The organism is Ectopseudomonas composti (genome assembly GCF_900115475.1).
Classification (GTDB): domain Bacteria; phylum Pseudomonadota; class Gammaproteobacteria; order Pseudomonadales; family Pseudomonadaceae; genus Aquipseudomonas; species Aquipseudomonas composti.
Map to the genome: position 1 here is coordinate 56,348 of NZ_FOWP01000001.1, position 56,815 is coordinate 113,162.

The following is a 56,815-nucleotide window of genomic DNA, read 5'->3' on the forward strand; positions in this document are numbered from 1 at the left end:
GGCACGCAGAGCGTCGATTACCTTGCTGGTGTCGTCCATTGACAGGGTGGTCTGGGTGACGAACGCCAGGTTCTCCGGGTTGCGTACTTCCAACTCGGCGACGTCCGCCTCGTCCTCTACCAGGTAGATGGCGCCGCCGTTGCTGACGTCGTACTGGCCCATGGTGCCTTCAACTTCCGGGTGACCTTCGTGACCAATCAAGACGCACTCGCGCCCTTCCCGGCTGTAGCGCACCACTTCCATATGCACCTTGGTCACCAGCGGGCAGGTGGCATCGAAGACCTTGAGGCCGCGACGGTCCGCTTCGTCGCGCACGGCTTTGGAGACGCCGTGCGCACTGAAGATGACGATGACGTCATCCGGCACCTGGTCCAGTTCCTCGACAAACACCGCGCCGCGGGCGCGCAGGTCCTCGACCACGAATTTGTTATGCACCACTTCATGGCGTACGTAGATCGGCGGGCCAAAGACTTCCAGTGCACGGTTGACGATCTCGATGGCACGGTCGACGCCGGCGCAGAAGCCACGGGGATTGGCGAGTTTGATATGCATGCTGGCTGTCTCGGTATTGATCGAGGAACGAAACGACGCTATCGGTCGCTCCCGGAAGGTACAGCCTGCGCGGGATAAGCCCAGGCTGCAACAAGAGGTTCGCGGCTGAAGCCGCTCCTACAAGAGCCGCAGCACGGTCTAGAGCGCCTTGACCTCGATGATCTCCACATCGAAGTCCAGCACCTTGCCGGCCAGCGGGTGGTTGAAGTCGATGGTGACCTGCTTGTCATCAAACGCCTTGACCACGCCTGGCAGCTCGGTATTGGCGGCATCGTTGAAGATCACCAGCAACCCTTCGGACAGCTCCATGCCCTCGAACTGGCTGCGCGGCATGACTTGCACGTTCTGCGGGTTCGGCTGGCCGAAGCCCTGCTCCGGCTGGACTTGCACGCTGCGTTTGTCGCCGGCCTTGAAGCCGTACAGCGCCTGTTCGAAGCCCGGCAACAAATTGCCGTCGCCGACCCTGAAAGTCGCTGGTTGCTTGTCGAATGTGCTATCGACCACATCGCCGTTTTCCAACTTGAGGGCGAAATGCAGGGTCACTTCCCTGGCCGGACCGATGCGTACGTCTGTCATTGCGCAGCCTCCTTCACGGACTTGTCGCTTTTGAACATATCCAGCGCCAGCAGAATGGCTCCAATGGTGATGAAGGTGTCGGCCAGGTTGAACGCCGGGAAGTACCAGCGGTTCTGCCAGTGCACCAGAATGAAGTCGACCACATGGCCAAGCACCACACGGTCATACAGGTTGCCCAACGCGCCACCCAGCACCATGGCCAGCGCCACGGCCAGCAGAGTTTCGTGACGTTTGAGGCGCTTGAGCCAGACGACCAGCACGCCGCTAACGACGATAGCGATAGCCGCAAAGAACCAGCGCTGCCAACCCGCGGCATCGGCCAGGAAGCTGAACGCCGCACCGGTGTTGTAAGCCAGGGTCCAATCGAAGTAACCCGGAATGACTTCGATGCGCTGATACATGCTCAGCCCGCCCTCGAAGATGTCCTTGGTCACCCGGTCGACGACCAGGATCAGCACACTCAACAGCAGCCAGGGCAGATGCCCGAAACGCGAAACGTTAGGCATGCTTGCGCACCTCACCGATGCCTTCGATGTTGCTCACACAACGGCCACACAGCTCCGGATGCGCGGCATGGCTGCCGACATCGGCGCGGAAGTGCCAGCAGCGACCGCACTTGGCATGGGCGGACTTGAGGATCTTCAGCTTCAGGCCTTCGACCTCGGTCACTACCGCATCGGCCGGCGCATCGGCCAGCGGTGCGGCCTGCGCCGCCGAGGTGATCAGGGCGAAACGCAGCTCGTCGCCGAGCTTCGCCAGGTCGGCCTGTTTGGCATCATCACAGAACAAGGTCACTTCAGCCTGCAGGCTGGCACCGATGGCCTTGGCCGTACGCAGGTTCTCCAGTTCCTTGTTGACCGCTGCCTTGACCGCCATGACGCGATCCCAGTAGGCGCGATCAAGCTCGAAACCTTCCGGCAGGCGCTCCAGCCCCGTGTACCAGGTACCCAGCATCACCGATTCGTTGCGCGCGCCTGGCAGGAACTGCCAGATTTCCTCGGCGGTGAAGGCCAGGATCGGTGCGATCCAGCGCACCAGCGCCTCGCTGATGTGGAACAGCGCGCTTTGGCAGGAACGACGCGCCACGCTGTCAGCGGCAGTGGTGTACTGACGGTCCTTGATGATGTCGAGGTAGAAGCCGCCCAGTTCCTGCACGCAGAAGTTGTGCACCTTGGAGTAGACGTTCCAGAACCGGTAGTCGGCGTACGCCTCGATGATTTCTTCCTGCAGGCGCAGAGCAGCGTCTACCGCCCAACGGTCGAGGTCAAGCATCTGCTCGGGCTGCAGCAGGTCCTTGGCCGGATCGAAACCGTTGAGGTTGGCCAGCATGAAGCGCGCGGTATTGCGGATACGCCGGTAGGCGTCGGCGCTGCGCTGCAGGATCACCTTGGACACGGCCATCTCACCGGAATAGTCGGTAGAGGCAACCCACAGGCGCATGATGTCGGCGCCCAGGCTGTCGTTGACCTCCTGCGGTGCAACCACGTTGCCGAGCGACTTGGACATCTTACGGCCGTTCTCGTCGACCACAAAGCCGTGGGTCAGCAACGCCTTGTATGGCGCGTGGCCGTCGATGGCGCTACCGGTCAGCAGGGACGAGTGGAACCAGCCGCGGTGCTGGTCCGAACCTTCCAGATACAGGTCGGCGCGCGGGCCGGTGGCATGGCCCATATCGTGCGAGCCACGCAGCACGTGCCAGTGCGTGGTGCCGGAGTCGAACCACACGTCCAGGGTGTCGTTGATCTTGTCGTAGTCAGCGGCTTCGGCGCCGAGCAGCTCGGCAGCGTCGAGCTTGAACCAGGCCTCGATGCCTTCCTGCTCGACACGCTTGGCGACTTCTTCCATCAGCTCGACGGTGCGCGGGTGCAGCTCGCCGGTGGCCTTGTGCAGGAAGAACGGGATCGGTACGCCCCAGTTGCGCTGACGCGAGATGCACCAGTCGGGACGACCGGCGATCATGCTGTGCAGGCGCGCCTGGCCCCAGGCCGGGACGAACTGGGTCTGTTCGATGGCAGCCAGCGCACGCTCACGCAAGGGGGCACCCTGCTTGGGCTGGGTGTCCATGCCGACGAACCACTGTGCGGTGGCGCGGTAGATCAGCGGCGTCTTGTGGCGCCAGCAGTGCATGTAGCTGTGCTGGATCGGCTGATGCTTGAGTAGTGCACCGACCTCGGCCAGCTTCTCGACGATGGCCGGGTTGGCCTTCCAGATGAACTGGCCGCCGAAGAACGGCAGGTCCGGGGTGTAGACGCCATTGCTCTGCACCGGGCTGAGGATGTCGTCGTTGCTCATGCCGTAGGCTTTGCAGGTGCGGAAGTCGTCCTCGCCATAAGCCGGCGACGAGTGGACGATACCGGTACCGGCGCCCAACTCAACGTACTCGGCCAGGTACACCGGCGAGAAACGCTCGTAGAATGGATGACGGAAGCGGATCAGCTCCAGCGCGGCACCGGGAGCGGTGGCGATCACCTGACCTTGCAGGCCGTAGCGCTGCAGGCAGGACTCGACCAGCTCCTCGGCCAGCAGCAGGATGCGCTCACCAGTGTCGACCAGGGCGTAGGTGAACTCCGGATGCACGTTGAGCGCCTGGTTAGCCGGGATGGTCCAGGGCGTGGTGGTCCAGATGACGATGGCGGTCGGCTTGCTCAGCTCGCTGAGGCCGAAGGCGGCGGCCAGCTTGTCTGCGTCTTCGATGGGGAAGGCGACGTCGATGGCATCGGACTTCTTGTCCTGGTACTCCACCTCTGCCTCGGCCAGGGCCGAGCCGCAGTCGAAGCACCAGTTCACCGGCTTCAGGCCCTTGAACACGAAGCCCTGCTTGACCATCTCGGCCAGGGCACGGATCTCACCGGCCTCGTTGGCAAAATCCATGGTCTTGTAGGGGTTGTCCCAGTCGCCCAGCACGCCGAGACGGATGAAATCGGCCTTCTGCCCTTCGATCTGCTCGCTGGCGTAGGTGCGGCAGCGCTCGCGGGTCAGGTCCGCCGGCTGGTTCTTGCCGAAGGTGGTTTCGACCTTGTGTTCGATCGGCAGGCCATGGCAGTCCCAACCCGGCACATAGGGCGCGTCGAAGCCGGCCAGGGTCTTGGAGCGGGTGATGATGTCCTTGAGGATCTTGTTCACAGCATGACCGATGTGGATGCTGCCGTTGGCATAGGGCGGGCCGTCGTGCAGGACGAACTTCGGCCGATCTTCGCCAATCTTGCGCAGCTTGCTATACAGACCAATATCGTTCCAGCGCTGCAGGGTCTGCGGCTCGCGTTGCGGCAGGCCGGCCTTCATCGGGAACTGGGTATCGGGCAGGTTCAGCGTAGCTTTGTAGTCGGTCATTTCGGGCTCTTCATCAGCGGGTGGCTCTGCCAATATTCACGGGCAGCGGCGATATCAGCGGCAATCGCCGCTTTCAAGGCCTCCAGCGAGGCGAAACGCTGCTCATCACGCAGCTTGTGGTGGAAAGCCACCGAGAGGCGCCGGCCATACAGATCGCCGGCAAAATCCAGAAGGTGCACTTCCAGATGGGCGCTGCCGTCACCGGCAACGCTGGGGCGCACGCCGATATTGGCGACGCCTGGTTGAATCACGCCATCGACTTCACAGCTCACCAGATAGACGCCGGTCAGCGGCACCTTGCGCCGCTTGAGCTGGATATTGGCAGTCGGTGCATTGAGCTGGCGACCGAGCTTCTGCCCATGCAACACGCGCCCGGCAATGCGGAACGGCCGACCGAGCAAGGCTTCGGCCAACTCAAAATCGCCATCGACCAACGCCTGGCGCACGCGCGTACTGCTGACCCGGCCGCCCAATACTTCGACTGTGGTCGAGGCATCGACACTGAAGCCGTAACGCAGGCCTGCAGCCTGGAGAAATTCGAAATCGCCGGCGCGGTCGCAGCCAAAGCGGAAATCGTCGCCGATCTCCAGGTCCTTCACCTTGAGCCCATCGACCAGCACGCGCTGGACGAACTCGGCGGCCGACAACTCGCGCAGGCGGCGGTTGAAGGCCAGGCACAGCACCATGTCGACGCCTTCGGCAGCCAGCAGAGCGAGCTTGTCTCGCAGGCGGGTCAGGCGCGCCGGAGCGGTGTCCGGCCCGAAGAACTCACGTGGTTGCGGCTCGAAAATCACCACGCAGCTGGGTACGGCCAATTCCGCGGCACGCTCACGCAAGCGCGCCAGGATGGCCTGGTGCCCACGATGAACGCCGTCGAAATTACCGATGGTGACCACACAGCCCCGCGCCTGGGGCTGCAGGTTATGAAGACCTCGAACCAGCTGCATAGCACGCTTCTTGTTCACAAAGTGGCCGATTATACGCACAGCAGGCCATGCAAAACAGGCATCGCGACGCCTTGAATCGCAGGCATGCGCCATGCGCACCGCTCCTGCACCGAGCCAATGGCGCGCACGGCGCACCCGACGATGACTACAGCGACCGCCGGGCGAAATCGCGCAGGCGAAATCCCAGTACCAGCAACGTGCCGAAGTAGACCACCAGACCAGCAAGCACCAGCGCGCCTAGACGTAACAAGCGCACCAGCATCTCACCTTCCGCCCAGACTGGCATGACCTGCAGCAACCCCAGTAAAACCGCGACCATCGCCGCCACCGCAACCACCAGCTTGAGCAGGAACAGCCCCCAGCCCGGCAACGGCTGGAAGATATCGGCGCGACGCAGTTGCCAGAACAGCAGGCCAGCGTTCAGGCAAGCCGCCAGGCTGATCGCCAGCGCCAGACCGACGTGCGCCATATCCAGGCCAAAAACGAACAGCGCATTCATCGCCTGGGTCGCCAGCAGGCTGACGATGGCGATGCGCACCGGTGTCTTGATGTTCTGCTGGGCATAGAAACCAGGCGCGAGGATCTTGATCAGAATCAACGCCAGCAGGCCGACCGAATAGGCCACCAGCGCCCGCTGGGTCATCAGCGCGTCTTCTGCACCGAACTTGCCGTACTGGAACAGCGATACCACCAGCGGCTCGGCGAGAATCGCCAACGCCAGGGTGCAGGGCAGTACCAGCAGAAAACACAGGCGCAGCCCCCAGTCCAGCAGGCGACGATATTCGTCGCGATCCCTGCTCGCGTAGGTCTTGGAAAGCGCCGGCAGCAGGATGGTACCCAGCGCCACACCCAACACACCCGACGGCAGTTCCATCAGGCGGTCCGCGTAGTACATCCAGGACACCGAGCCGGCCACCAGAAAGGAGGCGAAGATGGTGTTGATGATCAGCGAGATCTGACTCACCGAGACGCCGAAGATCGCCGGCCCCATCTGCTTGAGCACGCGCCAGACGCCGAGGTCGCCGAAACTAAGGCGCGGCAGCACCAGCATGCCGATCTTCTTCAGGTGCGGCAGTTGCCAGAGCAACTGTGCCAGCCCTCCGACCAGCACCGCCCAGCCCAGCGCCATGATCGGCGGGTCGAAATAGGGCGTCAGAAACAGCGCGAAGACGATCATGCTGACGTTGAGCAAGGTCGGCACGAACGCCGGCACCGAGAAACGGTTCCAGGTATTGAGCACGGCCCCAGCCAGCGATGACAGGGAAATCAGCAATATATAAGGGAAGGTCACCCGCAGCAGATCGACCGTCAACTCGAAGCGCTCGGCCTCATCGGCAAAACCCGGCGCCGTGGCCCAGACGATCCAGGGCGCTGCGAGCACGCCAATGGCCGTGACCAACGCCAGCACCAGCGTCAGCAAACCGCAAACATAGGCGACAAAGGTTCGCGTCGCCTCCTCGCCCTGCTGCATCTTGTATTCGGCCAGGATGGGCACGAAGGCCTGGGAGAAGGCGCCTTCGGCGAAGATGCGGCGCAGCAGATTGGGTAACTTGAACGCCACCACGAAGGCATCCGACGCCACCCCAGCCCCGAAGGTGCGGGCGATGATGGTGTCGCGCACGAACCCCAGCACGCGAGACACCATGGTCAGGGAGCTGACGGCAGCCAGGGACTTGAGCAGATTCATGGGGTATTTCAGCTTCCATAAAGAGGTGCATTAGCGGACAATCCGCCGCCAACGAGGGCGTCGAGTGTAGCGAGCCACCGCTGGTCAGGCCAGCAGCTAAAAGCACCCGCGGACTTGACAGCTGATAGTCATGTCGGCATGATTCGCGGCCTTAATTTGTGTAAACCCCCCCAGTTTTCGAGGAGCTTGACGGTGGCCAACTCACCTTCTGCCAAAAAACGCGCCAAACAGGCTGAGAAGCGCCGTAGCCATAACGCCAGCCTGCGCTCGATGGTTCGTACCTACATCAAGAACGTGGTCAAGGCTATTGCTGCCAAAGATCTCGAGCTTGCCAAAACCGCTTACACCGCAGCTGTTCCGGTCATCGACCGCATGGCTGACAAAGGCATCATCCACAAGAACAAAGCCGCTCGTCACAAGAGCCGCCTGAACGCGCACATCAAGGCGCTGGGCGAAGCTGCTGCCGCCTAATCGCGACAGGTTCTTGAAAAACCGGCCCTAGAGGCCGGTTTTTTATTGCCCCGCGTTCACGATCCGCGGGCCATAAAAAATGGCCGGGAGCCATTTTTTACGTCGCGCAACGACGGCCCGCAAGGTGGCCGCCAGGGATGGCAGGCCATAAAAAATGCCCGCCTTCTTCTCAATGAAGCACGGGCATTTTTGTCCAGCAGGTAAAAATCAGCCGCGGACGGCCTTGATCACCTCGATGTAAGGCTCGGCATTGCGCTGATCCTGAATCAGCGCGACGAAGTCATTGCCCTGCGCATCAGCTGCCGACAGGTCGTAGCCCTCGGCAACGAAGAAGCCCACGAAACGCTCGAAGTCATCGACGCGCAGACCGCGATAAGCCTTGACCAGCTTGTGCAGCGAGGGCGGCGTGGCATCCGCTGGCTCCACCGCAAGGAACAGCTTGATCGAGTCATCGCTGATTTCTTCGCCAATCACCTGCTTCTTGTCTTTACGCATCGCCCGCTCCCATCAGCATTACAGAGGGCCGGCAGTGTACCGCCGAGCCGCGCGCGGCTCAACGCGCAGCCCGGCAGGCTAACACGCGAAAAATCGACACGACAGCCGACCTAGGTCATGCCGCGCGGCGCAAACTGGCCCCTATAATGCGCCAAGCCATTAGGAAGCCAGCATGTCACGACCATCGTTACCGCTGTTCGCCGCCTGGCGCCAAACCCTGCGCGCGGGCTACTCCTGGAAAGCCCTGCGCGGGGATCTGAGCGCTGGCCTGACGGTCGGCATCATTGCCATTCCGCTGGCCATGGCGCTGGCCATCGCCGTGGGCGTGGCACCGCAACACGGCCTCTACACCGTGCTGATCGCGGCGCCCCTGATCGCCCTGTGCGGCGGCTCGCGCTTCAACATATCCGGCCCCACCGCCGCCTTCGTGGTGATTTTGCTGCCGATCACCCAGCAATACGGCCTCGGTGGATTGTTGCTGTGCACGCTGATGGCCGGCGTGATCCTGATCACCCTGGGGCTGCTACGCGCCGGGCGCCTGATCGAGTTCGTGCCTTATCCGGTGACGCTGGGCTTTACCGCTGGCATCGGCATCGTCATCGCCGTCCTGCAGATCAAGGACCTGTTCGGCCTGCACCTGGCCGGCACACCCCAGCACCTGCTGGAGCAAGTCAACCTGCTGATCCACGCTCTGCCCAGCCTGCAGCTTGGCGACAGCCTGGTCGGTGCCGCGTGCCTGGCGACACTGCTGATCTGGCCGCGCCTGGTGCCGAAGATTCCTGCGCACCTGGTCGCCCTGGCAATCGGCGCCTTGCTCGCGCTGGCACTGGAACCCCTGGGGCTGCCCGTGGCGACACTGGGCGAGCGCTTCAGCTATCAGCTCGATGGCATCGAGCACCCCGGCATCCCGCCGTTCCTACCGGACCTGGCGCTGCCCTGGAACCTGCCGGGCGCCGACGGCCAACCCCTGGCGCTGTCGTTCGAGCTGATCCGCCAACTGCTGGCGCCGGCATTCGCCATCGCCATGCTCGGCGCCATAGAGTCATTGCTGTGCGCCGTCGTCGCCGATGGCATGACTGGCAGCAAGCATGACCCCAATGCCGAGCTGATCGGCCAGGGCCTGGGCAACCTGGCCGCCCCTTTCTTTGGCGGTATTACCGCCACTGCCGCCATCGCCCGCACGGCAGCCAACGTACGCGCAGGCGCCTTTTCTCCAGTAGCGGCATTGGTGCATGCAGGCGTGGTGCTGGCGGCGATTCTGCTGCTTGCCCCACTGTTCAGCTATCTGCCTATGGCGGCTCTAGCCGCGCTGCTGCTGATGGTGGCGTGGAACATGAGCGAGCCCCAGCACGTCGTTCATACGTTGCGCATCGCCCCGCGCAGCGATGTGCTGATACTGCTGACCTGTCTGGTACTGACAGTGCTGTTCGACATGGTGCTGGCCGTCGGCGTCGGCCTGCTGCTGGCGGCCGGGCTGTTCATCAAGCGCATGAGCGAACTGACCGATACCGCAGCACTGAGCCGCCGACAGCGAGAAGCCCTGCAAGACCTGCCCGAGCATGTGCTGGCTTACGCCATCCGCGGCCCACTGTTCTTCGGCGCGGCAGAAAAGGCACTGAGCGTGCTGCGACGCTTCACGCCGGGCGTGAGGATAGTGATCGTCGACATCAGCGCCGTGCCGCTGCTGGACATGACCGCCATCGCCGCGCTGGACAACGTGCTGCGCGACTATCGCCTGCAAGGCATCGCCCTGATTCTCAGCGGCCCCACCGCACAGGTACGGCTGCAGCTACGCCGCGCCGGCATTCACCGACGCGCCGGACAACTGGCCTACGTGCATGATCTGCCGCAGGCGCGGGAGAAAGCCCTGCGCTGGCTGGATGAGACCGCCAGGTAGGGTGCGCCATGCGCACCAGGGTCAGCAGCCGGAAAGCCGGTGCGCGCAGCACACCCTACGTTGACCGCGGTTCGCGAGCAGAGCTCGCGCCTATGAGTGGGAAAGGGGCTTACAGCCCCTTGACCGCGAAGATGCCGGCGGCGTTGCGCCAGTAACCCTTGTAGTCCATGCCATAACCGAAGATGTAACGGTCGATGCACTGCAGGCCCACGTAGTTGGCTTTCAGATCAGGACGTGCCTTGCGGTCATGCTCCTTGTCGATCAACACCGCGGTGTGCACGGCACGTGCGCCGGCATGTCGGCAGAAATCGATGATCGCGCCCAGGGTGTGCCCCTCGTCGAGAATGTCGTCGATGATCAGCACGTCACGGTCGATGAAGGAGACTTCCGGCTTGGCCTTCCAGAACAGCTCGCCACCGCTGGTTTCATTGCGGTAGCGAGTGGCGTGCAGGTAGGACGCCTCCAGCGGGAAATTCAGCTTGGTCAGCAGCTTGCCGCAGAAGATCAGGCCGCCGTTCATCACGCAGAACACCACTGGATTGCGCTCGGCCAGTTCGGCGTTGATCTGGCTGGCAACCTTGTCGATGGCCGCTTCCACCTCGGCTTCGGTGAACAGGCAGTCGGCTTCCGCCATGATTTGGCGAATGTGCGCGAGATCGGCGGACATGATGTGTTCTCTCTTGATCGGGCTGATGAATGGCGGCGAACGGCCTGAAAGCTGATCGAGCCGTCAAATAAAAGCGGGCAAAGGTACAGACCCATGCAGCGCTTGCCAAGTATCGCCTGACCAGCGTAGCTGACGCGCAGCACAGGACATCGTGACTCATCAGTCACCCACCACTTGGCATGAGCAATGCTTTAATCTAACGCGATTTTTCCCAGAGCCCCGTTGGAGATCCCAGCCCATGCCCACTCGCGAGATCCGCCACCCGCTGATTCGTCACAAGATCGGCCTGATGCGCCGCGCCGACATCAGCACCAAGAATTTCCGTGAGCTGGCCCAGGAAGTGGGCGCCCTGCTGACCTATGAAGCGACCAACGACCTGCCCCTGGAAACCTATGCAATAGATGGCTGGGCGGGCAGAGTGCAGGTCGAGAAGATCGCCGGCAAGAAAATCACCGTGGTGCCCATCCTGCGCGCCGGCATCGGCATGCTCGACGGCGTGCTCAGCCTGATCCCCGGCGCCAAGGTCAGCGCCGTGGGCGTAGCGCGCAACGAGGAAACCCTCGAAGCGCACACCTACCTGGAAAAGCTGGCGCCGGAAATCGACTCGCGCCTGGCCCTGATCATCGACCCGATGCTGGCCACCGGTGGCTCGATGGTCGCCACCATCGACCTGCTGAAGAAGGCCGGCTGCAAGGATATCCGCGCCATGGTGCTGGTCGCCGCTCCCGAAGGCATCAAGGCCGTCGAGCAGGCTCACCCGGACGTGACCATCTTCACCGCCTCCATCGACCAATGCCTGAACGAGCACGGCTACATCATTCCGGGCCTGGGTGATGCTGGTGACAAGATCTTCGGCACCAAGCAGAAGGACGCCTGACATGTCGCAGACGGAATTCAACGATCCGCTGTGGCGCCAGGGCATTTCCGGCGCACAGATGCTGTTCGTGGCCTTCGGCGCCCTGGTGCTGATGCCGCTGATCACCGGCATGGACCCCAACGTCGCGCTGTTCACCGCAGGCATCGGCACGCTGCTGTTCCAACTGGTGACCAAGCGTCAGGTGCCGGTGTTCCTGGCCTCCAGCTTCGCCTTCATCGCACCGATTCTGGCGGCCAAGGGCGAGTTCGGCTTGCCTGCCGTCATGGGCGGCGTGATTGCAGCGGGGCTGGTCTACATCCTGCTCTCGGCGCTGGTCAAACTGCGTGGCCCGAGCTTCATCGACCGCCTGCTGCCACCCGTGGTGATCGCCCCGGTGATCATCTCCATCGGCCTGGCGCTGTCGCCCGTGGCGGTGAACATGGCCATGGGCAAGGCCGGTGACGGCAGCGTCGAGCTGGTGCCTTACAGCACCGCGATGATGATTTCGATGCCTGCGCTGATCACCACCCTGCTGGTCGCGGTGCTGGGCCGCGGGATCTTCCGCCTGGTGCCAATCCTCGCGGGTATCGCGGTCGGCTGCGCCATTGCGGCAGTGCTCGGCGTGATCGACACCAGCGCCGTAGAGCAAGCTGCCTGGCTCGCCGTGCCCAACTTCATCACCCCGGAGCTGCACTGGGGCGCCATTCTGTACATGGTGCCGGTAGCACTGGCGCCGGCCATCGAGCACATCGGCGGCGTGGTGGCGATCGGCAATGTCACCGGCAAGAACTTCGTCAAGAAGCCTGGCCTGCATCGCACTCTGCTGGGCGACGGCCTGGCCACCTCGGCAGCCGGCCTGTTCGGCGGCCCGCCCAACACCACTTATGCTGAAGTCACTGGCGCAGTGATGCTGACCAAGAGCTTCAACCCGAAGATTATGACCTGGGCTGCGGCGTTCGCCATTGCCCTGGCCTTCATCGGCAAGTTCGGCGTGGCCCTGCAGAGCATTCCGGTACCGGTGATGGGCGGCATTCTCTGCCTGCTGTTCGGCTCCATCGCCGTGGTCGGCCTCAACACCCTGATTCGCCACCAGGTCGACCTGTCCGAAGCACGTAACCTGATCATCGTCTCGGTGACCCTGGTATTCGGCATCGGCGGCATGGTCATCGGCGGCAAGGAATTCGCCCTGTCGGGGATTTCCCTGTGCGCCATCAGCGCCCTGCTGCTCAACCTGGTCCTGCCAGGTGGTGCCGGCTGGAAGAAGCGGGACGCGGAAGAGGCCTGATTCCGCCGCCCAATAAAAAGCCCGCGATCTTCGCGGGCTTTTTCGTCTACACAGGCGCTGATGCTTACCAGCCGACCCCGAAGCCCAGGGTGTAGCGGGTCTCATCCAGATCACCCTCGGCACCACTGACCATGTCCTTCTCGGCCTTCATGTTCAGCGAGGCCCAGTCGGTCACCTTGTAACGCAGACCGATCTCGGCATCCAGGCTGTAGTCAGCCGCGCCGCTGAGCGGACGGCCAACTTCACCGACACTGAACAGTTCGACGGTCTTGCCGATCAGGTAGCGGTTGTAGTCCCACTTCACGCTCATGGCGTAGAAGCGATCCTGCTCACCGTTGCTGTAGCGGTAATCGCTGCGGTTAGCCAGAGTGGCGATAGAAAACGCGCCCAGCTCGTCATCCCAGAACTGGTAACCGGGACCGGTACCGAGGGTGCGCTGACGCTCCACTTCTTCGATGCGGTCGCGCTTGTACTCGAAGCGCCCCTGCCAGAACCATTTTTCAGTGAGGAAGCGGTCGAGTGCGTACTCGGCGCTCCAGTTATCGGTACTGACGACGTCGTCTTTCAACTCGCGGTTGTAGTCGGCGATCGCGTTATGCCGCCAGCGGCCATGACGGGCCTGAGTCTTGATGTCGACGTCATAGTCATCGGAGTCGCGCTCACCGCGCTTGTAGTCCAGACCAAGGTCGACGTTACCCTTCCAGGTGAAATCCTCCACCAGCGGCTTGGGCTTCATGATCTGCTCGATCTGCGTCAAGTCGATGGTCTTCGGCGCCTCACCATTGGCCAGTGTTACCTTGCCAGGCTCGGCGGCCAGCAGCGACTTGGCACGCTCGCCGTCCACCGGCCCGAGCTTGACCAGCAACTCATGGTCGCTTTCCAGGGTGGCGATTTTCTTCCAGTCCAGCGGGATGGAACCGCCGTAATCGGTTTCCAGCAGCAATTTGCTGCCGTCGAAGAAGCGGATGGTGCCAGAGAGGCGGTCACCGTTCTTCAGCCAGACGGTATCGGCGAAGGCGGCAGAACTGCACAGGGCGATGCTCAGGCCTAGCAGGGACAGCGATGTAGAGCGCGACATAAGTTGGGTAATGGCGTTGGTGGGCGAAAGCCGGGCATTATCCGCAACCCCGGCGCCAGAGCAACAGCTGACCGACCAAGATACGCAGAGTTCAGCTTTTTCCGTCGGGCGGCGATCCGTCGATCGGCATCACCACCCTACGCCGACACCGATCAGGTAGTGCCGGTCCGACACGGTCTGCCCCTGCGCTCGCAGTTGGTCCAGCTCATAGAGCAGCGACAGGCGTGCCCACTGGTTGAGGCGATAGCGCAGGCCGAACTCACTGTCGAGCACGTAGTCGATCGTATCGACATGCGGGACCTGCAGCTCGGCGTTGGCATAGAACTCCAGCCGCGTACCCCACAACAGGCGCTTGTAATCCAGCTCCAGCGATGTGGTGTTGAAGGCCAGGTCGGCGACGTCCGACTCCAGACGCACGCGGTTGAACTGAGCGATCAGATCGAAGCGGCCCAGTTCGTCATCCCAGAAGCGATAACCAGGGCCGGTGCCAACGATGCGCTGACGGTCGATGGTTTCGAACTCATCCTCGGCCTGCTGCACCCCCATCCGCCAGAACCAGTGCTCGGAGAGAAAACGGTCAAGGTCGTATTCCAGCTCCCAGTTGTCCTCGACCTTCCTGTCGTTCTTGGTTTCACGCTCCAGCTCGCCACTGAGCACATGCCGCCAACGCCCGTGTTCGACCCGGGTGTTGCCCTTGAGCTTCCACTCGTCGACGTCATTCTGATTGCGCTTCATGTCCAGCTTGGCGTCGAGGTTACCCTCCCAGAGGCGGTCCTCCAGTAACGGCCGCGGCGGCACCAGACGCTTGATCTGCGCCAGCGGCAGTATGTATTCACGTTCACCCTGTACGCGGACCATGCCGCTGCCAGCAGCCGCCAACCTTTCGCTGCGTTCGTTGTCGAAACCGCTGCGACGCACCAGCAGGGGCTTGTCCGAGCTGAGGGTATCGATATCCTTCCAGTCGATCAGTACCTGGCCAGCGTATTTGGTCTTGAGCGCCAGCTTGCCGCCATCGAGCAGGATGATGTCACCACTGAGGCGATCCCCGTTGTCCAGCCACACGGTATCGGCCCAGGCCGGGGCGGCCAGGATAAGCAAGAACAAGGCGACCAGTGCGCGCATGATAAGGACGCATCCTATGAGCAAGACGAAGCCGCCAGAGTCTGCATGGCAGGCACCGCCACCGGCAAGCGTGGAGGCGCGCCGCGAAGCGCTGTATCTGGTCTTGGCACAGGTACCGCAAGGCAAGGTCGTCAGCTACGGTGAACTGGCGCAGTTGGCCGGCCTGGGCCGCGCAGCGCGCTGGGTAGGTCGCACGCTGAGCCAGTTGCCGGATGGCACCACGCTGCCCTGGCATCGGGTGATCGCCGCAGGCGGCCGCCTCAGCCTGACCGCTGGCAGCCCTTCTGGTGCCGAACAACGGGCGCGCTTGCGCGCAGAGGGCATCAGCATCCTGAACGAACGTGTGGATATGCGTCGTCACGGCTGGCGCCCGATGGAGCACAGCAGTTAGAGTGCGCGCTATTCATTTTCCACCCCAGATTCGAGCCTGATGCCACGCAAATCCTGGCGAGAAGCCCTCGCCACCTATGCCAACCCCGCCACACTGGCTCTTCTGCTTCTGGGGTTCGCCGCCGGCCTGCCCTACATGCTGGTGTTCTCGACCCTTTCGGTATGGCTACGCGAAGCCGGTGTAGCGCGCGAAACCATCGGTTTCGCCAGTCTCATCGGTCTGGCCTACGCCTTCAAATGGGTGTGGGCGCCGATGCTCGACCAGTGGCGCCTGCCACTGTTGGGCAAGCTCGGCCGGCGCCGTTCCTGGCTGGTGCTGTCACAGGGGCTGGTCGCCATCGGCCTGATCGGCATGGCCAATTACGACCCACAGACGCACCTGTCTTCGCTGATCGCTCTGGCCGTACTGGTAGCCTTCGCCTCGGCCACCCAGGACATTGCAGTCGACGCCTATCGCCTGGAGATTCTCGGTGATGAACACCAGGCTGCGCTCGCCGCCGCCTACATGACCGGCTACCGCGTCGCCGCACTGCTGGCCACCGCTGGCGCGCTGTACTTCGCCGAAGGCTTCGGCTCCACCGCCAAGGACTACCAGTTCAGCGCCTGGACCGGCACCTACATGGTCTTCGCCCTGCTCATGCTGCCAGGCCTGCTCACCTCCATCTGGATGCGTGAGCCACCGGCACCGCCACACATTCACGTCGCCCCGCCCAAGCACGGTTTTTTCCACCAGTTGCTGGCGATCAGCGCGGTGATCGTACTGATCATCTCCGTGCCGACCATGTTCATCCAGTTCTACCAGAGTGACCTGATGCCCATGCTGCTTGGCGACGTCAGCATGCACGAGTTGCTCTACAACGACCGCGCCTTCCTGCGCGCCATGCTCTACAGCACCCTGGCCTGCGTATGCGCATCCGGCTTGTTCTGGGGCGGGCTGGCGCCTGTGCTGAAAACGGCTGCGGCAAAGTACGGCTTCTTCCATCAGCTGCTCTCCGTACTGCTGCTGATCATCCTGCTGATTGCCATACCGGCCATGGTCACCCAGTTCTACGAGAGCGACCTGAACCTGGTCTTTCAGGGTCAGCTGAGCCTGCAGGATCTGCTCTACTACGACCGAGCCTTCCTCCGTGCCCTGCTCTACACCCTGCTCACAGCCCTGTCCATTTCCAGCCTGTTCTGGGGTGGCATGGCACCGGTGCTCACACCGATCAACGACTTCATCGTGCGTTATCGCTGGCAGGCGCTGCTACTACTGAGCCTGATCGCCACCTATCGCCTGTCCGATACCGTGATGGGCGTGATGGCCAACGTCTTCTACATCGACCAGGGCTTCACCAAGGAGCAGATTGCCAGCGTCAGCAAGGTCTTCGGCCTGGCAATGACATTGCTCGGAGCGGGTGCCGGCGGCCTGCTGATCGTACGTTTCGGCATCATGCCGATCCTGCTGATCGGTGCAGCCGCATCGGCGGCCACCAACCTGCTGTTCATGCTTCTGGTGGGCATGGGCCCGCACCTGAACATGCTCATCGTCACTATCAGTTGCGACAATTTCAGCGCAGGCCTGGCCACCTCGGCGTTCGTCGCCTACCTGTCGAGCCTGACCAACCTGAAGTTCTCCGCCACCCAGTACGCCCTGCTCAGCTCCATCATGCTGCTGCTGCCGCGCCTGATCGGCGGCTACTCCGGGGTGATGGTGGAAAGCCTCGGCTATGCGCACTTCTTCCTCGCCACCGCACTGATGGGCATACCGACACTGCTACTCATCGTCGTCCAGTGGCGTCGCGACAAGCGCCAGCCACTGCCCGATACGATGCCGCCTGCGGTAGACAAGGCCTGATCGACAGACAGAAAAAAGCCCCGGATCGACCGGGGCTTTTTCATTCATCGCGCCTCATTCGGCCTTGGCCAGATGCACCACGCGCTGCGGGAAGGGAATGCCGATACCGGCTTCGGTCAGGCGCTCCTTGGCCAGCTCGGTAAAGGCGAAGGTCACCGGCCAGAAGTCACCAGTCGCCACCCACACGCGCAAAGACAGGTTCACGGCGCTGTCACCCAGACCAGTGACGAATACCACCGGCGCGGGATCAAGCTGCACACGCGGATCCTTGGCGATATCCAGCAGCACCTCACGGGCACGCTTGATATCGCTGGAGTAATCGATACCGACATTGATGTCGGCACGCCGACGCGGCTCACGCGAATAGTTGGTGATATGACCATTGGACAATGCACCATTGGGTACGATCACCACCTTGTTGTCTGCCGTTTTCAGCGTGGTATGGAAGATCTGGATGCTGTCGACGCTACCGGAAACACCCTGCCCCTCGATCCAGTCGCCAGCGCGAAATGGACGGAACAGCATGATCAGCACGCCACCGGCGAAGTTGGCCAGGCTACCTTGGAGGGCGAGACCGATGGCCAGACCCGCCGCACCGATCATGGCGATAAAGGAGGTGGTCTCAACACCGATCATCGACGCGACACTGATCAGCAGCAGAATACGCAGCACGATGCTGACCAGGCTGCCAATGAAACTGCTCAGCGCGCGATCCACCTTACGCGCCTCGAGCATGCGCCCGATGCTGGATGTGAGCCGGCTGATCAGCCACCAGCCGATAAGCAGCGTGATCACTGCCAGGGTCAACTTGCCGCTGTACTCCAGCACGACCGGCAGCCAGGCCTCCGACATCTTGACCAGTTCGTCGACGTTCATTTCCATAGGGTGCTCCCGTTTTCCTGTACGTGAAACGAAACCGCCATGGCAGGCCATGGCGGTCAAAGTGCTATCAACCTAGGGTGCGACGCCTTGGCGCCGCAAAGGTTCAATCGCGGAAATTGTTGTACTGCAACGGCATACCGAACTCGTGACCACGCAAATGCGCGATGGCTTCCTGCAAGTCATCACGCTTCTTACCGGTGACGCGCACCTGCTCACCCTGGATGGCCGCCTGCACCTTCAGCTTGGCGTCCTTGATATGAGCGACGATCTTCTTCGCCAGCTCCTTGTCGATACCCTCACGGAAGGTGACTTCCTGCTTCATCACCTTGCCCGACGCATAGGGTTCCTTGGTTTCCATGCATTGGCAGTCGATCTTGCGCTTGACCAGGCTACTGCGCACGATGTCGAGCACCTGCTCGAGCATGAACTCTGCTTCGGCGGTCAAGGTCAGCGCCTTGTCCTTGCTCTCGATGCTGCATTTTCCGCGCAGGTCGAAACGGCGGTCGAGCTCCTTGATGGCGTTATCGACCGCATTGGTCAGTTCGTGTTTGTCCAGTTCGGACACGACGTCGAACGAAGGCATGTGTGGGCTCCTGATGGACGGCGCGATACTCTTCACGGAGTGAGCGCGCCTGACTTGACGATAACTATGGCGAGCCCATTATAACCAGACTGATACACGCCGTTTGGCGTCCTTCCTCTCTGCCTGCGAGCCTGCACCATGCCCAACCCCCATCTCAGCATCCTGGTGGTGGACGACGCCAAGTTCTCCAGCGCCATGATCGGTCGTGCTCTGAGCCAGGCCGGCTACCAGGACGTGCGCTTCGCCAGCAGCGCCAGCGAAGCGCTGCAACTGCTCGAACAGCGCCCCGCCAGCGTACTGCTGGCCGATTGGCTGATGCCCGAGATCGATGGCCTGGAGCTGACCTCACGGGTGCGCCAGCTGGACGAGACTGCCGATCACTACACCTACATCATTCTGCTGACCGGCAAGGAAGGCGAAAACGTCCTGAGCGAAGCCTTCGACCGTGGTGTCGATGACTTCATCAGCAAGGCAGCGATGAACGAGCAATTGGTGCCGCGGGTCTACGCCGCCGACCGTCTGTGCAACACCCTGCAGCGCCTGCTGCACGAAAACCGCATGCTGACGCACAACATCGCCAGCCTGGAGCGGCGCAATCTGGTCGACCCGCTCACCGGGTTGGGCAACCCACGCTACCTGCGCCAGAAGCTCACCGACAGCCTGCGCCAGATCGAATCACGCGGCGGCGCCGTGTGCTACCTGTTGATCGGCTTGCAGGACGCCGGTCAACTGCGCAGCCAGTATGGCGATCGCTTCTTCAACGAGCTGCTGCACGGCGTAGCACGACGCCTGCAGCAACTGGTCAGGCCACTGGATGTGCTGACGCGCCTGGACGACAACCACTTCGGCCTGATCACCCTGCTCGAGGACCTGCACGAGTGCTCGCCGAGCAGCTTCAAGCGCCTGCATGAAGGACTGAATCTCAAGGCATTCAAGACCAGCGAAGGCTTCATCACGCTGAAGGCGGGCATCAGCCTGGTCGGGCTTGACGCCAAGGCATTGCCCACCGACCCCGAGCAACTGATCCAGCATGCAGAAAAACTGCTGGCCGAGTCCTACGCCAGCGGCCGGGTCGCGGCCATGCGCATGCCCCTGCCGTGACCTGGCATATCCTCGGTGCCGGCAGCCTCGGCAGTCTATGGGCCACGCGCCTGGCCCGTGCCGGCCTGCCCGTCAGGCTGATCCTGCGTAACCCGCAACGCCTCGAAGCCTACCACCGGGCTGGCGGCCTGACGCTGGTCGAAGCAAACCAGCCCCAGCAATACGCCATCCCCGCAGAGCTGCCACAGGCGGATACGCCAATCCAGCGCCTGCTGCTCGCCTGTAAGGCCTATGACGCGCAACGTGCAGTGGCGAGCGTCGCCCAACGCCTGACCCCAGGCGCCGAGCTGTTGCTGTTGCAAAACGGCCTGGGTAGCCAGGATGAAGTCGCCCAGCACCTACCGAAACAACGCTGCCTGTTCGTCTCCAGCACCGAAGGTGCCTTTCGCCCTGCAGACTTTCAGGTGGTATTCGCCGGTAATGGTCACAACTGGCTGGGCGACCCGAGCGATCCCCGGCCGCCAGCCTGGCTGGACGAGCTGCAACGCGCCGGCATCGCTCACCAATGGAGCCCGGATATCCTCGCGCGCCTGTGGCGCAAACTGGCACTGAACTGCGCGATCAATCCCCTCACCGTCCTGCACGACTGCCGCAATGGTGATCTCGCCGAGCACCCAGCCGAAATCGCCACCCTGTGCGCCGAACTCGGCGAACTGCTGCAACACTGTGGCCAACCGACAGCCGCGGAGAATCTGCATGAGGACGTGCAGCGGGTGATCCTCGCCACCGCAGCGAACTACTCCTCCATGCATCAGGACGTCGCGCAAGGCCGTCGCACCGAGGTCACCTACCTGCTCGGCTACGCCTGCGCCGCCGCGCAGCGCCACCAGTTGCACCTGCCGCACCTGCAGCACCTGCAACAACGCCTGCTCCGGCATCTGGAGGAGCGCGGCCTAGCGCTGAACTAGGGGCTGTTGCCGTCCCCCTGACGAGCCAGGCCGTGGCAATGACCTTCCTGGCGCGCTAACCTGCCGCTTCCACTCGCCATAGCGATAACCTCATGAGACTGCGCCAGCGCCTCGAAAACCTGCCGGTCGGCCGCAAACTGCTCGCCGCGCTGCTGGTACTGCTCGCCGCGGTAATGCTGGTGGCCAATCTGGCCTTCATCAGCGCAGCCTACTGGATCACCCAGGAGAGCATGGCGCCGCAAGCCCTGCACACCCTCGGTCGACTCATCGCCAGCCCAACGCTCAGTAAAGAGGCGCTGCATTCGCCAGCCTCGGCCCAGGCCCTGCTCAAGCGCCTTGATGAATACGCGCCACTGCGTGCCGCGGTGATCTACGACAGCAACGGCGATAGCCTGGCGCAGCTGCAGCGCGGTGAAAAACTGCAATTACCGCAGGAAATCAGCCAACTGCAGAACTGGCGCGAAACCGCCTTTCGCACCAACCTGCTGGTCGACTTGCCGCACCCCAGTGGCCACTCCGGCGCTCTGCTGCTGGTGGCCTCAAGCGAACTGCCTGGAGCCTTCTACACCGGAACCCTGACCGCCAGCCTGGTCATTCTGGCGTTCAGCGTACTGCTGTGGATGCTGGTGGCCAGGCAGATCAAACGCCTGGTGACCAAACCCATCCGCCGCCTTGAGGAGCTCTCACGCCAGGTCACCCGCGAAGAGAACTATGCGCTACGCGCCAATCGCGGCAATCAGGATGAAATCGGCAGCCTGGCCGATGCCTTCAACACCATGCTGATGCGCATGGAAGCCCGTGAGCAGCAGCTCAAGCGCGCCCGCGACGACGCCCAACAGGCCTTCGACCAGGCGCAGAGCCTGGCCGAGGAAACCCGCCACTCCAACCGCAAGCTGGAGCTGGAAGTGCAGGTACGCAGCAAGATCGAGAAGAAGCTCACCGGTTTTCAGAACTACCTCAACAGCATCATCGACTCCATGCCCTCGGCGCTGATCGCCCTCGACGAGCAACTCTACGTCACGCAGTGGAATCAGGAAGCCAGCGACCTGTCCGGCACACGCCTGGAAGAAGCGCTGAACCAGCCGGTATTCCTCGCGTTCCCGCCGCTGAAACCCTTCCTCGCACAGCTCAAACGTACCGCCGAACAACACCGGGTGGAAAAGATCGAGCGCGTGACCTGGCACAAGGACGAGGAGCCCCACCACTACGCACTGACTTTCTATCCACTGATGGGCAGTGCGGGTCGTGGCGCGGTGATCCGTATCGACGACATCACCCAGCGCCTGGCCCTCGAAGAAATGATGGTGCAGTCGGAAAAGATGCTTTCCGTCGGTGGCCTGGCTGCCGGCATGGCGCATGAAATCAACAACCCGCTCGGCGCTATCCTGCATAACGTACAGAACATCCGCCGGCGCCTGTCTCCGGGCCTGGAAAAAAACCTCGAGCAGGCCGAACAGGCTGGCCTCAGCCTGCCTGCCATTGAGCAATACATGGAGGCACGCGAGGTGCCGCGCCTGCTCGACGGTATCCAGCAGGCTGGCCAGCGCGCGGCCAAGATCGTCAGCCACATGCTCAGTTTCAGCCGTCGTAGCGACCGCCAGCTATCGCCCTGCGACCTGCCGGCCTTGATCGACCAGGCTCTAGAAATCGCCGGCAATGACTTCGACCTGACCGACAGCTTCGACTTCAAGGCCCTGGAGATCGTGCGCCAGTTCGACCCGCTGCTGGGCCCGGTGGCCGGCACCGCCAACGAACTGGAGCAGGTACTACTCAACTTGCTGAAGAACGCTGCCCAAGCCATTCATCAGCGCGACGAGGAGGCTGAACCTGGCCGTATCATCCTGCGCACGCGGCAAGCTGGCAGCTGGGCGGAAGTTCAGGTGGAGGACAATGGCACCGGTATGAGCGAGGCGGTGCGCAAGCGTATCTTCGAGCCATTCTTCACCACCAAGGAAGTTGGCCAGGGCACCGGCCTGGGCCTGGCAGTCTCTTACTTCATCATCACCAACAACCACAAAGGGCAGATGGAGGTGCACTCCACACCCGGCCATGGCACCTGTTTCACCCTGCGCCTACCGCTGGCCTCCCTACCCGACCACACAGGACTCTGAGACATGGGTTTTCGCCTCTCGAAGATCTACACCCGCACTGGCGACAAAGGAGAAACCGGCCTGGCCGACGGCCGTCGAGTCGGCAAGGACCATCCACGTATCGAGGCCATCGGCGAACTGGACACCCTCAACAGCCAGCTCGGCCTGCTGCTTGCCGAACTCGACGAGGCGGTCGCGACCTGGCCAGCCCTCAAGGACGTCAGCGACGTGCTGAGACCCAGCCAACACCGCCTGTTCGACCTCGGTGGCGAACTGGCGATGCCCGAGTATCAGGCCCTGCAACAGGTGGAAGTGGAGCGTCTGGAAGCCGCCATAGACAGCTGGAACGAAGAGGTCGGGCCGCTGGAAAACTTCATCCTGCCCGGCGGCTCAAGGCTGATCGCCCAGACCCACGTCTGCCGCAGTCTGGCGCGCAGCAGCGAGCGCCGCTGCCAGCACCTCAATGCCGTGGAGCCACTGCGCGCCGAAGGCCTGGCCTACGTCAACCGCCTCTCCGACCTGCTGTTCGTCGCCGCCCGCCTGATCGCCAAGCGCCAGGGTATTGCCGAGGTGCTGTGGAGGGCGGCAGACAAACCGTAAGGCCAGAAGCTTTGCGCAGGGTGCGCCGTACGCACCTGGGGCTACCTCAATACGTGCTCGGCGCAGCCTACTGCGGCCAGAATGCGCGGATGCCCGCCACGCCTTGGCCGCCAACCTGCCAGGCGCGTTCGATATCGGCCGGGCCGACGCCGCCCAGTAGATAAGCTGGCAAGTTGCAGCCCGTGAGCATCTCGCTGGCAGCGTCCCAACCCAGCGGCTGCGCCTCGGGGTGCGTCGCGGTCGCCTGCACCGGCGACAGGGTGACGAAGTCCACGCCCATCTGCATCGCCAACGCCAGTTCCTCGGCACTGTGGCACGACGCCGCCAACCAGCGGTCCTCAGGGAACGGACGGCCGCCCGCGGCATACTTGCGTAACTGCTCGGCCGTCAGATGCCAGCCGGCCGCGGGGAAATCGCCCAGCCACTCCAGCGGCCCCTTGAGCATCAACTGCGCCTTGCCGGCGCACAAACCTTGTACGTCGACAGCCAGGTCGCGGTATTGCGGATCGAACATGTTCGGCGCACGCAGCTGAATCAGCCGCACCCCTTGCGCCAGGGCGCTGCGGATACCGGCGAGCAGCTCGCTCGGCTCCAGGTCGTCCGGGGTAATCAGGTAACGATCAGGCAGGCGCGCCGCAGCGACGATGGGCTTGTTGGCGGCGGGAAATTCATACTCCAGCAACTGTCGCTCGCTGACCCAGGTCAGTGGCTGGCCTTCGGCGCCATGGGGCTCACCGCTGAAGGCCGATACCTCCCAGACGTCCAACAGCACCTGCTTGTCGGGGTAATCGTGGCGAATCTGGATCAGCGCACGCGCGGCCTGCGGACGAATGCCTAGTTCCTCCTCCAGCTCTCGCGCCAGAGCGACCTCGACCGCTTCGCCGTCCTCCACCTTGCCGCCGGGAAACTCCCACAGGCCGCCCTGATGTTTGTCCTGTGGGCGCTTGGCGATCAGGATGCGTCCATCTTCACCCCGAATCACCGCTGCTGCGACATGAACGCGCTTCACCCCTTTACCTCCTGCAATGCTGCCTGATACCAGCGCTGGAACGCCGGCCAGCGATAGATGGTTTCAACATAGGCCGCAGCCGTTGTCGGCAACGCCACATGATAACTGCGCAGTCGCGCGGCGATCGGTGCGTAGAAGGCATCGGCGATGCTGGCCTGGCCAAATAGATAGTTACCGGTACTGGCGTAACGCTCACGGCACCCGGCCCAGATCGCGCAGATGCGATCGATATCGGCCTGCGCCTCGTCAGGCAGTTCGGCCAGTGCCTTGTCCCGTGCCAGGTCCATGGGCAGATGACTGCGCAGCGCAGTGAAGCCGCTGTGCATTTCCGCACAGATGCTGCGTGCCAGCGCGCGAGCCTGACGTTCCTGCGGCCACAGCTGTGCCTCGGGGTAGCACTCAGCCAGGTACTCGGCAATCGCCAGGGAGTCCCACACAGCCCCCTGCTCAGTTAGCAGAACCGGCACCTTGCCGGTGGGCGAATAGCGCAACAGTTGTGCGCGACTGTCAGGCTGAAACAAACGTACCCGCAGCTCTTCGCAGTCGGCACCGGCCAGATCGACCGCCAGCGCCGCACGCAGAGACCAGGAGGAATAGTTCTTGTCGCCAATCACCAGTTGCAGTGCCATCTTGCGCATCCTCGCCTACGTTCTTGAAATACCTCGAAGTCGCTCGACGTTAAAAGCCCGCCCCCTGAATAGCAAATTCCCGCGCGTCATGGGGTCATGAGGCGCGGGAATAATGTATGGCTGGGACTAATCAGGTGCGGTATTCGGCGTTGATCTTGACGTACTCGTGGGACAGGTCGGTGGTCCAGATGGTCTCACTGCAGGTTCCGCGCCCCAGCTCGATGCGGATGGTGATTTCCTCACGCGCCATCACCGCTGCACCCTGCTCTTCGGTGTAGGTGGTCGCACGGCAACCCTTGCTGGCGATGCACACCTCACCGAGGAACACGTCGATCTTGCTCACGTCAAGTTGCGCCACGCCGGCGTAGCCCACAGCAGCAAGGATACGCCCCCAGTTGGGGTCGGAGGCGAACAACGCGGTCTTGATCAGCGGTGAGTGGGCCACGGCGTAGGCCACGTCCAGGCACTCCTGATGGGTGCCACCACCGTTGACCTGGACGGTGACGAACTTGGTCGCCCCTTCGCCGTCACGGACGATGGCCTGCGCCACTTCCATGAACACCTCGAACACCGCCTGCTTGAGCTTGGCGAACAGCTCGCCGGTCGCCTCGGTGATTTCCGCCAGCGCCGCCTGGCCGGTGGCGATCAGCATGCAGCAGTCGTTGGTGGAGGTGTCACCGTCGATGGTGATGCGGTTGAACGACTTGTTCGCCGCGTCGCGCACCAGGTCCTGCAGTACGCCTTGAGTGACCTTGGCGTCGGTGGCGATATAGCCAAGCATGGTGGCCATGTTCGGCCGGATCATCCCGGCACCCTTGGAGATACCGGTGACGGTGATGGTCACGCCATCGTGCTGGAATTGTCGACTGGCGCCCTTGGGCAGGGTGTCGGTGGTCATGATGCCGGTGGCGGCAGCTTCCCAGTTATCGGCCTTGAGGTCATCCAGCGCAGCCTGCAGCGCGGACTCGATCTTCTCCACCGGCAGCGGCTCGCCGATCACACCGGTGGAGAACGGCAGCACGGCACTTTCGGCAACACCGGTCAGCTCGGCCAGACGCGCACAGGCGCGACGCGCACGAGCCAGACCATCGGCGCCGGTGCCGGCGTTGGCATTGCCGGTGTTGGTCAGCAAATAGCGTACTTCACCCCCGAGGCGCTCGCGGGTGATCAGTACAGGCGCCGCGCAGAAGGCGTTGGTGGTGGTCACCCCGGCGATGCGCGAACCTTCGGCACAGCGCATCACCACCACATCCTTGCGCCCGGGACGCTTGATACCGGCCGAGGCGATGCCCAGCTCGAAACCAGGAACCGGGTGCAGGGTAGACAGCGGGCCAAGACCAACAGCCATAAGGTGAGCTCCTTGTGAGACGTTGCTGACCGCCTGGCGGTCTGAAAGATGGTAAAACGCCGCGAACGGCAGAGCCGTCGCGGCGTCGTCGAGGGCGGCGACAGCATAGCCGAAGCCCTCTCTACTGCAAGCGCCTTCAGCGGCGCGCACCTGCCATTATCAGCCGATCTGACCGTGGCAGTGCTTGTACTTCTTGCCCGAACCACAGGGGCACGGCTCGTTACGGCCAACCTTCTGCTCGGCACGCACCGGGGCGGCAGCCACAGCGACATCACCCTCTTCGCCATTGCTTTCTTCAGCGACCAGCGCAGAGGCGTCGGCGTGCTGGAACTGCATACGCTCGGCCATGGCCTCGGCTTCGCGGCGCAGACGGGCCTCTTCCTCTTCGGGATCTTCGCGGCGAACCTGGACGTGGCTGAGCACGCGGATAGCGTCGCGCTTGATCGACTCCAGCAGCTCCTGGAACAGGGCGAAGGACTCGCGCTTGTATTCCTGCTTCGGGTTCTTCTGCGCATAACCGCGCAGGTGAATACCGTGACGCAGGTGATCCATGGTCGACAGGTGGTCTTTCCACAGATCGTCCAGTACGCGCAGCAGAATCTGCTTCTCGAAGGTACGCAGCGCCTCGGCGCTGGCCTGGGTTTCTTTCTCGTTGTAAGCAGCCAGCAACTCGGCGAGGATGCGCTCGCGCAGGGTTTCCTCGTACAGCTTGTCGTCTTCGTCCAGCCACTGCTGAATCGGCAGCTTGATGCCAAAATCACTCTGCAGGGTGGATTCCAGGCCCGTTACGTCCCACTGCTCCGGCATCGACTGCGGCGGGATATGGCTGTTGACCGCAGCGGTCAGCACTTCCTCGCGGAACTCGGCGATGGTGTCGCCAACACTCTCGGCGGCCAGCAGGCTGTTGCGCATGTGGTAGATCACCTTGCGCTGCTCGTTGGCCACGTCATCGAATTCGAGCAGTTGCTTACGCATGTCGAAGTTGCGCCCCTCGACCTTGCGCTGGGCCTTCTCGATGGCATTGGTGACCATACGGTGCTCGATGGCCTCGCCGGACTGCATGCCCAGGGCCTTCATGAAGTTCTTCACCCGATCCGAGGCGAAGATGCGCATCAGGTTATCTTCCAGCGACAGGTAGAAGCGGCTTGAGCCTGGATCGCCCTGACGACCAGAACGGCCGCGCAGCTGGTTGTCGATACGACGCGACTCGTGGCGCTCGGAGGCGATCACGTGCAGGCCGCCGGCTTCGATCACCTGCTGGTGACGCTTCTGCCACTCGCTCTTGATTTGCGCGATCTGCTCATCGGTTGGATTTTCCAGCGCGGCGACTTCCACTTCCCAGTTACCACCGAGGAGGATGTCGGTACCACGACCAGCCATGTTGGTGGCGATGGTCAGCGCGCCCGGACGACCGGCCTGGGCGATGATTTCGGCTTCCTTGTCGTGGAACTTGGCGTTGAGCACCTTGTGCTCGATACCTTCCTTGTCCAACAACTGGCTGACGTACTCGGACGTCTCGATGGTCGCGGTACCGACCAGGATCGGCCGGCCCTGAGCCTGGCAGTCCTTGATGTCGGCGATGATCGCCTGGTACTTCTCTTCCTGGGTCAGGTAGACCAGGTCGTTGAAGTCCTTGCGCGCGACCGGCTTGTTGGTCGGAATCACCATTACGTCCAGACCATAGATCTGGCGGAACTCGAACGCCTCGGTATCGGCGGTACCGGTCATACCGGACAGCTTGTTGTAGAGACGGAAGTAGTTCTGGAAGGTGGTCGAGGCGAGGGTCTGGCTCTCGGCCTGGATGTTCACCCCTTCCTTCGCTTCGATGGCCTGGTGCAGGCCCTCGGAAAGGCGGCGGCCCTGCATGGTACGGCCTGTGTGCTCGTCGATCAGGATCACCTGGCCGTTCTGCACGATGTATTCGACATTGCGGTTGAACAGCTTGTGCGCACGCAGACCGGCGTAAACGTGAGTCAGCAGGCCGAGGTTGTGCGCGGAATAGAGACTCTCGCCTTCTGCCAGCAGGCCGGCTGCGGTGAGCATCTCCTCGACGTACTGGTGACCGGCTTCGTTGAGTTCGACCTGACGCGTTTTTTCGTCGACCTTGTAGTGACCTTCCTGAGTCACCACGCCTTCTTCTTCCTCGATGTGCTGCTTGAGGCGCGGAATCAGCTTGTTGATCTCGATGTACAGCTTGGAGCTGTCCTCGGCCTGGCCGGAGATGATCAGCGGCGTCCGCGCTTCATCGATAAGGATGGAGTCCACTTCGTCGATCACGGCGAAATTCAGCTCGCGCTGGAATTTGTCTTCCAGGCTGAAGGCCATGTTGTCGCGCAGGTAGTCGAAACCGAATTCGTTGTTGGTGCCGTAGGTGATATCGGCGGCATAGGCGGCACGCTTCTCTTCCGGCGGCTGGAAGGGAGTGACGATACCGACGGACAGACCGAGGAATTCATACAGCGGGCGCATCCAGTTGGCATCGCGGCGGGCCAGGTATTCGTTGACCGTCACCACGTGCACGCCCTTGCCGGACAGCGCGTTGAGGTAAACCGCCAGGGTACCGACCAGCGTCTTGCCCTCACCGGTACGCATCTCGGCGATCTTGCCTTCGTGCAGGGTCATACCGCCGATCAGCTGCACATCGAAGTGACGCATGCCCATCACTCGCTTACCGGCCTCACGGGCCACAGCGAAGGCTTCGGGAAGCAACTTGTCGAGGGTTTCGCCCTTGGCCAGACGGCCCTTGAACTCTTCGGTCTTGCCACGCAGTTGCTCGTCCGAGAGGGCGATCATCTGCTCTTCGAGGACGTTGACGGACTGCACCGCCTTGAGCAAGCGTTTGACTTCACGCTCATTCTTGCTTCCGAAAAGTTTTTTAAACAGAGGCGCAAACATATCGACAGGATCTTCCGGCGAATGGATGGAGGTCGGCGCAAATCGCGACCTGGCAGCCAGCATGGCTGCGGGCGAAGGGGGCATTCTACCCGGAAAACTCAGGGAGGAAAGTGACGTTGTCAGCCCGTTGCTGCCGTGTGATGGCGCAGGCCACGCATCCCTGGCAAACCAAGGGCGCGGCGTGAAACTTTATATGGGGATGAATGCTGGCAATTCAAGAGCGACGAGCCCTTTGGCTCACTCGACGCCGCTGGCGCGGGCGATGTACAGCGCGGGATTGACCTGACGGCCATCCTTGCTGACTTCGAAATGCACGTGATAACCGGTGGAGCGACCACTGCGGCCGACCTTGGCGATGGTCTGGCCGCGCTGCACCAGATCACCGATCTGCACGGTATTGCTCTGGTTATGCGCATAGAGGGTGATGTAGCCATCGGCGTGGCTGACCTCCACCACATTGCCATAGCCATTCTTCTTGCCGGAGAAGGTAACGATGCCCGCCGCCACCGAGACCACATCGCTACCTGGCTTGGAGGCAAAATCGATACCCTTGTGGACACTGACCCGGCCGGTCAGCGGGTGCACGCGACGACCGAAAGGCGACGACACATAACCTTGCAGAACCGGGCGACCAGAGAGGGTTTCAGCTTCACTCAGACGGCGCTCGCCAAGCAGTTGTTCCAGCACTTCCAGCTGCTGCTCGCGGCTTTCCACGCGCAGCGCCAGATCGTCCAGCGCACTCATGAACGGGGGAGGCGCATAGGCAGAAGCGCCCAGCGCATCTTCCGCACCACCCTGGCCGACACTGAGGGAGAAATCGAACTCGCCTGCGTCCAGCTCCGCCAGCTCGGTGAGGCGCTCACCCAGTGCATCGAGCCGGGTCAGGCGGGCCTGCAATTCCGCGACATGCACAGCGAAGGCGTCGAGTTGGCGTTGAGCATCCTGACGCACCACACCGACCTGCTCGCGTTGCTGATCGAGCGCTTCGACCAGCGAGGTGTCGACCACGGGTTCGGCTGTCAGCCACTTGGCGCCCAGTGCGGCGCCGGCGCCAAGACTCAGAACCAGCAGCAAGGCCGCCGATAGCAGCAGCCAACGCAGGTCCAGATTGATCGTTCGCGCGGAACCGTGACGGCTATTGAGCAGGATGATATGCATGGCTTCCCCTTTTCGCAGAACACAGGCCGGCAGCACGCTCTGCTACCATGACGGCTCTGCAACCTAAGGCTTCCTGCCATGACGTTTCGTCCCTTGCCGGCCCAGGCACCCGCTAAGCTGTTACGCGAAGCAAAGCCCCTGAAAGCGCTGTTCGGTCAGGCGCAACGCCTTACCCACCTACAGCGTCTTGTCGAAAGCCAGCTACAACCTGCTGCCCGGGAACACTGTCATGTAGCGTCCTGGCGTGAAGGCTGCCTGCTATTGATAGTGACCGATGGCCACTGGGCAACACGCCTGCGTTATCAGCAAAGAAGACTGCAACGACAACTACAGGCACTCGAAGAATTCGCGACCTTAACGAAAATCATGTTCAAGGTGCAACCGCAAGGCGGCCAGAATCGTGGAACCGGTCGCACCTTGCACTTGTCCAATAGCGCCGCACAAAGCATCCAGGCAACGGCCGAAGGCATTAGCGACCCCAGGCTGCGCGCCGCCTTAGAGCGTTTGGCCAGCCATACGCAGAAGGACGAATAAGCCCTCCTTCCGTTCGTCGGCAAACTTCACCTTGCTGCACTCGCCAGGTAAATGGCGCCAGTTTTTTGAAAACCGCCCTGCACCTAAACGGCACGCCATAAAAAAGGCCACCCGAAGGTGGCCTCAACTGAAGCTGGAAAGAGAGTAGCTTTACACCGCCGCAACCGGGCGCATGTAAGAGATCGGCGCGAGCTTGGCGTCCTCGAAGGTCACCATTTCCCAGGCATCGGTCTGCTCGATCAGCGTACGCAGCAAACGATTGTTCAGTGCGTGACCCGACTTAAAGCCCTTGAACTCGCCGATCAGGCTGTTACCCAGCAGGTACAGGTCGCCGATGGCATCGAGAATCTTGTGTTTGACGAATTCGTCCTCGTAACGCAGGCCGTCTTCGTTCAGTACACGATATTCGTCGACCACGATGGCGTTTTCCACGCTGCCACCGAGCGCCAGATTCTGTGAACGCAGGAACTCGATGTCACGCATGAAGCCAAAGGTGCGGGCCCGGCTGACTTCCTTGACGAAAGACGTGCTGGAGAAATCCACACTGGCGCTCTGCGTACGATTGCGGAACACAGGGTGATCGAAATCGATCTCGAAGCTCACCTTGAAGCCGTCGAAAGGCACGAAGGTGGCGCGCTTGTCGCCCTCCTCCACAGTCACCTCTCGCAGGATGCGGATGAATTTCTTCGGCGCTTCCTGCTCCTGCAGGCCAGCCGATTGAATCAGGAACACGAAGGGACCGGCGCTGCCGTCCATGATCGGCACTTCGGATGCGGAGAGTTCGACGTAGGCGTTATCGATGCCCAGGCCTGCCATGGCCGAAAGCAAGTGCTCTACCGTATCTACCTTGACATCACCGTTGATCAATGTGGTCGACATGGTGGTTTCGCCGACATTCCCGGCCAGCGCGCGGATTTCCACGACTGGATCGAGATCGGTACGACGAAACACGATGCCGGTATCCACCGGAGCCGGCTTCAGGGTCAGGTAAACCTTTTCCCCCGAATGCAGGCCAACGCCGGTGGCACGGATGATGTTCTTCAGGGTGCGTTGTCTGATCATGGCTTGGCCGCTATATCGCTAGTTGCGAACTGTTTTCAACAATGGTCGGGGATAATAGCAGAACCGACCTTTGCTGAACACCAATCAACTTCATACTCCTGATACATTCCATCAATCGGCCTGACGACGCAGGAAAGCCGGAATATCCAGGTAATCGAGATCATCCTGGGTATTGAGCTTGGCTGCAGTGGCCGCACCGCCGTGGCTCTGACGCTGTACAGTCGGGCGCTCATAGTCCTTGTAGTTGACCGACTGCTCGCTGCGCGGCTGCGCGGCAGGCTGCTGGGCAACCGGCTGGCTGACGGCGACCTGAACGGTGTTGTCGACCACTTTGACCGGCTTCTCCATGCGCGCACCCAGACCGGTAGCGACCACGGTGACGTGCAGTTCGTCGCGCATGTCGGCATCGATCACGGTGCCGACCTTGACGGTGGCGTGCTCGGAAGCGAACTGCTCGATGATGTTACCCACGTCGGAGTACTCACCCAGTGACAGGTCCGGGCCGGCAGTGATGTTCACCAGAATGCCGCGAGCGCCCTGCAGGTTGACGTCTTCCAGCAGCGGGTTACGGATGGCCGCTTCGGTCGCTTCACGCGCACGGTTCGGACCGCTGGCGCAGCCAGTGCCCATCATCGCCATGCCCATCTCGCTCATCACGGTTTTCACGTCGGCGAAGTCGACGTTGATCATGCCCGGACGCTTGATGATGTCGGAGATACCGCGCACGGCACCGGCCAGTACATCGTCAGCCTTGGCGAAGGCGGACAGCAGGCTGGCGTCCTTACCGAGGATGGTCAGCAGCTTTTCGTTGGGGATGGTGATCAGCGAGTCGACGCTCTCGGACAGCGCGCGGATGCCCTCATCGGCGATGACCATGCGCTTCTTGCCTTCGAACGGGAACGGACGGGTCACCACGGCAACGGTGAGGATGCCCATCTCCTTGGCCACTTCGGCGATCACCGGAGCAGCGCCAGTGCCGGTACCACCACCCATGCCGGTGGTGATGAACACCATGTCGGTGCCTTGCAGCACTTCGGCGATGCGCTCGCGATCTTCCAGCGCGGCCTGACGACCGACCTCAGGATTGGCGCCAGCACCCAGGCCTTTGGTCACGCCTGGGCCGAGCTGCAGCACGGTGCGTGCACCGATGTTCTTCAGCGCCTGCGCATCGGTGTTGGCGCAGATGAACTCGACGCCCTCGATGTTGCTGACCGCCATGTGATTGACTGCGTTGCCGCCGCCACCACCGACACCGATTACTTTGATCACCGCGCTTTGCGGAATGTTATCTACTAGTTCGAACATGATCCCTCTCCTTCCTTTCTAGTTGTAACGCCTACTGCAAATTTAGAAATTACCTTGCACCCAACGCTTGATGCGCTCGAGTACCGGGGTTTTGCTCTCGTCCTGGTAAGGACTGCCCACCGACATGGAAATGCCGTCGTTCTGCTTCTGCAGCCCGTACAGCAGCAAGCCCACACCGGTGGAATAAATCGGGTTGCGCACCACGTCGCCCATGCCTTTGACGCTGTGCGGCACGCCGAGGCGTACCGGCATATGGAAAATCTCCTCGGCCAGCTCGACCGCGCCTTCCATCTTCGCCGTACCGCCAGTCATGACGATGCCGGCGGGAATCAGGTCTTCGTAGCCACTGCGGCGCAGCTCGGCCTGAACCAGGGTGAACAGCTCGTCGTAACGCGGCTCGACCACTTCGGCCAGGGACTGGCGCGACAGGTCGCGCGGCGGACGATCACCGACGCTCGGCACCTTGATGGTCTCGCCGGCACCGGCCAGCTTGGCCAGGGCGCAGGCGTAACGGATCTTGATTTCCTCGGCATACTGGGTCGGTGTACGCAGGGCCATGGCGATGTCGTTGGTGACCTGGTCACCGGCAATCGGGATCACCGCCGTGTGGCGAATCGCACCTTCGGTGAAGATGGCGATATCGGTGGTACCGCCGCCGATGTCCACCAGGCACACGCCCAGCTCCTTCTCGTCCTCGGTCAGTACCGAATAAGCGGATGCCAGCTGCTCGAGGATGATGTCATCGACCTCCAGGCCACAGCGGCGCACGCACTTCTCGATGTTCTGCGCGGCGTTCACCGCGCAGGTGACCACATGCACCTTGGCTTCCAGGCGCACGCCAGACATACCCAGCGGCTCGCGCACGCCCTCCTGGTTGTCGATCACGTAGTCCTGCGCCAGGGTGTGCAGCACGCGTTGATCCGCCGGAATGGCGACAGCCTGCGCGGCGTCGAGCACGCGCTCGATATCGGCCGGGCTCACTTCGCGATCACGAATGGCGACGATGCCGTGGCTGTTCAGGCTGCGGATGTGATTGCCGGCCACGCCGACGAAGGCCGAGTGGATACGGCAGCCGGCCATCAACTGCGCCTCTTCCACGGCGCGCTGAATCGAGGCCACGGTGGATTCGATATTGACCACCACGCCCTTCTTCAGACCGCGCGACGGATGGGTGCCAATGCCGACGATTTCCAGCTGGCCATCGGCCGTCACCTCGCCCACCAGCGCCACCACCTTGGAGGTGCCGATGTCCAGGCCAACGATCATCTTGCCGCTCTGCGCGCTACTCATTAGTCCTGCCTCTCCTCAATTCACTTTCTGCTCGGCCGTGGCCGGCTCCACCGGCTCACGCCAGGCCACGGCCAGGCCGTTGGCATAACGCAGGTCGATGCGCGCGATCTTCGCGCTCTGTTCTTTCAGTTCCCGCTCGTAGATCGCGGCGAACCGACGCATTTTTTCCACCACGTGATCACGCCCCAGCAGGATGTCAATACGCTGGCCGCTGGCATTCTCGGTAGCCGAGAGGAACCAGCTGCCGCGCTCGCGCAGCTGCAGCCCAACCACGGTGAAGCCCATCGGCCGCAGCAACTGGCTGAGCATCTGGTACTGCTGCATCACCTTCGGCTGCGCCCGCTTCGGACCGGACAGCTGCGGCAGATGCTGATAGTTGTCCAGCTCCTGCGGTGCGAACGCCTGGCCCTGGTTATTGAGCAGTGCCTCGTCACCCCAGCGGGCGATGGGCAACTGTTCTTCCAGGCGCACATCGATCTGATCCGGCCAGACGCGACGCACTTCGGCATGGGCGATCCATGGCATGCGCTCCAGCTCTTCGCGCATACCGCGCAGATCGGCGCTGAAGAAGCTTGCCTCGATGAATGGCGCGATCCGCCGCTGCACCGCCTGCTGACTGATATAAGCCAGATCACCCTGCACGCTGATGCGCGCGATCGGGCGGTCGGCGTACGGCAGCAGTCGCTGTGCACCTTCGTAAGCCCCGAAGCCGAGCCCCACCAACAGCAGTGGCCAGAGCAAACGGCCCATCCAAGAGAAATCCGGCTTGGGCAGGCGCAGGCGCATCGGCTCCTTGGCCACCAGACGGCTGGCGCCACGCGGCGCGGGCTTGCCGCGTTGCGGAGCCCTCAGCGAGTCCTGATGACGCAGAGCGATGCTCATCGCTTAACCCCTCGCCTCGACGCTGTCAGCCAGGATCGCCAGCACCAGTTGCTGGAAATCCAGGCCGGCAGCACGCGCAGCCATTGGCACCAGGCTGTGATCGGTCATGCCCGGTACGGTGTTCACCTCCAGCAACCAGAAATGGCCACTGGCGTCCTGCATCACATCAGCGCGGGCCCAGCCCTGAGTACCCACGGCCTCGCAGGCGCGCGCGGTCAGCACCTTCAGCTCAGCCTCTTTCTCGGCAGACAGGCCGCAAGGAATGCGGTACTGGGTGTCATTGGCCAGGTACTTGGCGTCGTAGTCGTAGAAGCTGTGCGGCGTGCCGAGGCCAATGGGCGGCAGCACTTCGCCACGCAGCACGGCGATGGTGTATTCGGGGCCGGCGATCCACTGCTCGACCAGCACCTGGCTGTCGTAGCGAGCGGCGTCCTGCCAGGCAGCGATCAGCGCCTCGACGCTCTCGACCTTGGCCATGCCGATGCTGGAACCTTCATGAGCCGGCTTGACGATCAGCGGGAAACCCAGCTCGGCGGCGGCAGCCTCGCAGTCAGCCTGCGAAGTCAGTACGGCGTGGCGTGGCGTCGGCAGGCCGAGGCTATGCCAGACCTGCTTGGTGCGCAGCTTGTCCATGGCCAGCGCAGACGCCAGGATGCCGCTGCCGGTGTAGGGAATGCCGGCGCATTCCAGCAGGCCCTGCATGGAACCGTCCTCGCCACCGCGGCCGTGCAGCACGATGAAAGCGCGGTCGATCTTCTCGCTGTTCAGGCGCTGCAGGAAATCATCACCCACATCGATACCGAAGGCGTCCACGCCACCCGCCTGCAAGGCGCTGAGCACGGCATTGCCGGATTTCAGCGACACCTCACGCTCGGCGCTCTTGCCGCCGAACAGCACGGCGACGCGGCCGAAGGCCTTGGGATCGAGGGTACTGTGCAAACTCATTTCGACTCCCCCACGAACAGCGGGTGCTTGATCAGTTGCGGCGCCACCGCGCCAATATCGCCCGCGCCCTGGCACAGCAGGATGTCGCCTGCGCGCAGCAGTGGTTTGAGCAGCGGCGCCAGGTCGGCACCACGCTCGACATAGATCGGATCGAGCTGGCCGCGCTGACGGATGCTGTGGCACAGCTGGCGGCTGTCGGCACCGGGAATCGGCTCCTCGCCAGCCGGGTAGACTTCCACCAGCAGCAGCACGTTGGCCTCACCGAGCACCTGCACGAAGTCGTCGTACAGATCACGAGTACGGCTGTAGCGATGCGGCTGATAGACCATCACCAGGCGGCGCTCCGGCCAGCCACCGCGTACGGCCTTAACCACCGCTGCCACTTCACGCGGGTGATGACCGTAGTCGTCGACCAGCATCACGCTGCCACCGTCCATCGGCAGTTCGCCGTAGACCTGGAAGCGCCGGCCAACACCCTGGAAGCCTGACAGGCCACTGACGATGGCAGCATCGTCGATGCCCTCGTCGGTAGCGATGGCGATGGTCGCCAGTGCATTGAGGACGTTGTGGTTGCCCGGCATGTTCACCGACACGTCGAGCGGCTCGCAGTCCGGGCGCAGCACGGTGAAGTAGGTGCGCATGCCTTCCTGGCGCACGTTAATCGCGCGCACGTCGGCATCTTCGGCAAAACCATAGGTGACGGTCGGACGGCCGACCTGAGGCAGCAGCTCACGCACCACCGGGTCATCCACGCAGAGCACGGCCAGGCCGTAGAACGGCAGGTTGTGCAGGAATTCGATGAAGGTTTTCTTCAATACATTGAAGTCACCGCCATAGGTGCTCATATGGTCGGCGTCGATATTGGTGACCACCGAAACCATCGGCTGCAGGTGCAGGAAGCTGGCGTCGCTCTCATCGGCTTCGGCGATCAGGAAGCGGCTGGAGCCGAGCTGAGCATTGGTGCCGGCTGCATTCAGGCGACCACCGATGACGAAGGTCGGGTCGAGACCGCCAGCGGCGAACACCGACGCCAACAGGCTGGTGGTGGTGGTCTTGCCGTGGGTGCCGGCCACGGCGATGCCGTGACGGTAGCGCATCAGCTCGGCGAGCATCTCGGCACGCGGCACGACCGGGATACGACGCTCCAGCGCGGTGGCGACTTCCGGGTTGCTGGTGTTGACCGCACTGGAGACCACCAGCACGTCTGCCTGTTCAGCGTTCTCGGCAGCATGGCCGATGAAGATTTGCGCGCCGAAGCTTTTCAGGCGGTCGGTAACGGCCGAGGCCTTGAGGTCGGAGCCGGATACTTCATAACCCAGGTTCAGCAGGACCTCGGCGATACCGCACATGCCCACGCCGCCGATACCGACGAAATGGATGCGCCGGATACGCCGCATACGGCGCACTTCAGCCTTGACCGCAGCAGGAGACTTAGCCACGCATCACCTCCTGGCAGATGTCGACCACCGTGCGGGTTGCATCGGGCTTGGCCAGGCGGCGCGCAGTGGCGCCCATGACATTGAGTTTTTCCAGGTGCATCAGAACCTCGGTGAGCTGCGCGGCAAGCGTGTCCGCGTCAGTGGCATATTGCGCAAGAAGGACAGCGGCGCCCTCCTTCGCCAGGTATTCGGCATTGCGGCTCTGGTGGTCGTCGATCGCGTGCGGCAGCGGCACGAGAAACGACGGCAAGCCAGCGGCGGCCAATTCGCTGACGGTCAGCGCGCCGGCGCGGCACACCACCAGATCAGCCCAGCCATAGGCGCGGGCCATGTCCTTGATGAAAGGCGCGACCTCGGCTTCGACCGCGGCATCGCGATAACGCTCCGCAGTGATTTCGGCATGTTGTTTACCGGCCTGGTGAAACACCTGTGGGCGCACCTCGGTGGAGATTTTCCCCAGTGCGGCAGGCAGCAATTTGTTCAGTGGCTCGGCGCCCAGGCTGCCGCCCAGCACCAGCAATTTCGGCTTGCGGCCAACCAGCGGCTCACGCGGCGTTTCCAGGAACAGCTCCTCACGCACCGGGTTGCCAGTGGTGCGCCGCTTGTCGGAAGCGCCGAAGGTGTTCGGGAAGGCCTCGCAGATGCGCACGGCGATGCGCGACAGCAGGCGATTGGCGGTACCGGCAACGGCGTTCTGCTCGTGGATCACCAGCGGTACACCGGCCAGACGTGCAGCCAGGCCGCCAGGCCCGGTTACATAGCCGCCCATGCCGAGTACGCAGACCGGCTGCACCTCGCGCACAATGCGACGTGCCTGCAGCAGCGAACGCAGCAGTTGGAACGGCGCCTTGAGCAGTGACAACTTGCTCTTGCCGCGCAGGCCGCTGACGTTGATCAGGTGCAGCGGCAGCCCGGCTTGCGGCACCAGCTCGTTCTCGATGCCACGCGGCGTACCGAGCCAGTGCACGCTGTAACCGCGAGCCTGAAATTCGCGCGCGCAGGCAAGCGCCGGGAATACGTGGCCGCCCGTGCCACCGGCCATGATCAATACGTTACCGCGCATGGGCGACCTCCTTGCTCGGCTCGGCGAAATCTTCTTCGCTGAACTCGATATCCTCGTTGCCCAGCACGTTGCGTCGCTCCCACTCGATACGCAGCAGAATGGCCAGGCTGATGCAGCAGATCACCAGCGACGAACCACCGTAGCTGAGGAAGGGCAAGGTCAGACCCTTGGTCGGCAACAGGCCGGTATTCACGCCGATATTGATCAAGAACTGGCCGATCCACAGGAACGACAGCCCGTACGCCACGTAGGCGGAGAAGAACTGCTTGGCCTTCTCGGCCCACAGGCCGATGTAAAGGCCGCGTACGCAGACGAAGACGAACAGCGCCAGGGTCGCCAGCGCACCGACGAAGCCCAGCTCCTCGGCCAGGACCGAGAAGACGAAGTCGGTGTGCGCTTCGGGCAGGTAGAACTGCTTCTGGATGCTGTTGCCCAGGCCCACGCCGAACCACTCGCCACGGCCGAAGGCAATCAGCGCCTGGGTCAACTGGTAGCCCGAGCCATACTGGTCAGCCCAGGGGTCAGTGAAGGTGATCAGACGTTGCAGGCGATATTCCTGGGTTTGCACCAGCACGAACACGGCACCGACCGCCAGGGCCACCATCAGGCCGAAGCGCAACATGCCGACACCACCGAGGAACAGCATGGCCATGGCCGCGCCCATCATCACCACGGTGGCGCCGAAGTCCGGCTCCAGCAGCAACAGGCCGGCCATCGGCAGCAGCACCACGAACGGCTTGAAGAAGCCCATCCAGCTCTCGCGCACTTCTTCCTGACGGCGCACCAGATAGCCGGCCAGGTAGACCACCACGAACACCTTGGCGATCTCCGAGGGCTGCACGTTGAACGCGCCGAAACCGATCCAGCGCCGCGCACCGTTGACCTCGCGGCCAATACCGGGGATCAGCACCAACACCAGCAGGCCGAACGCTGCCAGCAACAGCATCCAGCCATAACGCTGCCAGAAGCTCATCGGGATCATCAGCACGACGCCGGCAGCGCCGAGGCCGATGACCAGATAGATCAGGTGGCGAATCATGTGATACAGCGGGTTGCCGGACAGCGCCGCCGCCACCTCCGACGAGGCCGAGGTGATCATCACCAGGCCCAGGCCGAGCAGCCCCAGGCAGCCGGCAAGCATCGGGAAGTCGACGTTGAAACCGCGACCGAACAGCGGCGAGGGACTAACGCGCAGGAAGGCCAGCATCAGCGAAGCCCTCCCACAGCCTGGGCGAACAGACGCCCGCGCTCTTCGAAGTTCTTGAACATGTCGAGGCTGGCACACGCTGGCGACAACAGCACAGCATCGCCGGCCTCGGCCAGTTCGCGGCAGCGCTGCACGGCCTCGTCGAGGGTCGTTACCCGCACCAGCGGCGCGGCGTCGCCCAAGGCTTCGGCCAGGCGCTCGGCATCACGACCGAGCAGCACCACGGCGCGGCAGAAGCGTGCAACTGAAGTTTTCAGCGCGGAGAAGTCGGCGCCCTTGCCATCGCCACCGGCAATCAGCACCAGCTTGCCGGCAATATCTGCGCCCAGGCCTTCGATGGCCGCCAGCGCGGCACCGACGTTGGTGGCTTTGGAATCATCGTAGTAATTCACCCCAGCACGTTCACCAACCCACTGGCAGCGGTGCGGCAAACCGGTGAACTGGCGCAGGGTAGCGAGCATGGCGTCCATCGGCAGGCCGACGGCCTGACCGAGCGCCAGCGCCGCCAGGGCGTTGGACTGGTTATGCGCGCCGCGGATCTTCAGCTCGCTCACCGGCAGCAGCGTCTCGAAGCGAAACGCCAGGGATTTTTCGCCGTTTTCTTCGAGCAGGCCGAAGCGTTTGAAGTCGGGTTTGCCAAGGCCGAACTCCCAGCAGGTCACCTGATCGGCGATCAGCGGACGCGAAAGCGCGTCGTCTCGATTGATCACCACCTGACGGGCACCACGAAAGATCCGGTGCTTGGCCAGGTGATAGGCCGGCAGGCCGCTGTAGCGGTCCATGTGGTCTTCGCTGATGTTCAGGCAGGTGGCCACTTCAGCGTTGAGCTGATCGGTGGTTTCCAGCTGGAAGCTGGACAGTTCCAGCACGTACAGCTCGACGTCGTCCGCCAGCAGGTCCAGCGCCGGGGTACCGAGGTTGCCGCCGACGGCAACGCGCTTGTCGGCCGCAACGGCCATTTCACCGACCAGGGTGGTGACGGTGCTCTTGGCATTGGAACCGGTGATGGCGACGATCGGCGCCTTGGCGTGACGGGCGAACAGGTCGATATCACCGGACAACTTCACCCCGCGCGCAGCAGCTTCGGCCAGCGCCGGCGTGGCCACGGCCAGACCAGGGCTCACGTACAGCTCCGAGGCGCGGCAGAGAAAATTCACGTCCAGCTCGCCGCAGCGTACCTCCACCTGCGGGTAGTCGCGCTTGAGCGTTTCCAGCTCCGGTGGGTTCGCGCGCGTATCGGCCACGGCAAAGCGCACGCCCTGCTGCGCCAGGAAGCGCACCAGGGACATGCCGCTCTTGCCGAGGCCGACAACGATGCGGAACTGGTCGGAAGCGATCAACGACACGCTCAATTACCTCAGTTTCAGGGTGGCAAGGCCAATCAGCACGAGAATCACGGTGATGATCCAGAAGCGGACGATCACGCGCGGCTCGGGCCAGCCCTTGAGTTCGAAATGGTGGTGGATCGGCGCCATGCGGAACACGCGCTTGCCGGTCAGCTTGAAGCTGGCGACCTGGATGATCACCGACAAGGTTTCCATGACGAACACCCCACCCATGATGAACAGCACGACTTCCTGGCGGACGATCACGGCGATGGTGCCCAGTGCGGCGCCGAGGGCCAGCGCGCCGACGTCGCCCATGAACACCTGTGCCGGGTAGGTGTTGAACCACAGAAAGCCCAGGCCGGCACCGACCAACGCGGCGCAGAACACGATCAGCTCACCAGAGCCCGGCACATACGGGATCAGCAGGTATTCAGCGAAGTTCACGTTGCCTGACAGGTAGCAGAAGATGCCCAGCGCGCCGCCGACCATCACGGTCGGCAGAATGGCCAGACCATCGAGGCCGTCGGTGAGGTTCACTGCGTTGCTCGAACCGACGATGACGAAGTAGGTCAGCACCACGAAGCCGATACCCAGCGGGATGCTTACATCCTTCAGCAGCGGCAGGATCAGGGTGGTCTCCACCGGGCTCTGCGCCGTCATATAAAGGAAGAAGGCGGCGCCCAGGCCGAACACCGACTGCCAGAAATACTTCCAGCGGCTCGGCAGGCCACGCGAGTTCTTCTCGATCACCTTGCGGTAGTCATCGACCCAGCCGATGGCACCGAACAGCAGGGTCACGGCCAGTACCACCCAGACGTAGCGATTCGACAGGTCAGCCCAGAGCAACGTGCTGACGGTGATGGCGCTGAGGATCAGCGCACCGCCCATGGTCGGCGTGCCCTTCTTCGACAGATGCGACTGCGGGCCATCGTTGCGCACGGACTGGCCGATCTGACGCACCTGCAGGGTACGGATCATCCACGGGCCGAGCCACAGCGACAGCGCCAGGGCCGTAAGCACGCCGAGGATGCCGCGCAGGGTCAGGTACTGAAAGACCGCGAAGCCCTTGTGGAACTGTTGCAGGTACTCCGCCAGCAGCAGCAGCATTTAGTGAATCTCCCCAGATACGCCACACAGCGCCGCCACGACCTTGTCCATGGCTGCGCTGCGTGAACCCTTGATTAGTAGTGTGCTGCCGGCCTGCTCGGCGCGAAGCGCTTCGATCAGCTCGGCCTGGTCGACGAAGTGGCGGCCTTTTGAGCCAAACTCCTCGACCGCATGACGCATGAGAGAGCCAACGGCATACAGTGCATCGACCTTGCCGGCTGCGTGGCGGCCAACATCGCGATGGCCCTGTTCAGCCCATTCGCCCAACTCGCCCATGTCTCCCAGCACCAGAACGGTGCGACCGGAGAAGGCGGCGAGTATATCCACCGCCGCACACATCGACACGGGGTTGGCGTTGTAACTGTCATCGATGATGCGCACGCCATTAGCCGCCAGCTGCGCTACCGCGCGCCCCTTGACCGGCTGCTGGCTTTGCAGACCTTGAACCATGGCGACCAACGGCATGCCCAGAGCATGGGCGGCGGCACAGGCGGCCAAGGCGTTAGCCACGTTATGCTCGCCCAGCAGGTTGAGCTGAATGCGCGTACTACCGACCGGGCTACGCAAGGTGAAGCCCTGACAGCCACGCTCGTCGCGGGCCAGATCGCTGCCGTGGAAGTCCGCGCGAGTGTCGCGCAAGGCAAAGCTCATTACCTTACGTCCGGCCGCGCGACGCTGCCAGGTGACGAAGGCCTTGTCATCCAGGTTGAGCACGGCCACGCCATCGTTCGGCAGACCTTCGAGTATCTCGCCTTTGGCCTCGACGATTTTTTCCGGGCCGCCGAACTCGCCAACGTGAGCGTTACCGGCGTTGGTAATGATCGCCACCTGCGGCCGAGTCAGGCTGACGGTGTAGGCGATCTCACCAATATGATTGGCGCCCAGCTCGATCACCCCGGCGCGATGCTCCGGCGCCAGTTCCAGCAAGGTCAGCGGCGCACCAAGGTCGTTGTTGAGATTACCGCGGGTCGCCAGCACTGCGCCGTTCAAGCCAGCACGCAGGATGGCCGCAAGCATTTCCTTGACGCTGGTCTTGCCGCTGGAGCCGGTCACGGCAGCCAGCGGGCCGTTGAAGGCCTCGCGATTCAGCGCACCCAACTGACCGAGCGCCATGCGCGAATCCGCCACCAGCAGTTGCGGCAGCGGCGCATTCGCCACCTCGCGCTCGACCAATGCCGCCACGGCGCCCTTGGCGGCGACTTCGGCCAGATAGTCATGGCCGTCAAAACGCGGCCCGGCCAGTGCCACGAACAGCTGGCCTGCGGCAATGCTGCGGCTGTCGGTGCCCACCGCCGAGAAAGCGACATCGGCACCAATCACGCGCGCGTTCAAGTCACTGGCAACGTCGCTGAGCAGCCAGGGCTTAAGCATGAGCCGCCTCCCAGGCCGCCAGGGCCTTGTTCGCTTCGATCAGGTCGGAGAACGGCTGACGCACACCCATGATTTCCTGGTAATCCTCATGCCCCTTGCCAGCCAGCACCAGAACGTCGGCGGCTTCAGCCTGAGCGATCAGCCGCGCGATGGCATCGCCACGACCATGAATGAACTGCACCTGCTCCGGCGCTGCGAAGCCAGCGCGAATATCGGCAACGATCTGCGCTGGTTCTTCAGTGCGCGGGTTGTCATCGGTCACCCACACCCTGTCAGCCAGGCGCTCGGCTACCGCAGCCATCAGCGGGCGCTTGCCACGATCACGATCACCACCGCAGCCGAACAGACAGACCAGACGCCCGTCGACATGTGGGCGCATGGCTTCGAGCACTTTCTCCAGCGCGTCCGGTGTGTGTGCGTAGTCGACCACCACCAGCGGCTTGTCGCCGCCGCCAAGGCGCTGCATGCGGCCAGCCGGTCCCTGAAGTTGCGGCAAGACCTTGAGAATCTCGTCGAGTGCGTAATCCAGTCCCAGCAGCGCACCGACCACCGCCAGCAAATTGCTGAGGTTGAAGCGGCCAAGCAGATTACTGCGCAGCACGCCTTCGCCACGCGGCGTGACCAGGCGTGCGCGCACGCCGTGATCGTCGAAGTGCGCTTCGCTGCAATAAAGGAAGGCGCTGGCATCGTTGAGGCTGTAACCGATCAGGCGCGACTCATGCGTCTGCGCGGCCAGTTCACGACCGAAGGCGTCATCGAGGTTGATCACCCGGCAGCGCAGATTCGGCCAGGCGAACAGCTTGGCCTTGGCCGCGCCGTAGGCCTCCATGCTGCCGTGATAATCAAGGTGGTCACGCGACAGATTGGTGAACACCGCGACATCGAACTCCAACGCGGCAACACGGCCCTGATCCAGCCCATGGGAAGAGACCTCCATGGCCACCGCACGGGCACCAGCCTGTTTCAGGCCAGCGAGGGTCGCCTGTACACCGACCGGATCGGGCGTGGTGTGCTTGCCTTGCTCCAGCGCGCCATGGAAACCATTGCCCAGGGTGCCGACGATGCCGCAGCGCTGACCGAGCAGATCCATCGCCTGCGCCAGCAACTGGCTGACGCTGGTCTTGCCGTTGGTGCCAGTGATGCCGACCAGATGCAGAGCACGACTCGGCTCACCATAGAAACGCCCGGCGATGGCGGAGAGCTGTTTGGCCAGGCCTTTTACCGGAACCAGCACGGCGCTATCGGCATGCATCGCCGGCGCGCCATCGGCCTCGAATGCCACGGCAGCGGCACCGCGAGCAATGGCATCGGCGATATGCACGCGCCCATCCTGCTGGGTGCCCGGCACAGCCAGGAACAGGTCGCCCGGACGCACCTTGCGGCTGTCCAGCGTCAGTTCACGAATCAGCACGCCGCCCTCGGCAGCCGGCAACAATTGATTGAGTGGCATGGGCATTAGTTGTGCCCTCCCTGGCCAACGGCGGCCATCTTCTGCTCAGGTGGCGGCAGATTGTCTGGCGCAATGTTCATCAAACGCAGCGAACCAGCCATCACCCGGCTAAATACCGGGGCGGAGATCAGGCCGCCGTAGTAGGCGCCCTTGCCGGGCTCATCGATCACCACGACCAGCGCAATACGCGGGTCCTGCGCCGGCGCGAAGCCAGCGAACAGGGAACGATAGGAATTGGTCTGGTAGCCCTTGGCCCCGGAATTGGTCTTGCGCGCAGTACCGCTCTTGCCCGCGACGTGATAACCCGGCACCTGAGCGCGGAACACGCCGCGCGGGGCCTCGATAACCTGCTGCAGCATGCCTTGCAGAGTCTTGGCCACGTCAGCCGGAACCACCTGCATCGCACCTGGCTTCTCATCCACGCGAATCATCGACAGCGGCGTCATGCTGCCGCCATTGGCCAATGCTGCGTAGGCGTGCGCCAACTGCACGGCAGTCACCGAGAGGCCGTAGCCATAGGACAGCGTGGCCGTTTCAGCCTCGCGCCACTTGCGATGATTGGGCAGGTTACCCACTCGCTCACCAGGGAATCCCAGCCCGGTATCACGGCCAAAACCCAGGCTGCTGAACACCTGATGCAGCTGCTCGCCGCCGACATCGAAGGCAACCTTGCTCATGCCGACGTTGCTGGAGTTGATCAGGATGCCGGTCAGATCCAGTGCCGGCCCCTGGGTGCGGGACACGTCACGAATGGTGTAACGGCCGATCTGCAGCGTGCCGTTGCCGACTTGAACGACATCACTGGGTTTCCATCGACCGGTTTCCAGAGCAGCGGCCATCGACAGCGGCTTGATCGTCGAGCCCGGCTCGAACACGTCGATCATGGCGCGGTTGCGCATGGCGGCCGGGGTCAGGTTGCGGCGGTTGTTCGGGTTGTAGGTGGGATGGTTGACCATCGCCAGCACTTCGCCGGTCTTCACGTCGACCATCACCAAGCTGCCGGCCTTGGCATCGTTTTCCAGCAGTGCATTACGCAGTTCACGATGAGCCAGATACTGCAGGCGCAGATCAATGGACAACGCCAAGGCCTTGCCAGCCTTGGCGTTCTGCGCAACCTGTACATCCTTGATCAGCTTGCCGCGGCGATCCTTGAGGACCTGGCGCTTGCCTGGCACACCGGCCAGCCAATCCTCGTAGGCCAGTTCCATGCCCTCGCGGCCGCGGTCGTCGATGTCGGTGAAGCCGACGACATGGGCAGCCACTTCGCCTGCCGGATAGAAACGGCGGAATTCTTCGATGGCATAAACGCCCGGCACTTTCAGATCCAGCACGCGCTGGCCGTTCTCCGGGGTCAGACCGCGCACCAGATACATGAACTCACGTTCCTTGTTCTGCTCCAGGCGCGCGGCGAAGTTGGCCGGGTCCTGACCAAGAGCCGCCGCCAGTGCCGGCCACTGCTCACGACCGGCCTGCAGCTCCTTGCCATTGGCCCACAACGTGGTGACCGGGGTACTCACAGCGAGCGGCTCGCCATTGCGGTCGGTGATCAGGCCACGGTGCGCCGGAATCGGGATATGTCGCACACTGCGCGCATCGCCATGTGCCTTGAGGAAATCATGGTCGAGCACCTGCAGGTCGAGCATGCGCCAGGCAATAGCACCGACCATCAGCGCCAGCAACACCAGCACCAGGCGGAAGCGCCAGGGATAGAGTGCGCCTTCGAGACCGATCATGGACGCACCATGCGCACGGCGGCAGGGTCGGGAATATGCATTTTCAGCTGTTCGCTAGCCAGCGCTTCGATGCGGTTGTGCGCCGTCCAGGTGCTCTGCTCAAGAATGAGACGCCCCCACTCGGCCTGCGCCTTGTCGCGTACGCTCAACTCACCATACAGCTCGTTGAGCAACTGACGATTCCAATGCGCGCTGTAGGACACTGCCACAGCGGAAACCAGAATGGCGACAAACAGCAGCAGCATCAGGAAGCTGCCACTGGGCATGGACTTGATCAGCCGGCGGCTCACCGCAACTTCTCCGCGATGCGCATCACCGCGCTGCGCGAGCGCGGATTGGCCTTGAGTTCGGCATCGCCAGCGTAGACCGGCTTGCCGATCAGCTTGAGACGCGGCTCGAAGGCTTTCGGGATGATCGGCAGGTCGCGCGGCAACTTGTCCGCCTCGCCCTTGGCCTGACGTCTCATGAACTGCTTGACGATGCGGTCTTCCAGCGAATGGAAGCTGATCACCACCAGGCGACCACCTACTTCCAGAGTCTCGAGCGCTGCTTCGAGGCCGCGTTCGAGATCACCGAGCTCGTTATTGACGTAAATGCGGATGCCCTGGAACGCACGGGTTGCCGGGTTCTTGCCCTTTTCCCAGGCAGGATTAGCCACGGTCAGCACCTGCGCCAGATCAGCAGTGCGGGTGAACGGCTGCTCAGCCCGGCGCTGCACCACGGCACGCGCCATACGCTTGGCAAAACGCTCTTCGCCGTAATCCTTGAGTACACGGGCGATTTCATCTTCGTCCGCGGTGGCGATCCAGTCAGCGGCACTGACACCGACATCCGGATTCATCCGCATGTCCAGCGGACCGTCGTTGAGGAAGCTGAAGCCGCGCTCGGGATCATCCAACTGCGGCGAGGACACGCCGAGGTCCAGCAGGATGCCGGCGACCTGACCGGAGATGCCGCGGACAACAGCTTCTTCGCCAAGTTCCGCAAAACTGCGCTGCACAACGACAAAGCGGCCGTCTTCGGCCGCCAATGCTTCCCCGGTGGCTATCGCCAGGGGATCTTTGTCGAACCCCAACAGCCGCCCATCTGGCCCGAGTTTCTGCAAGATAAGCCGGCTATGCCCACCGCGCCCAAAGGTGCCATCCATATAACGACCATCGACGCGCACAGCCAACCCCTCGACAGCCTCGTCGAGCAGCACGGTGATATGGCGGAAGGTGCTATCGGTCATGGTCACAGGATCAGGTCACGCAGGTCATCGGAAAGGGCTCCCGGCTGCTTGATGGCAGCGAGGTCGGCTTCGGCTACGGCATTCCAGGAGTCTTCATCCCAGAGTTGAAACTTGTTCAGCTGACCGACGAGCATCGCTCGCTTGTCCAGCTTGGCGTACTCGCGCAAACGCGGCGGCACCAGGAAGCGGCCACTGGCATCGAGTTCGAGATCGACGGCATTACCGATCAACAGACGCTGCAGGCGGCGGTTCTCTTCACGGAAGGAAGCCAGCTCACGCAGCTTGTTTTCGATCAGCTCCCACTCGGCCAGGGGATAGACGCAAAGACAGGGGTCAACGGCGTCGATGGTCACGATGAGCTGGCCACTGCAACGCGCAACGAGCTCGTCACGATACCGACTCGGCATCGCGAGGCGCCCTTTGGCGTCGAGACTGATGGCGTTAGCTCCGCGAAACACGGCTGCGCTTCCCCTGTAATTAGCTTTCCATGCCCAAAAAAACCCACTTCATGCCACTTCTTACCACTTGCGCACACTATAGGAACGCGCACGCCCCACCGTCAAGGCGCGCCAGAAGGGAAAAATCCTTACAGGACGGAGATTTAGCGAACAAAAGCGAGGGGAAAAGGGATGCCTGAACCGGCTTTTGACAGACAAAGCTCAACCATTCCAGCCAGCTGAAATTCAAACTTAAAGTAATTTGTTAAGAGTAAGAATTTTTCGGTATCAGACGAGCGGGGAATAGAAGGACAACACGAGAAAGGAAGGAGGAGAGTCGATCTGTAAGCCGGGTTCTGTCGAGGACAGTCATTCCTCTACGGCGTACATCACTGCACGCCTTTAGCAACCTACCCGGTTCCAGCGCGGGCCACGCCAATGGAACCCTATTTGGTCTTGCTCCGAGTGGGGTTTACCTAGCCACGGACTGTTGCCAGCCGCGCGGTGCGCTCTTACCGCACCTTTTCACCCTTACCGGCGCCGAAGCGCTTAGGCGGTTATTTTCTGTGGCACTTTCCGTAGGCTCACGCCTCCCAGGCATTACCTGGCACTCCGCCCTATGGAGCCCGGACTTTCCTCCCCCTTCTTGCGAAGGCAGCGACTGTCCGATCGACTCTCCGCCGGCAAGGGTACCGGGCGTGATGGCAAGCTGCAAGCTAGACCGACGGCGAACGCCCTAGGCCTTGCGCTCCAGGGCGACCTGGTAAAGCAAATTCTTGCGCACCCCGGTGATCTCTGCCGCCAGCGCCGCGGCCCGTTTGAGCGGCATCTCCGCCATCAGCAGATCGAGCACGCGCAAGGCTTCGGCGCTGACCGCCTCCTCGCCCTCCGGCGCCTGCCAGCCCGCCACCAGCACCACGCATTCGCCACGCTGCTGATTGCTGTCTGCAGCCACCCAATCAGATAGCTCGGCCAACGGCAGCCCCTGCAAGGTCTCGAATGTCTTGGTCAGCTCACGCGCCAGCAATGCGGGACGATCACCACCAAATACATCACGCATGTCCTGCAGGCATTCGAGAATACGGTGCGGCGCCTCATAGAAGATCAGCGTGCGCGGCTCTTCCCGCACCTGCTCCAGACGCGCGCGGCGCCCAGCTGCTTTGGCCGGCAGAAAACCCTCGAAGATGAAGCGATCCGACGGCAGGCCAGCCGCCGACAGTGCAGCGATCAACGCACAGGCGCCGGGCACGGGCACGACCGCGAACCCTGCGGCACGCGCCTGGCGCACTAGGTGATAACCCGGATCGGAGATCAGCGGCGTGCCTGCATCGGAAATCAGCGCGACATCTTCACCGGCCTGCAACCGCGCCAGAAAGCGCCCACCCTGGTCGCGCTCGTTGTGCTCATGGCAGGCAGCCAATGGCGTATCGATGCCGAAGTGCTGCAGCAGTCGTGCCGAATGCCGCGTGTCTTCGGCGGCAATCAGCGCCACCTCGCGCAGAATCCGCAGCGCCCGCGCGCTGATGTCGTCCAGATTGCCAATGGGCGTGGCGACCACATAAAGGCTGCCTGGCTGGACGCTTGCGACTGCGGGCTGACTCACTGGAAACACCTCGTTAATTGAAAGAGCGCTCATTCTAGCCGGTTCCGCCCCTGCGGCATCGCACCGATCTCGGGGCTTGGGTACAATCGCCGCTTGATTTGCTCAAGTATCAGGATGACCCGATGATCGCTAGCCTGCGTCCTCTTTCTGCTCTTTTCCTGGCCGGCCTGCTCGCCGCCTGCGCCAGCTCGCCCTCCAATAACCTGGGCCAGCTGCCGCGCACGCCACAAGCCAGCATCGAGCAGATGCTCCAGCAAGCCGCCGAGAGCAAACCGGAACAGGCCGCCCTGTTACGCCTATCTGCAGCCGACCAGAGCTACCAGCAGAACGACGTGGCGCGCGCCACCCGCATTCTCGAACAGGTCGATATCGCCGGCCTGCAGCCAGCCCAGCAGATCTTTGCCAGCACCCTGAAGGCCGAGCTGGCCATGGCTCGCAAGCAGCCCAAGAGTGCACTGAAAGCCCTGCAGCACCCCAGCCTCGACCGCCTGGGCGAACTCCCGGTCGAGCAACAGATCCGCACTCAGCTGGTCCGCGCACGCGCCCTTGAAGCCGACGGCCAAATCCTGGCCGCCGCCCGCGAACGCGTATTTATCGCGCCGCTGCTGAGCGGTCAGGTCGCTCACGACAACCACGAGAACATCTGGGCCCTGGTCTCCACTCTGCCAACGCAAACCTCCGCTGGCACCGACAGTGACCTGGCCGGCTGGCTGGAGCTGGCCCAGGTAACCAAAAGCAATACCACACTGGAGCAGCAGCAAGCCGCCATCGACCAGTGGGTCGCGCAGAACCCACAGCACCCTGCCGCCGAACAACTGCCCGAAGCCCTCGGCAAACTGCGCGAACTGGCCAGCCAGCCACTGACTCGTGTCGCCCTGCTGCTGCCGCAGGAAGGCCAACTGGCAAGTGTCGCCCGTGCCCTGCGTGACGGCTTTCTCGCCGCACATTACGAAGCCCAGCAGGCCGGGCAGAACCCACCGGAAATCAAGCTATACGACAGCTCCCGCATCGGCTCGCTGGATGCCTTCTACCAGCAGGCACAAGCCGATGGCATACAACTGGTGGTCGGCCCGCTGGAAAAACCGCTGGTCAAGCAGCTCAGTGATCGCGAGCAACTGCCCATCACCACCCTGGCCCTGAACTACAGCGACGCAGGTCAGGAAGGCCCAGCGCAACTGTTCCAGTTCGGCCTGGCCGCCGAAGACGAAGCCCGCGAAGTCGCGCGCCGTGCCTGGAACGATGGCATGCGCCGCGCCGTGGCCCTAGTACCGCGCGGCGACTGGGGCGACCGCGTACTGGATGCCTTCCGCCAGAGCTGGCAGGCCCAAGGCGGCACACTGATCGCCGCCGAACATGTCGACCAACCCGTGGAGCTGGCCCGTCAGATCGCCGACCTGTTCCAGCTGCGCGAGAGCGAAGCCCGTGCCCGTCGCCTGCAAAACACTCTGGGCACCAGCCTGGATGCACAACCGGCGCGCCGCCAGGACATCGATTTCATCTTCCTCGCCGCCACCCCGCAGCAGGCGCAGCAGATCAAGCCGACCCTGGCCTTCCAGTACGCCGGCGACGTGCCGGTCTACGCCACCTCGCACCTGTTCACCGGCGCTCACAGTCAGGCCCAGTATCAGGACCTGGAAGGTATCCGCTTCTGCGAAACCCCCTGGCTGCTCGACAACCACGCACCACTGCGCCAGGAAGTCAGCAACCAGTGGCCGCAGGCCGGTGGCAGCCTGGGCCGCCTGTATGCCATGGGGATAGACGCCTACCGCCTGGCGCCACGCCTGGGCCAGCTCAAGGCGCTGCCGGAATCGCGCATCGACGGCCTGTCGGGCAGCCTCAGCCTCAACGCCACGCAGCGCATCGAACGCCAACTGCCTTGGGCCGAATTCCGTGGCGGCCAGGTTCAGCGCCTTCCTGACAGCATCAATTGAGCGCACACAACGATCTGGGGCGAGCCGCCGAGCAGGCCGCTCGCCAGCACCTGGAACGTAACGGCCTGCAACTGATCGAACAGAACTGGAGCTGTCGACGCGGCGAACTCGATCTGGTCATGCTCGACGGCGATACAGTAGTATTCGTCGAGGTCCGCGCCCGCCGCCACAGTGCCTGGGGCGGCGCTCTGGAGAGCATCGATGCGCGCAAGCGTGGCAAGTTGGTCATCGCCGCAGAACTCTTCCTCCAGCAACACTCACGCTGGGCCCGCTACCCCTGCCGCTTCGACGTGGTCGCCATCAGTACCAGCGGCGCCACTCGCCTCGACTGGATCAAGAACGCCTTCGATGCCTGACGGCCGTAAACTCAAGGTTTAACCGATGGACATGCAATCCCGAATCTGCCAGCTCTTCCAAGCCAGCATCGACACCAAGCAGCAGGCCATGGAAGTCCTGGCACCCTATATCGAGCACGCCAGCCTGGTGATGGTCCAGGCCCTGCTCAACGAGGGCAAGATTCTTTCCTGCGGCAACGGCGGCTCCGCCGGCGATGCCCAGCATTTCTCCTCCGAGTTGCTAAATCGTTTCGAGCGCGAGCGCCCTAGCCTGCCGGCCATCGCCCTGACCACCGACAGCTCGACCATCACCTCGATTGCCAATGACTACAGCTACAACGAAATTTTCTCCAAGCAGATCCGCGCACTCGGCCAGCCCGGCGACGTGCTGCTGGCGATTTCCACCAGCGGCAACTCAGCAAATGTCATCCAGGCCATCCAAGCTGCACATGATCGCGAGATGACCGTCGTCGCCCTCACCGGCCGCGACGGTGGTGGCATGGCCTCACTGCTGCTGCCGGAGGACGTCGAGATCCGCGTTCCAGCCAAAGTCACCGCACGCATTCAGGAAGTCCACCTGCTGACTATCCACTGCCTGTGCGACCTGATCGACAGTCAATTGTTTGGGAGTGAAGAATGAAGCGTTCCGCCCTGATTCTGGCCGCGCTGGCCGTTACCTTGACCCTGGCAGGCTGCGGCAGCCGCAGCATCGGCAACAAGATCGATGACCAGTTCCTCGGCCCGGAAGTTGCCTCCCGCATCAGCAATGCACACGCAGACCTGTCTTCCCCGACCTCACGTATCGTGGTCACCAGCTATAACGGCGTGATCCTGCTTGCCGGACAGACGCCACGCAGCGAGCTGAAGGATCGCGCCGCCCAGACCGCCCGCGGTGTGCAGGGCGTGAAGAAGGTCTATAACGAGCTGCAGGTGCAGCAACCCGCCTCCCTGCTGGCGCGCAGCAACGACTCGCTGCTGACCACCAAGATCAAGACCCAGATGCTGGCTGACAGTAGCGTACCGAGCGCACGCATCAAGGTCGTCACCGAGAACGGCATCGTCTACATGCTCGGCTTGGTCACACGCGAAGAGGCCAACGCCGCCACTCGCGTGGTGCAAAGCGTATCGGGTGTGCAGCGGGTCGTGCGTTTGTTCGAATACACCAACTGATTCGAACGCAGAAACGACAAGGGCGCCCGCGGGCGCCCTTTTCATTGCTTACTTGACCACTTTCAGACTTGGCCGGCCGCTGGGACGCGGCGGCTCATCACCAGAGGGCCCATCATCATCCGGCTCGGGCTCTTCAGGACTGCCAGCAACCGACGGCTCCATATCGAAGACCATGCCCTGGCCGTTCTCCCGCGCATAGATAGCCAGGATCGCTGCCGCAGGAATGTAAAGGCTGTGCGCGACGCCACCGAAGCGCCCTTCGAAACTGACCGCCTGATTGTCCATATGCAGATGACGCACGGCACTGGGCGACGCATTGAGCACAATCTGACCGTCACTGGCAAAGCCAGGCGGCACCTGCACCCCGGGATATTCGGCATTGACCAGCAGATGCGGCGTGCAATCGTTGTCGACGATCCACTCATAGAGGGCGCGAACCAGGTAGGGACGACTGGAATTCATGGTTTCCTCCTTCTTAGCGCATCACGCGCTCGGCAGCAGAAAGACTGGCCTGAAAGGCCTCGCGGGCGAACTGGCGCTCCATATAGTCGAGCAGCGGCTTGGCCGGACGCGGCAACTCGATACCCAGCACCGGCAGACGCCAGAGAATGGGCAGCAAGCAGCAATCCACCAGACTCAGCTCCTCACTGAGAAAGAATGCCTTGTCAGCGAACAGCGGCGATACACCGGTCAGGCTTTCGCGCAGTTCCTTGCGCGCCAATTGACGCTCAGCCTCCTTGCTGCGCTTGTCGAGAATACGATCAACCAGCACGCACCAGTCACGCTGGATGCGGTGCATCAACAAACGACTGTTGGCCCGCGCCACCGGGTACACCGGCAGCAACGGCGGATGCGGGTAGCGCTCGTCCAGATACTCCATCACCACGGACGCTTCGTACAACGCCAGGTCGCGATCGACCAGCGTCGGCACGCTGCCGTAGGGATTGACCTCGGCAAGCTTGGGCGGACAACGGCCCTGCTCGACATCGATGATCTCGACGCTGACACCTTTCTCGGCGAGCACCAGACGCACGCGATGGGAATAGTGGTCGGCGGGGTCGGAGTAGCAGGTCAACCTATTGGTCACCGCCATGGCGATCCTCCTCGCTTTTTTTGATTTTCCAGAGACACGAAAAATTGCCAGGAGCAATTCTTGAATGTGCAGGCGACGACACCGCAAGGTGGCCACCCGGAATGGCAGGGCACAAAAACCTGCGCGCCCATAAGGGCGCGCAGGTGCATGCAGAGAACGGCAACGAATTAATGCACGTCCTTCCAGTACTCACGCTTGAGCAGGTAGGCGAACACGAAGAAGAACGCCAGGTACAGCAGCACGTAGGTGCCGATGCGCTGGGACTTCAGCTTGACCGGGTTGGCCGAATAGGCCAGGAAGGTCACCAGGTTCTTCACCTTCTCGTCGAACTCGGCCTCGCTCAGGGTGCCGGTGTTCGCTTCCACGGTGAGCTGATCACAGGCTTCATGAGTGATCGGCGCGCCAGTCAGCGGATCGAACTGTTTCTTGCCATCGGTGACGACCTGAACCTGCTTGCAGCCGATGACCTGGTTGCCTTGCAGGCCAACCAGTACGTTCGGCATACCCACGTTCGGGAACACCTTGTTATTGGCACCCAGCGGACGCGCAGGATCGGCGTAGAAGGTACGCAGATAGGTGTACAGCCAGTCATTACCACGCACACGAGCAACCAGGGTCAGATCGGGCGGAGCAGCACCGAACCAGCCCTTGGCGTCGTCCGGCTTCATGCCGATCTTCATGTGCTCGCCGATCTTGGCGCCACTGAATACCAGGTTGTCCAGCATGATTTCGTGCGGGATGCCGAGGTCATCGGCAACACGCTCGTAACGCTGATACTGGGCCGAGTGGCAGCCCATGCAGTAGTTGGCGAAGGTACGCGCGCCGTCCTGCAGAGCAGCCTTGTCAGTCAGGTCGATATCGACCTTGTCCAGCGGATGGTTGCTGGCAGCGCCCATGGCCAGAGCCGGCAGCGCAGCGAAAACAAATGCAGCGAAGAGCTTTTTCATCAGCCAGTCACCCTTTCCGGAACCGGTTTGGTCTTCTCCATCCTGGTGTAGAACGGCATCAGGATGAAGTACGCGAAGTACAGGAAGGTGCACACCTGCGACAGCAGAGTACGACCCGGGGTCGGAGCCAGCACACCCAGTACGCCGAGAATGACGAAGGAGATGCAGAAGATCACCAGCCAGATCTTGCTCAGCCAACCCTTGTAGCGCATGGATTTGACCGGGCTACGGTCAAGCCAGGGCAGCACGAACAACACCGCGATGGCAGCGCCCATGGCGATAACACCGAGCAGCTTGTCCGGTACGGCACGCAGGATCGCGTAGAACGGCGTGAAATACCAAACCGGGGCGATGTGATCAGGCGTCTTGAACGGGTTGGCCGCTTCGAAGTTCGGCTTCTCGAGGAAGTAACCGCCCATCTCCGGGAAGAAGAACACCACGAAGCAGAACACGAACAGGAAGACCACTACACCGACGATGTCTTTCACGGTGTAGTAAGGGTGGAACGCGATACCGTCGAGCGGCACGCCGTTCTCGTCCTTGAATTTCTTGATGTCGACGCCGTCCGGGTTGTTCGAGCCGACTTCGTGTAGTGCCAGGATGTGCAGTACGACCAGGCCGAGCAGCACGATTGGCAGCGCGATCACATGCAGGGCGAAGAAGCGGTTCAGGGTGATGCCGGAAATCAGGTAGTCACCACGAATCCACTGGGTCAGGTCGTCGCCGATCACCGGAATGGCACCGAACAGCGAGATGATCACCTGGGCGCCCCAATAGGACATCTGGCCCCAAGGCAGCAGGTAGCCCATGAAGGCCTCGGCCATCAGCACCAGATAGATCAGCATGCCGAAGATCCACACCAGCTCACGCGGCTTCTGGTAGGAGCCGTAAAGCAGACCGCGGAACATGTGCAGGTAGACCACCACGAAGAACGCCGAAGCGCCGGTGGAGTGCAGATA

General features: G+C 62.6%; 52 protein-coding genes, 1 other RNA gene and 1 pseudogene (2 of these 54 cut by a window edge). 15 read left to right on the forward strand and 39 right to left on the reverse strand.

Going from position 1 to position 56,815, the window contains the following annotated elements:
- The 6 genes from ispH to murJ all read right to left on the reverse strand — a co-directional run.
- Positions 1-552 carry the 5' portion of a 4-hydroxy-3-methylbut-2-enyl diphosphate reductase gene (ispH, locus tag BM059_RS00275; RefSeq protein WP_074935965.1) on the reverse strand. Its footprint begins 393 nt before the window's first position, so 552 of the gene's 945 nt are visible here — the first part of the coding sequence; its start codon is at positions 550-552; its stop codon lies off the left edge, out of view.
- 138 nt (positions 553-690) lie between these two features.
- Positions 691-1,128 carry an FKBP-type peptidyl-prolyl cis-trans isomerase gene (locus tag BM059_RS00280; RefSeq protein WP_074935967.1) on the reverse strand — a complete coding sequence of 146 codons (438 nt, stop codon included), beginning with the start codon at positions 1,126-1,128 and terminating at the stop codon, positions 691-693.
- Positions 1,125-1,634, reverse strand: coding sequence for a signal peptidase II (gene lspA / locus BM059_RS00285; protein WP_074935969.1), 510 nt, complete (start codon positions 1,632-1,634; stop codon positions 1,125-1,127). The genes BM059_RS00280 and lspA overlap by 4 nt, the downstream gene beginning before the upstream one ends.
- Positions 1,627-4,458 (reverse strand): isoleucine--tRNA ligase, encoded by a 2,832-nt coding sequence (ileS, locus tag BM059_RS00290; protein WP_074935971.1) that lies wholly within the window; start codon positions 4,456-4,458, stop codon positions 1,627-1,629. Before ileS ends, lspA begins: the two co-directional genes overlap by 8 nt.
- Positions 4,455-5,405: a bifunctional riboflavin kinase/FAD synthetase gene (gene ribF / locus BM059_RS00295; protein ID WP_037004220.1), complete on the reverse strand. Its 951-nt coding sequence runs from the start codon at positions 5,403-5,405 to the stop codon at positions 4,455-4,457. Before ribF ends, ileS begins: the two co-directional genes overlap by 4 nt.
- A 145-nt stretch (positions 5,406-5,550) precedes the next feature.
- Positions 5,551-7,092, reverse strand: a complete 1,542-nt coding sequence (gene murJ / locus BM059_RS00300) for a murein biosynthesis integral membrane protein MurJ (protein WP_074935973.1) — start codon at positions 7,090-7,092, stop codon at positions 5,551-5,553.
- Positions 7,093-7,284: 192 nt separating this feature from the next.
- Here murJ and rpsT point away from each other — a divergent pair, with 192 nt between their 5' ends.
- Positions 7,285-7,563, forward strand: coding sequence for a 30S ribosomal protein S20 (rpsT, locus tag BM059_RS00305; RefSeq protein ID WP_003243036.1), 279 nt, complete (start codon positions 7,285-7,287; stop codon positions 7,561-7,563).
- Positions 7,564-7,770: 207 nt separating this feature from the next.
- On the opposite strand, the gene BM059_RS00310 is transcribed toward rpsT, so the two are convergent.
- Positions 7,771-8,058 (reverse strand): PA4642 family protein, encoded by a 288-nt coding sequence (locus BM059_RS00310; protein WP_037004218.1) that lies wholly within the window; start codon positions 8,056-8,058, stop codon positions 7,771-7,773.
- A gap of 172 nt (positions 8,059-8,230) precedes the next feature.
- Between BM059_RS00310 and dauA the strand changes: the two genes are divergently transcribed.
- Complete coding sequence (gene dauA / locus BM059_RS00315; protein WP_074935975.1) at positions 8,231-9,955, forward strand: C4-dicarboxylic acid transporter DauA; 1,725 nt, start codon at positions 8,231-8,233, stop codon at positions 9,953-9,955.
- Between the two features lie 109 nt (positions 9,956-10,064).
- On the opposite strand, the gene BM059_RS00320 is transcribed toward dauA, so the two are convergent.
- Entirely contained in the window at positions 10,065-10,622 is a 558-nt protein-coding gene (locus BM059_RS00320) for a hypoxanthine-guanine phosphoribosyltransferase (protein ID WP_037004216.1), read from the reverse strand.
- A gap of 238 nt (positions 10,623-10,860) precedes the next feature.
- On the opposite strand from BM059_RS00320, the gene upp reads away from it, so the two are divergent.
- Entirely contained in the window at positions 10,861-11,499 is a 639-nt protein-coding gene (gene upp, locus BM059_RS00325) for a uracil phosphoribosyltransferase (protein WP_074935977.1), read from the forward strand.
- A gap of 1 nt (position 11,500) precedes the next feature.
- Positions 11,501-12,763: a uracil-xanthine permease family protein gene (locus BM059_RS00330; RefSeq protein ID WP_037004214.1), complete on the forward strand. Its 1,263-nt coding sequence runs from the start codon at positions 11,501-11,503 to the stop codon at positions 12,761-12,763.
- A 64-nt stretch (positions 12,764-12,827) separates the two neighbouring features.
- On the opposite strand, the gene BM059_RS00335 is transcribed toward BM059_RS00330, so the two are convergent.
- Both BM059_RS00335 and BM059_RS00340 read right to left on the reverse strand, forming a co-directional pair.
- Positions 12,828-13,841, reverse strand: coding sequence for a DUF481 domain-containing protein (locus BM059_RS00335; protein WP_037004213.1), 1,014 nt, complete (start codon positions 13,839-13,841; stop codon positions 12,828-12,830).
- A gap of 129 nt (positions 13,842-13,970) precedes the next feature.
- A complete protein-coding gene (locus BM059_RS00340; protein ID WP_074935979.1) occupies positions 13,971-14,963 on the reverse strand; it encodes a DUF481 domain-containing protein in 993 nt (330 codons plus the stop codon).
- A gap of 16 nt (positions 14,964-14,979) precedes the next feature.
- On the opposite strand from BM059_RS00340, the gene BM059_RS00345 reads away from it, so the two are divergent.
- Both BM059_RS00345 and BM059_RS00350 read left to right on the forward strand, forming a co-directional pair.
- Positions 14,980-15,354, forward strand: a complete 375-nt coding sequence (locus BM059_RS00345) for an MGMT family protein (RefSeq protein WP_037004211.1) — start codon at positions 14,980-14,982, stop codon at positions 15,352-15,354.
- A 39-nt stretch (positions 15,355-15,393) separates the two neighbouring features.
- Entirely contained in the window at positions 15,394-17,190 is a 1,797-nt protein-coding gene (locus BM059_RS00350) for an AmpG family muropeptide MFS transporter (RefSeq protein WP_074935981.1), read from the forward strand.
- A gap of 54 nt (positions 17,191-17,244) precedes the next feature.
- Here BM059_RS00350 and BM059_RS00355 read toward each other — a convergent pair whose 3' ends face one another.
- Positions 17,245-18,072: a mechanosensitive ion channel family protein gene (locus tag BM059_RS00355; protein ID WP_037004209.1), complete on the reverse strand. Its 828-nt coding sequence runs from the start codon at positions 18,070-18,072 to the stop codon at positions 17,245-17,247.
- Between the two features lie 103 nt (positions 18,073-18,175).
- Positions 18,176-18,655, reverse strand: a complete 480-nt coding sequence (locus tag BM059_RS00360) for a YajQ family cyclic di-GMP-binding protein (protein WP_037004208.1) — start codon at positions 18,653-18,655, stop codon at positions 18,176-18,178.
- A 135-nt stretch (positions 18,656-18,790) separates the two neighbouring features.
- Here BM059_RS00360 and BM059_RS00365 point away from each other — a divergent pair.
- The 4 genes and pseudogenes from BM059_RS00365 to BM059_RS00380 form a co-directional block, all read left to right on the forward strand.
- Positions 18,791-19,756: pseudogene (locus BM059_RS00365) on the forward strand (response regulator); the annotation flags it as partial.
- Complete coding sequence (locus BM059_RS00370; RefSeq protein WP_074935983.1) at positions 19,753-20,664, forward strand: putative 2-dehydropantoate 2-reductase; 912 nt, start codon at positions 19,753-19,755, stop codon at positions 20,662-20,664. The pseudogene BM059_RS00365 and the gene BM059_RS00370, both read left to right, overlap by 4 nt.
- 92 nt (positions 20,665-20,756) lie before the next feature.
- Positions 20,757-22,775, forward strand: a complete 2,019-nt coding sequence (locus BM059_RS00375; RefSeq protein WP_074935985.1) for an ATP-binding protein — start codon at positions 20,757-20,759, stop codon at positions 22,773-22,775.
- Positions 22,776-22,778: 3 nt separating this feature from the next.
- A complete protein-coding gene (locus BM059_RS00380; protein WP_074935987.1) occupies positions 22,779-23,354 on the forward strand; it encodes a cob(I)yrinic acid a,c-diamide adenosyltransferase in 576 nt (191 codons plus the stop codon).
- 67 nt (positions 23,355-23,421) lie between these two features.
- On the opposite strand, the gene BM059_RS00385 is transcribed toward BM059_RS00380, so the two are convergent.
- The 5 genes from BM059_RS00385 to BM059_RS00405 all read right to left on the reverse strand — a co-directional run bounded on the left by BM059_RS00385 (position 23,422) and on the right by BM059_RS00405 (position 30,393).
- Complete coding sequence (locus tag BM059_RS00385; protein WP_074935989.1) at positions 23,422-24,363, reverse strand: Nudix family hydrolase; 942 nt, start codon at positions 24,361-24,363, stop codon at positions 23,422-23,424.
- Positions 24,360-24,992 carry a glutathione S-transferase family protein gene (locus tag BM059_RS00390; RefSeq protein WP_037004248.1) on the reverse strand — a complete coding sequence of 211 codons (633 nt, stop codon included), beginning with the start codon at positions 24,990-24,992 and terminating at the stop codon, positions 24,360-24,362. The genes BM059_RS00385 and BM059_RS00390 overlap by 4 nt, the downstream gene beginning before the upstream one ends.
- A 130-nt stretch (positions 24,993-25,122) precedes the next feature.
- Complete coding sequence (argJ, locus tag BM059_RS00395; protein WP_037004202.1) at positions 25,123-26,340, reverse strand: bifunctional glutamate N-acetyltransferase/amino-acid acetyltransferase ArgJ; 1,218 nt, start codon at positions 26,338-26,340, stop codon at positions 25,123-25,125.
- Positions 26,341-26,499: 159 nt separating this feature from the next.
- Positions 26,500-29,235, reverse strand: coding sequence for a preprotein translocase subunit SecA (secA, locus tag BM059_RS00400; RefSeq protein WP_074935991.1), 2,736 nt, complete (start codon positions 29,233-29,235; stop codon positions 26,500-26,502).
- 237 nt (positions 29,236-29,472) lie between these two features.
- Positions 29,473-30,393: a M23 family metallopeptidase gene (locus BM059_RS00405; protein ID WP_037004200.1), complete on the reverse strand. Its 921-nt coding sequence runs from the start codon at positions 30,391-30,393 to the stop codon at positions 29,473-29,475.
- Positions 30,394-30,471: 78 nt separating this feature from the next.
- Between BM059_RS00405 and BM059_RS00410 the strand changes: the two genes are divergently transcribed.
- Positions 30,472-30,927: a DUF721 domain-containing protein gene (locus BM059_RS00410; RefSeq protein ID WP_037004199.1), complete on the forward strand. Its 456-nt coding sequence runs from the start codon at positions 30,472-30,474 to the stop codon at positions 30,925-30,927.
- A 150-nt stretch (positions 30,928-31,077) separates the two neighbouring features.
- Here BM059_RS00410 and lpxC read toward each other — a convergent pair whose 3' ends face one another.
- From lpxC to rsmI, 18 genes are all read right to left on the reverse strand, one after another.
- Positions 31,078-31,989 (reverse strand): UDP-3-O-acyl-N-acetylglucosamine deacetylase, encoded by a 912-nt coding sequence (gene lpxC, locus BM059_RS00415; RefSeq protein ID WP_013714156.1) that lies wholly within the window; start codon positions 31,987-31,989, stop codon positions 31,078-31,080.
- A gap of 111 nt (positions 31,990-32,100) precedes the next feature.
- Positions 32,101-33,294 carry a cell division protein FtsZ gene (ftsZ, locus tag BM059_RS00420; RefSeq protein ID WP_017678974.1) on the reverse strand — a complete coding sequence of 398 codons (1,194 nt, stop codon included), beginning with the start codon at positions 33,292-33,294 and terminating at the stop codon, positions 32,101-32,103.
- A gap of 42 nt (positions 33,295-33,336) precedes the next feature.
- A complete protein-coding gene (ftsA, locus tag BM059_RS00425; protein ID WP_037004198.1) occupies positions 33,337-34,584 on the reverse strand; it encodes a cell division protein FtsA in 1,248 nt (415 codons plus the stop codon).
- A gap of 15 nt (positions 34,585-34,599) precedes the next feature.
- Complete coding sequence (locus BM059_RS00430; protein WP_037004197.1) at positions 34,600-35,466, reverse strand: cell division protein FtsQ/DivIB; 867 nt, start codon at positions 35,464-35,466, stop codon at positions 34,600-34,602.
- Between the two features lie 3 nt (positions 35,467-35,469).
- Entirely contained in the window at positions 35,470-36,411 is a 942-nt protein-coding gene (locus tag BM059_RS00435) for a D-alanine--D-alanine ligase (RefSeq protein WP_074935994.1), read from the reverse strand.
- Positions 36,408-37,808 carry a UDP-N-acetylmuramate--L-alanine ligase gene (gene murC / locus BM059_RS00440; RefSeq protein WP_244154371.1) on the reverse strand — a complete coding sequence of 467 codons (1,401 nt, stop codon included), beginning with the start codon at positions 37,806-37,808 and terminating at the stop codon, positions 36,408-36,410. Before murC ends, BM059_RS00435 begins: the two co-directional genes overlap by 4 nt.
- A gap of 34 nt (positions 37,809-37,842) precedes the next feature.
- A complete protein-coding gene (murG, locus tag BM059_RS00445) occupies positions 37,843-38,913 on the reverse strand; it encodes an undecaprenyldiphospho-muramoylpentapeptide beta-N-acetylglucosaminyltransferase (RefSeq protein ID WP_074935998.1) in 1,071 nt (356 codons plus the stop codon).
- Positions 38,903-40,120 (reverse strand): putative lipid II flippase FtsW, encoded by a 1,218-nt coding sequence (gene ftsW, locus BM059_RS00450; RefSeq protein ID WP_037004193.1) that lies wholly within the window; start codon positions 40,118-40,120, stop codon positions 38,903-38,905. The genes murG and ftsW overlap by 11 nt, the downstream gene beginning before the upstream one ends.
- A complete protein-coding gene (murD, locus tag BM059_RS00455) occupies positions 40,120-41,472 on the reverse strand; it encodes a UDP-N-acetylmuramoyl-L-alanine--D-glutamate ligase (protein ID WP_074936000.1) in 1,353 nt (450 codons plus the stop codon). The genes ftsW and murD overlap by 1 nt, the downstream gene beginning before the upstream one ends.
- On the reverse strand, positions 41,473-42,555 hold the full coding sequence (mraY, locus tag BM059_RS00460) for a phospho-N-acetylmuramoyl-pentapeptide-transferase (protein WP_037004191.1): 1,083 nt from the start codon (positions 42,553-42,555) through the stop codon (positions 41,473-41,475).
- Positions 42,556-43,926 carry a UDP-N-acetylmuramoyl-tripeptide--D-alanyl-D-alanine ligase gene (locus BM059_RS00465; protein WP_074936004.1) on the reverse strand — a complete coding sequence of 457 codons (1,371 nt, stop codon included), beginning with the start codon at positions 43,924-43,926 and terminating at the stop codon, positions 42,556-42,558.
- Entirely contained in the window at positions 43,919-45,382 is a 1,464-nt protein-coding gene (gene murE, locus BM059_RS00470; protein WP_074936006.1) for a UDP-N-acetylmuramoyl-L-alanyl-D-glutamate--2,6-diaminopimelate ligase, read from the reverse strand. Before murE ends, BM059_RS00465 begins: the two co-directional genes overlap by 8 nt.
- The gene (locus tag BM059_RS00475; RefSeq protein WP_074936008.1) at positions 45,382-47,109 is read right to left on the reverse strand and encodes a peptidoglycan D,D-transpeptidase FtsI family protein; all 1,728 of its coding nucleotides are present in this window, start codon (positions 47,107-47,109) and stop codon (positions 45,382-45,384) included. The genes murE and BM059_RS00475 overlap by 1 nt, the downstream gene beginning before the upstream one ends.
- Positions 47,106-47,399: a cell division protein FtsL gene (ftsL, locus tag BM059_RS00480; protein WP_037004187.1), complete on the reverse strand. Its 294-nt coding sequence runs from the start codon at positions 47,397-47,399 to the stop codon at positions 47,106-47,108. Before ftsL ends, BM059_RS00475 begins: the two co-directional genes overlap by 4 nt.
- Positions 47,396-48,340, reverse strand: coding sequence for a 16S rRNA (cytosine(1402)-N(4))-methyltransferase RsmH (rsmH, locus tag BM059_RS00485; protein ID WP_074936010.1), 945 nt, complete (start codon positions 48,338-48,340; stop codon positions 47,396-47,398). Before rsmH ends, ftsL begins: the two co-directional genes overlap by 4 nt.
- 2 nt (positions 48,341-48,342) lie before the next feature.
- A complete protein-coding gene (gene mraZ, locus BM059_RS00490) occupies positions 48,343-48,798 on the reverse strand; it encodes a division/cell wall cluster transcriptional repressor MraZ (RefSeq protein ID WP_003459315.1) in 456 nt (151 codons plus the stop codon).
- Positions 48,799-49,106: 308 nt separating this feature from the next.
- Positions 49,107-49,454: RNase P RNA component class A (gene rnpB / locus BM059_RS00495), an RNA gene on the reverse strand.
- 59 nt (positions 49,455-49,513) lie between these two features.
- Entirely contained in the window at positions 49,514-50,413 is a 900-nt protein-coding gene (gene rsmI, locus BM059_RS00500; RefSeq protein WP_037004185.1) for a 16S rRNA (cytidine(1402)-2'-O)-methyltransferase, read from the reverse strand.
- A gap of 89 nt (positions 50,414-50,502) precedes the next feature.
- Here rsmI and BM059_RS00505 point away from each other — a divergent pair, with 89 nt between their 5' ends.
- The 4 genes from BM059_RS00505 to BM059_RS00520 are packed head-to-tail and all read left to right on the forward strand — an operon-like array spanning position 50,503 to position 53,816.
- Positions 50,503-52,311 (forward strand): penicillin-binding protein activator, encoded by a 1,809-nt coding sequence (locus tag BM059_RS00505; RefSeq protein WP_074936012.1) that lies wholly within the window; start codon positions 50,503-50,505, stop codon positions 52,309-52,311.
- Positions 52,308-52,667, forward strand: coding sequence for a YraN family protein (locus tag BM059_RS00510; RefSeq protein ID WP_037004183.1), 360 nt, complete (start codon positions 52,308-52,310; stop codon positions 52,665-52,667). Before BM059_RS00505 ends, BM059_RS00510 begins: the two co-directional genes overlap by 4 nt.
- A gap of 25 nt (positions 52,668-52,692) precedes the next feature.
- Positions 52,693-53,286, forward strand: a complete 594-nt coding sequence (locus BM059_RS00515; protein ID WP_037004182.1) for a phosphoheptose isomerase — start codon at positions 52,693-52,695, stop codon at positions 53,284-53,286.
- Positions 53,283-53,816: a BON domain-containing protein gene (locus BM059_RS00520; RefSeq protein WP_037004181.1), complete on the forward strand. Its 534-nt coding sequence runs from the start codon at positions 53,283-53,285 to the stop codon at positions 53,814-53,816. The genes BM059_RS00515 and BM059_RS00520 overlap by 4 nt, the downstream gene beginning before the upstream one ends.
- Before the next feature lie 48 nt (positions 53,817-53,864).
- Here BM059_RS00520 and BM059_RS00525 read toward each other — a convergent pair whose 3' ends face one another.
- The 4 genes from BM059_RS00525 to BM059_RS00540 form a co-directional block, all read right to left on the reverse strand.
- Entirely contained in the window at positions 53,865-54,278 is a 414-nt protein-coding gene (locus BM059_RS00525; protein WP_074936014.1) for a ClpXP protease specificity-enhancing factor, read from the reverse strand.
- Positions 54,279-54,291: 13 nt separating this feature from the next.
- Positions 54,292-54,909: a glutathione S-transferase N-terminal domain-containing protein gene (locus BM059_RS00530; RefSeq protein ID WP_074936016.1), complete on the reverse strand. Its 618-nt coding sequence runs from the start codon at positions 54,907-54,909 to the stop codon at positions 54,292-54,294.
- Between the two features lie 167 nt (positions 54,910-55,076).
- A complete protein-coding gene (locus tag BM059_RS00535; RefSeq protein ID WP_037004178.1) occupies positions 55,077-55,856 on the reverse strand; it encodes a cytochrome c1 in 780 nt (259 codons plus the stop codon).
- On the reverse strand, positions 55,856-56,815 hold the 3' portion of the coding sequence (locus tag BM059_RS00540; RefSeq protein WP_037004177.1) for a cytochrome b. Its footprint extends 252 nt past the window's final position; only the last 960 of its 1,212 coding nucleotides appear in the window; the start codon falls outside the window, past its right edge; the stop codon is at positions 55,856-55,858. The genes BM059_RS00535 and BM059_RS00540 overlap by 1 nt, the downstream gene beginning before the upstream one ends.

Excerpts from the sequence above, each read along its gene's own strand:
- ileS (WP_074935971.1), bottom strand. The coding sequence starts at position 4,458 with ATGACCGACTACAAAGCTACGCTGAACCTGCCCGATACCCAGTTCCCG.
- BM059_RS00405 (WP_037004200.1), bottom strand. The coding sequence starts at position 30,393 with ATGCATATCATCCTGCTCAATAGCCGTCACGGTTCCGCGCGAACGATC.
- mraY (WP_037004191.1), bottom strand. The coding sequence starts at position 42,555 with ATGCTGCTGCTGCTGGCGGAGTACCTGCAACAGTTCCACAAGGGCTTC.
- BM059_RS00340 (WP_074935979.1), bottom strand. The coding sequence starts at position 14,963 with ATGCGCGCACTGGTCGCCTTGTTCTTGCTTATCCTGGCCGCCCCGGCC.
- argJ (WP_037004202.1), bottom strand. The coding sequence starts at position 26,340 with ATGGCTGTTGGTCTTGGCCCGCTGTCTACCCTGCACCCGGTTCCTGGT.
- ftsA (WP_037004198.1), bottom strand. The coding sequence starts at position 34,584 with ATGAGTAGCGCGCAGAGCGGCAAGATGATCGTTGGCCTGGACATCGGC.
- murJ (WP_074935973.1), bottom strand. The coding sequence starts at position 7,092 with ATGAATCTGCTCAAGTCCCTGGCTGCCGTCAGCTCCCTGACCATGGTG.
- BM059_RS00330 (WP_037004214.1), top strand. The coding sequence starts at position 11,501 with ATGTCGCAGACGGAATTCAACGATCCGCTGTGGCGCCAGGGCATTTCC.
- murC (WP_244154371.1), bottom strand. The coding sequence starts at position 37,808 with ATGCGGCGTATCCGGCGCATCCATTTCGTCGGTATCGGCGGCGTGGGC.
- murE (WP_074936006.1), bottom strand. The coding sequence starts at position 45,382 with ATGCCCATGCCACTCAATCAATTGTTGCCGGCTGCCGAGGGCGGCGTG.
- lspA (WP_074935969.1), bottom strand. The coding sequence starts at position 1,634 with ATGCCTAACGTTTCGCGTTTCGGGCATCTGCCCTGGCTGCTGTTGAGT.
- BM059_RS00525 (WP_074936014.1), bottom strand. The coding sequence starts at position 54,278 with ATGAATTCCAGTCGTCCCTACCTGGTTCGCGCCCTCTATGAGTGGATC.
- upp (WP_074935977.1), top strand. The coding sequence starts at position 10,861 with ATGCCCACTCGCGAGATCCGCCACCCGCTGATTCGTCACAAGATCGGC.
- BM059_RS00465 (WP_074936004.1), bottom strand. The coding sequence starts at position 43,926 with ATGCTTAAGCCCTGGCTGCTCAGCGACGTTGCCAGTGACTTGAACGCG.
- ribF (WP_037004220.1), bottom strand. The coding sequence starts at position 5,405 with ATGCAGCTGGTTCGAGGTCTTCATAACCTGCAGCCCCAGGCGCGGGGC.
- BM059_RS00320 (WP_037004216.1), bottom strand. The coding sequence starts at position 10,622 with ATGTCCGCCGATCTCGCGCACATTCGCCAAATCATGGCGGAAGCCGAC.
- lpxC (WP_013714156.1), bottom strand. The coding sequence starts at position 31,989 with ATGATCAGACAACGCACCCTGAAGAACATCATCCGTGCCACCGGCGTT.
- BM059_RS00535 (WP_037004178.1), bottom strand. The coding sequence starts at position 55,856 with ATGAAAAAGCTCTTCGCTGCATTTGTTTTCGCTGCGCTGCCGGCTCTG.
- BM059_RS00475 (WP_074936008.1), bottom strand. The coding sequence starts at position 47,109 with ATGATCGGTCTCGAAGGCGCACTCTATCCCTGGCGCTTCCGCCTGGTG.
- ftsW (WP_037004193.1), bottom strand. The coding sequence starts at position 40,120 with ATGCTGGCCTTCCTGCGCGTTAGTCCCTCGCCGCTGTTCGGTCGCGGT.
- BM059_RS00530 (WP_074936016.1), bottom strand. The coding sequence starts at position 54,909 with ATGGCGGTGACCAATAGGTTGACCTGCTACTCCGACCCCGCCGACCAC.
- BM059_RS00355 (WP_037004209.1), bottom strand. The coding sequence starts at position 18,072 with ATGGAAATGAACGTCGACGAACTGGTCAAGATGTCGGAGGCCTGGCTG.
- dauA (WP_074935975.1), top strand. The coding sequence starts at position 8,231 with ATGTCACGACCATCGTTACCGCTGTTCGCCGCCTGGCGCCAAACCCTG.
- BM059_RS00310 (WP_037004218.1), bottom strand. The coding sequence starts at position 8,058 with ATGCGTAAAGACAAGAAGCAGGTGATTGGCGAAGAAATCAGCGATGAC.
- BM059_RS00280 (WP_074935967.1), bottom strand. The coding sequence starts at position 1,128 with ATGACAGACGTACGCATCGGTCCGGCCAGGGAAGTGACCCTGCATTTC.
- BM059_RS00430 (WP_037004197.1), bottom strand. The coding sequence starts at position 35,466 with ATGAGCATCGCTCTGCGTCATCAGGACTCGCTGAGGGCTCCGCAACGC.
- BM059_RS00505 (WP_074936012.1), top strand. The coding sequence starts at position 50,503 with ATGATCGCTAGCCTGCGTCCTCTTTCTGCTCTTTTCCTGGCCGGCCTG.
- BM059_RS00375 (WP_074935985.1), top strand. The coding sequence starts at position 20,757 with ATGAGACTGCGCCAGCGCCTCGAAAACCTGCCGGTCGGCCGCAAACTG.
- BM059_RS00360 (WP_037004208.1), bottom strand. The coding sequence starts at position 18,655 with ATGCCTTCGTTCGACGTCGTGTCCGAACTGGACAAACACGAACTGACC.
- murG (WP_074935998.1), bottom strand. The coding sequence starts at position 38,913 with ATGCGCGGTAACGTATTGATCATGGCCGGTGGCACGGGCGGCCACGTA.
- BM059_RS00410 (WP_037004199.1), top strand. The coding sequence starts at position 30,472 with ATGACGTTTCGTCCCTTGCCGGCCCAGGCACCCGCTAAGCTGTTACGC.
- ftsZ (WP_017678974.1), bottom strand. The coding sequence starts at position 33,294 with ATGTTCGAACTAGTAGATAACATTCCGCAAAGCGCGGTGATCAAAGTA.
- BM059_RS00350 (WP_074935981.1), top strand. The coding sequence starts at position 15,394 with ATGCCACGCAAATCCTGGCGAGAAGCCCTCGCCACCTATGCCAACCCC.
- rsmI (WP_037004185.1), bottom strand. The coding sequence starts at position 50,413 with ATGAGCGCTCTTTCAATTAACGAGGTGTTTCCAGTGAGTCAGCCCGCA.
- secA (WP_074935991.1), bottom strand. The coding sequence starts at position 29,235 with ATGTTTGCGCCTCTGTTTAAAAAACTTTTCGGAAGCAAGAATGAGCGT.
- BM059_RS00390 (WP_037004248.1), bottom strand. The coding sequence starts at position 24,992 with ATGGCACTGCAACTGGTGATTGGCGACAAGAACTATTCCTCCTGGTCT.
- BM059_RS00345 (WP_037004211.1), top strand. The coding sequence starts at position 14,980 with ATGAGCAAGACGAAGCCGCCAGAGTCTGCATGGCAGGCACCGCCACCG.
- BM059_RS00335 (WP_037004213.1), bottom strand. The coding sequence starts at position 13,841 with ATGTCGCGCTCTACATCGCTGTCCCTGCTAGGCCTGAGCATCGCCCTG.
- BM059_RS00515 (WP_037004182.1), top strand. The coding sequence starts at position 52,693 with ATGGACATGCAATCCCGAATCTGCCAGCTCTTCCAAGCCAGCATCGAC.
- BM059_RS00520 (WP_037004181.1), top strand. The coding sequence starts at position 53,283 with ATGAAGCGTTCCGCCCTGATTCTGGCCGCGCTGGCCGTTACCTTGACC.
- BM059_RS00435 (WP_074935994.1), bottom strand. The coding sequence starts at position 36,411 with ATGAGTTTGCACAGTACCCTCGATCCCAAGGCCTTCGGCCGCGTCGCC.
- rsmH (WP_074936010.1), bottom strand. The coding sequence starts at position 48,340 with ATGACCGATAGCACCTTCCGCCATATCACCGTGCTGCTCGACGAGGCT.
- BM059_RS00380 (WP_074935987.1), top strand. The coding sequence starts at position 22,779 with ATGGGTTTTCGCCTCTCGAAGATCTACACCCGCACTGGCGACAAAGGA.